We start from the raw sequence: 57312 nt of genomic DNA, 5'->3' as shown, positions 1-57312 counted from the left end.
GCCAAGCGGGCGACACCGCCTCTACGCAGCGCATTCAGGCCGTCGCAGCCAGCGATGTTCCCGCTCCGTAGGTACTCAATCACGGGACCCCGGGTTCGCGAGGATGTTTCGGCGTGCTCCGCCTCAGGAGACCAGCAACCCCTGGTGGCCGCCGCTGTCGCGGAGCACGGCCAACGCCTCGGCGACCCCCAGCGGGGGCGGCGCGGGCAGGTCGTACGGCTGGGCACGCAGAACCTCGGTGGCCCGGCGGGTGGGCACCGAGGTGACCGGGTACCCCCGGGCGGCAGTCCGGTCCAAGGCCCGCCGCCGCCGCCCGAACCCGGCCACCGCCAGCCACTGCGGCAACCCCGCCAGGGCGGGCGAGCGCACCCCGGGCGGCTCGGGCAACACGTCCACCGAGCTGAACGCCTCGCTGCCGGCCAGCCACCACTCGGCCTCGTCGACGCTGCGCCGGGTGGCGTTCTCACACCAGTACGGCACCAGCCCCGCCCGCACCACCTGCCACGGGTCGAGCAGCCGGCCGCACTCCACCACCAACCGGTTACCGGTCTTGCCTGCGCCGCGCAGCCACCGCCGGTACAGGTCGGCCACGCCCGCGCTCAGCGCCGCCGGCCGGGGCACCAGCACCCGGTGCAGCGGGTGCTCGTGCCGTGCCGACCAGTCCCGCGCGGCAAGCTCGAAGCCTGAGTCGACGCCGTGCTCGGCGTAACCCGACGGTACGGACACCTCCGGCGGCTCCCACCGGGCCGCATCGCCGCCGACGGAGCGCAGCACCTGCCGCAGCACCTGGCTGTCCGGGTGGAAGTCGACCGGGTCCAACCCACTGGCCGGGCAACCGACCTGGAAGCTGTGCCCGACACCGCGCTCCAGCACCGGCCAGGTGCGCGCGTCGCAGACCAGCAGCACCGGGGCACCCGGGAGCAGCCGGTCGGCCAGGAACTGCGCGTACGCGGCCGGCAGGGCCCTGAACGCGGCGGCCAACGACACCGTCGCCCCGCTCAACGGGCCACGGCTGGCCGGGCAGTGCACCTGGCGTAGGTGCAGGTCGGCATTGCCGGCGAGCAGCCGGGTGGCGAGTGCCGCGCCGTGCTCCAGGGCGTCCGCCGGGCGGTCCACCGCGCCGTCGGACCAGTGCACCGACATCTCGAAGCCGGCCGGCAACCAGGGCACGCCGAGAGCCACCGCAAGGTGTGCCGTCGCGCCGTGCGGAGAGCCGATCAGCACTCCGGGGTAGCGCCGGCGGGGGTACTGGTCGACGAACCAGTGGGCTACCCGGGCGGCGTCCACCTCGTCGACCTGGGCCACGGTGATCGCGACCCGACCGGCGGCGCGGGTGACCGCGGCGCGGCGTACCGGCTCCGGAGCGCCGGGGAACCGCGAGGTCGGCCCGGTGTGCCCGAGGTCGGCGCAGTCCTCCCCCCGCAGCGCCCGGGCGGTGGCGGCGACCAGCACCCGGGCGGTGCTGCCCGCAGCCACGACCCGGTCGCCGGCAAGACCGGCGCCATCGGCCGTGAGCACCTTGTGCACCTTGTGCACCGGCCCCACCTTGCCTCGTTCGCTCACCACGCGGCCCGGCTTCCCGTCCCGATGGGGTTCAAACGGAACATCACCCACCCGGCGGCACATTCCGCTGCTCATTGGGGTGCGCCGGTCATCACCGGCGTTCGGTCGCTCGGATTCCGCCCAGGCCAGGGCGGGCACTTCCGGGGCCATGCGCACCGACGACACCAGCGAGCCCGTGCCCTTTGCTCTCCTTCAACGGGACGCAACGCTGGGAGGCATAAGGCGTTGCGTGGGTTGAAGCAGAGCAAAAGAGGCCCGCAGGGGCGACCAGGCGCCCCTGCGAACCCCAGCCGCGGCGCTAAACGAGATCTTGGGCGTTCGCGGTGGCCTCCACCTGCTCCCGGACCTTCCGGGCGGGGGCACCGTCGGCGTACAGGCCCCGCAGGTCAGCGAACGCCGGCTCCGGCGGCGCCAACGACACCCCCGCGTCGACAACGGCCTCCAGTACGCAGGGACGGTCGGCGGCCAGCGCCTCGTCCCAGGCCGCGCCGACCAGCTCCGGGCGGTCCACCCGCAGACCGTGCAGCCCGAGCAGCCGGGCCCAACCGGCGTACGGCACGTCGGGGCGGCGGTGGGTCGGGTCGGACGACAGCTCCCGCCCGCCACCCATGCCGTTCTGGTCCCGGTTGTTGAGCACCAGCACCACCAGTCGAGGGTCCCGCCACTTCTGCCAGTGGTGCGACACGGTGATCAGCTCGGCGAGCCCGTTGAGCTGCATCGCCCCGTCACCGACCAACGCGATCACCGGTTGGTCCGGGGCGGCGAGCTTGGCGGCCACCGCGTACGGCAGTGCGCAGCCCATCGAGCCGAGGGTGCCGCACAGGTGCGCGTTCACCCCGGGTGGCAGGGTGAGGTGTCGGGCGTACCAGTAGAGGACCGAGCCGACGTCGACCGCGACCGCGCCGGTGCCCGGCATCCGGGTGGACAGCTCCTGGAGTACGAGCTGCGGGTTGACCGGGTCGGCGGGCGCCGTGGCCCGGTCGGCGGCGACCTCCCGCCACCGGTCCACCGAGCTCTCCACTGTGGCGCGCCACCGCTGCTCGGGCCGACCGTGCACCCGGGTCAGCAGCGCCCGCAGCGTCTCGGCGGCGTCACCGACCAGCGGCACGTCGGCCGGGTAGCGGCTGCCGATCCGGCGGCCGTCGATGTCGATCTGCACCGTGCGGGCCTGCTCAGGCATCGGGAGGTAGTCGGTCCACGGGTCGTTGGTGCCGACCATCAGCAGCGTGTCGCAGCCGCCCATCAGCTCGGCCGCGGCTGGTGTGCCGACCTCGCCGAGCACCCCGGTGTGAAACGGCAGCCGCTCGTCGAGCACCGGCTTGCCCAGCAGTGAGGTGGCCACCCCGGCGCCGAGCCGGTCGGCCATCTCGATGATCTCGGCGGCCGCGTCCCGGCCGCCCTGGCCGACCAGGATCGCGGTGCGCTGACCGCCGCTGAGCAGCTGCGCGGCGGCGTCGAGGTCCACCTCGTGGGGCAGCACCCGGGCCAGCGGCTCACCGGGGGTCGCGGAGATCACCCCGGCGGCGTACGACTGCAGGTCGGGCACCAGGGCCTCCTGCAACTGCCGGGGCAGCACGACACAGGTCGGGCTGCGGGTCGCCGCCGCCGTACGGAACGCCTGGTCCAGCAGTGCACCCACGTCCTCGGGGCTGCGGCCGTGCTCGACGAACTGGTTGCACACGTCGCCGAAGAGCCGGCTCAACCCGATCTCCTGGTGCGCGCCGCCGAGCGGCCCGGAGATGTCCTCCCCGACGATCGCCACCACCGGCTTGCTGTCCAGCTTGGCGTCGTAGAGGCCGTTGAGCAGTTGGACGGCGCTGGGCCCCTGGGTGGCGAGGCAGACCCCGATGCCGCCGGTGAACTTGGCGTGCCCGGTGGCCATGAACGAGGCGGTCTCCTCGTGCCGGGCCGGGATGAACGCCGGCTCCCCGCCGGTGCGGTCCAACGCGTCGACCAGCGGGGCGATCGCCTCGCCCGGAAACCCGAAGGCGCGGGGCACCCGCCACGCCAGGAGCCGCTCCACCACGACGTCCGCCACACGGCGCTCAGCCATTGCCGCGCCCCGGTGTGCCGAGGTCGACGTAGCGCAGCACCGCTCCGACACCGTCGGTGAGCTCGGGTGCCTCGTCCGGGCCCAGCACGGTCAGCGCCGCGTCGGTGCCGACGAGCGCCCGGATCAGCGCCGCGTCGGCGCGTACCCGCTGCGGGTCGGCCACCGACATCGCGGCCAACTGCCCGGGGTCGACGGCGATCTCGGTGGGCTCGGGGCCGATCCACAACTCACCGTTGGCCGACGGGTCATCCACAATGATCATCATGTCGACCTGGTTGCGTTGCAGGGCCGAGACGACCGCGTCGAGACCGCCGCCCACGTCCTCCTGCACGCCGAACTTGTCCAGCGCGGCGGCGATCCGCTGGTCGGCGACCTCCGCGATGGTCTGCACGGTGAGGTCGTCCAGCATCGTCAGGTCCGCGCCGCCGGCCCGGGACCCGGCGTCGGTGCGGACCACGAGGTCCTGCCACCGCTCCGGCATCTGGGCGGCGATCATCCCGGTCGCCCGGACGTCACCGGCAACGACCACCACGTCCGCGCCGACCCGGTCGGCCAGGTCCACGGTCGCCGCGGTCACGTCGCCAGCGTTCTGGTGCCACGCCTCCATGGCCGCCCGCTGATAGCGCGACTGGGACCAACCGCCCGGCTTCGCCCGCCGCAGCGGGAACTCGTCCCGGCCGGCGACGTGCGCCCGCCGGGGCACCCCGCCGGCGCTGACCGCCATCGCGTCCGCCCCGGTCCGGTCGGCCAGCACCCGCACCCAGGCCACCTGCTCACCGCGCTGGGCGAGCAGCGGCATCACGTGCGGGAGTGGCCCGTAACTGGCCAGATCGCGCAGTGGTGGCGCGGACAGATACTCGGAGAGCACCACCCGGCCGTGACTGGCGAAGACTGCCAGACCGTAGTCCCCGACCATCGGGTCGTGCCCACGGATCACCCGGTCCAACGCGGCGACGCTCGCCTCGTCCGCTCCCTGTTCGATGAGCCGACTTTGCAAGGCTCGCCAGCGCAGGTCCAGGGCGGGATGGGCGTCCTCCGTGTCCGCGGAGGCATCCAGATACACCGAGCACCACGGCCCGGGACGGTCGTAGAGCGGGCGCAGGAAGGACAGCTGCATGCTCGACCCCTTTCCAGCTCGGCCCCCCGCTTACCCGGGTCGCCCGGGATGTCACCTCGCAGCCGTGAGCCCGTGACCAGGTTTCATTCACGTCGTTCAACCGAGGACGTCGATACGATCAGTGAACACAAGCGGACTCTCGGTGGTGGGGATGGACAGCGGACTCGAAATCCGACGGATCGCGCACCCGACGGAACGAATCGTCACGGGACGGCTGATCCGCCTGCTCGACGGCTACACCCGGGAGGTGCGCATCGGTCAGCCGGTGCTGGTGGCGGTGCTCGCCGCAGCGGCGATCGCCCAGCTACCCGCTCTGCTGCTGCGCGCGCTCTTCTCCTTCGGCGGTGGCGGCACCCGCCGACGCTGGAAGCAGCTGAAGCAGGGCCCGGAATACCTGGTCACCCCGGTGCGACTGCGCAACACCGCCGGTCAGCTCTGCGAGGTGGAGCTGCACGGTCACCTGCCGCAGAGCGCCCTGCACCCGGCGGACCAGGTGCAACTCACCCTGCGCCCGCAACGCGACCCGGAGCTGCCACCCCGGATCGAGCGGATCGTCAACCTCACCACCGGGCAGCTGCTGACCCCACGTACCGCGACGCTCTGGTCGCACCTCGGGCCGCCGCTGTTGTTGCAGGCGGTGCTGGGCCTGGTGTTGCTCGCCGGCATCGCGGCCTGCTCCGCGCTGACCTGATCTGAGCGCCCGGGCTCTTCCCCGGTCGGCGCTCAGCCGACCGGGGCGGGCTCGCGGGCCGGTTGGCGGTCGACACCGAGCATCCCCCGGCGGCGGGCCCAACGCTCGTAGGCCAGGGTGGCGAACGGCGGCACCGCGCTGGCCAGGGCCACCGCCGTGGCGAGCAGGCTCCACCGGTGCAGCCGGGCCACGACCAGCACCAGCAGGACGTACGCGACGAACAGGCCGCCGTGGATCGGGCCGAAGATCTTGACGCCCAGCTCGTTGCCCGGCGGGCCGTACTTGACCAGCATGCCGACCAGCAGAGCCAGCCAGGAGCAGGCCTCGGCGATCGCCGCCGCGACGAACAGCCGGGTCACTTTCTCGCGCATCCGCACGCCACCACCTCTCAGGGCCGTAATGCTATCGGGGCGGCCTGAGTGGGCTATCAGGGCGGGCAGGTGGGTAGGAAGGGACCATCGGGTCTATCCCCGCCCACCGCGGACGTGCGAGGTTAGGGGGGACCAGCGGTGACAAGGTGGTGACCATGGGCGAGGACGTCAGCGTACGAACCTTCAGTCGAGAGGATCGCGCCCGCTATCGCGACAAGGTCCGCCGCTGCCTGGATGTCTTCGCCGAAATGCTGCGCGAGTCGCGCTTCGACGTGGACCGGCCGATGACCGGCGTGGAAATCGAGCTGAATCTGGTCGACGAGGCGTCGAATCCGGCGATGCGCAACGCCGACGTGCTGGCGGCCATCTCCGATTCGAGTTTCCAGACCGAGTTGGGCCAGTTCAACATCGAGATCAACGTGCCGCCGCGCCGGCTGACCGGCACCGGCACCGCTGACTTCGAGGAGTACGTGCGGGCCAGCCTCAACGCCGCCGAGGTGAAGGCCCGGGCGATCGGCGCGCACATGGTCATGATCGGGATTCTGCCGACGCTGCGCCCGGAGCATCTGACCGCCGAGACGCTCTCGGCCAACCCCCGCTACAAGCTGCTCAACGAGCAGATCTTCGCGGCCCGCGGTGAGGACCTGTCGATCGCCCTCAGCGGCGTGGAACGGTTGGCGGTCACCGCCGACACGATCACCCCGGAGGCGGCCTGCACCAGCACCCAGTTCCACCTGCAGGTCAGCCCGGCCCAGTTCGCCGACTACTGGAACGCCGCCCAGGCGGTCGCCGGCATCCAGGTCGCGGTCGGCGCGAACTCGCCGCTGTTCTTCGGCCGGGAACTGTGGCGCGAGACCCGCATCCCGCTGTTCCAGCAGGCCACCGACACCCGATCGGAAGAAATCAAAGCCCAGGGGGTACGCCCCAGGGTCTGGTTCGGCGAACGCTGGATCACCAATGTGTTCGACCTGTTCGAGGAGAATGTGCGCTACTTCCCGGCGCTGCTGCCGGTCTGCGATCCGGAGGACCCGATGCAGGCCCTCGCGGCCGGCGAGGTGCCCAAGCTCGCCGAGCTGCGCCTGCACAACGGCACCGTCTACCGGTGGAACCGCCCGGTGTACGACGTGTCGCGTGGCCGGCCGCACCTACGGGTGGAAAACCGGGTGCTGCCCGCCGGCCCGACCGTGCTGGACACCATCGCCAACGGCGCCTTCTATTTCGGGCTGGTCCGCGCCCTCGCCGAATCGGACCGGCCACTGTGGTCGCAGATGTCGTTCAGCGCCGCGGAGGAAAACTTCACCAGCTGCGCCCGGCACGGCATCGACGCGCAGGTCTTCTGGCCCGGCCTCGGCTACCTGCCGGTGACCGAGCTGGTGCTGCGCCGGTTGCTGCCGCTGGCGCATCACGGCCTGGACCGGTGGGGGCTCGACCCGGCCGAACGCGACCGGCTGCTCGGCATCATCGAGCAGCGCTGCCTGACCAGCCGCAACGGCGCGACCTGGCAGGTGGAGACGCTGCACCGGTTCGAGTCCGCCGACCACCTGGACCGGCCGGAGGCGCTGCGCGAGGTGGTCCGCCACTACGTGGACCTGATGCACAGCAACCGGCCGGTGCACGAGTGGCCGATCCCCTGAGCGGGCGCCACTCCCCCGGCCTGTCCCGGGTGGGCGTACCCGTCGTTGATGATGGGTGCCATGACGTCAGTGGGCGCCCAGCGGGTGCGGGATACGAACAGCGCGACGCGCAGTCCGGTGGAGCAGCGACTGATCGAGTCCGTCGCCCGTGGCGAGGTGCTCGACCTGGCCGGGGACGGGCCGGTCGACGAGGAGGCGATGCGCTCCTGGGGCGACGACCACGCGATCTCGGCCTCGGTCATCCGTGAGCTGGTGCGCGGCCTGCTGGTCAGCGAGCCCGACCCGCACGGCCTGCGGCTGCGCGGGGCTCGGATCGTCGGCCAGATCGACCTGGAGAACGTCACCAGTGACCTGGCACTGGAACTGCGCGACTGCCTGCTGCCCGACGGTGTCAACCTGCGCAACGCCCGCCTGTCGGCGGTCGCCCTGAGCGGGTGCCGCATCGAGCAGGCGCCCGGCTCAGCGGACGCGGCACTGGAGGCCACACGCTGTGCCGCCAGGGTGTTCTCGCTCGAGGGGAGCACGGTGAGCGCTGACGCCATCGCCGGCACCATTCGTCTCGCCGCCGCCCGCGTCGGCACGCTGGACTGCCGCAGCGCGCGGTGGGAGAACAGCACCGGACCAGCCCTGGACGCCGACGGCCTCACCGTCGACCAGAGCGTGTTCCTGAATGACGGCCTCACCGCCACCAGCCCCAGCGCGCGCGGCACCGTCCGGCTGCTCGGTGCCCACATCGGCGGCCAGCTCAACTGCGGTGGGGCACGGCTGGAAAACACCGTCGGCCCGGCGCTCAACGCCGACAACCTCCGAGTCGACCAGGACGTGCTGCTGTGCAACGGCTTCAGCGCCACCAGCGCCAGCGAGCAGGGCACCATCCGGCTCATCGGCGCGCACATCGGTTCGCTGAGCGCGGGCGGTGCGCGGCTCACGAACACCGCCGGACCGGTCCTCGACGCCGACGGCCTCACCGTCGACCGGGACCTGGCCCTGGATCATGGCTTCACCGCCAGCAGCGCCAGTGCGTGGGGCGGCGTCGGCCTGGCCGGCGCCCACATCGGTGGGCTCCTGGCCTGCGGTGGGGCGCAACTGGAGAACACGACCGGCCCCGCCCTCGACCTGAACGGCCTTCGGGTCGACCAGGACGTGCTCCTCAATGACGGGTTCAGTGCCACCAGCGGCGGTGACGAGGTGGTGGTGCTGGTGCTGGCCGGGGCCAGGGTCGGCGGGACTCTCCGCCTCGACACCGATCGGGTGGCCCGCACGGCACCGGGCCCGGGACCGCTCGTCGAGTTGGAAGGGCTCACCTACAGCGGGCTGCCACGGCCGGCGTCACTGCGGCGCTGGCTGACCCTGCTGGGCGAGCACACGCCCCGTTACAGCGCCCAGCCCTACCAGCATCTCGCCGCCGCCTACCGGGCCGCCGGCCATGACCGCGACGCCCGCACCATCCTCATCGCCCAACGCCGCGACCAACTCCAGCGTGCCGGGCTGAGCGCCGCCGAACGCTTTTGGGGTCGCCTCATCGGAATCACCCTCGGCTACGGCTACCAGCCCTGGCGCGCCCTGCTCCTGCTCCTCGCCACACTGGCGGTCGCCGTCGCGCTCAGCGTCGTCGGCGGCCACCACAGCGGCCTCACGCAGAAGCCGCTGACCAGCGGAGCTGCCACCGCCTGCACGACCATCGACCAGATCGGTGTCGGCCTCGACCTCGGCGCGCCACTGCTCAAGACCGGCGCCCGGGACCGCTGCCAACCGACCGACACCGCTGCCGGTCAGACCCTCACCATCGCCGGCTGGATCCTGCAACTGCTCGCCTGGAGCTTCGCCACCCTCTTCATCGCCGGCTTCACCAGCGCGGTCCGCAAGACCTGACCAAACACCGACCTGCTCCGGGCGCGTTGCGGCCGGGGGCGGTGCTCAGCCGCGCGGGGTGGGAACACCGAAGAGATCGATGATGCCGGCGGGAAGCTGAGCGAGCAGGTCGTGACGCTCGTCGTCATTGAGCGCCTCGGCGACGGTACGCAACACCGCCGAGGCGTGTTGACGCACCTGGTCCGCGTCCGCGACCTGCTCCCGGTCGCCGACGTGCTTCAGGAACTCGCCGACGTCCCACCGGCGGCCCTGTGGGTTACGGGTGACGGACGTGTCCAGCCGCTCCGGTAGCTGTGCCGCGAGGTTGTCGGCCTCCTGTCCGGCGAGCCGTTCGCCGAGCACCGACAGGACGGCCTGTACGGACCGCACGGCCTCGTTCTCCCCGAGGTCCGCGCGCCGCCGTACCGTGGTGATCATCTGCTCGTACTCCATGACCCGCTCCTTCCGTCTCCTCGACCGGCCGTCAGGCCTGCCGGCGGACGAACGGGGCGAGTTCCCCGGCTCCCTGGCCGCAAACGGGGTCACGCGTCGACCCGGACTGTGCGTCATCGGGCGGACACGGCCTCACATCTCGCCGCGAACCAGGCGGATCAGCCGGTCGAGGACGCGGCCCTCGCTTTCCCGCAGGCCGTCGTGCTCGTACTCGTTGGTGATCCAGGGGCGCAGCAGCTCCGCCGCCTCGGCCAGCGGGCGGTCCCGATGCCTCCGAATGTCGCCGCCACCGTACGCGACGCGGCGTCATCCGCCCGGTCAGACCGTGAGCAGCACCTTCGTACAGTCGTCCTGCTTCTTTTGGAAGATCTTGTAGCCCTTCGGGGCGTCACGCAGCGGCATCCGGTGGCTGACGATGAAGCTCGGGTCTATCTCGCCGCGCTGGATCCGCTCCAGCAGCGGCCGGGTGTAGCGCTGGACGTGGCACTGACCGGTCCGCATCACCAGCGACCGGTTCATGAACGCGCCCATGGGGAACTTGTCGACGAAACCGCCGTACGCGCCGATGACCGAGACCACCCCTCCGGAGCGGCAGGCGAGGATCGCCTGCCGGAGCGCGAACGGCCGTTCCGTCTCGGTGCGGGTGGCCTGCTTGGCCCGGTCGTACGCGTAGACGGCGGCATTGCCGTGGTGGCCCTCCAGGCCGACCGCGTCGATGCACGCGTCGGGCCCTCGGCCGGCGGTCAGCTCGTTGAGCGTGTTCAGCACGTCAGCCTGCTCGTAGTTGATCGTCTCGGCGCCGATGTGCTCCTCGGCCAGCCGCAGCCGGTACGCGAACCGGTCGATGACGATGACCCGCTCCGCGCCGAGCAGCCGGGCGCTGGCGGCGGCGAGCAGCCCGACCGGCCCGGCGCCCCAGACGGCGATCACCTGCCCGGGTTTGATGTCGCACATCTCGGCGCCCATGTAGCCCGTCGGGAACGCGTCGGCGAGCATGACCGCCTGGTCGTCGGGGATTTCGTCGGGCACCTTGAGCGGGCCGACGTCGGCGAACGGCACCCGAGCGTATTCGGCCTGACCGCCCGCGTAGCCGCCGAGCAGGTGGGAGTAGCCGAAGATGCCGGCCGGCGAGTGGCCCATGATCTTCTCGGCGATGCCGGCGTTGGGGTTGGAGTTCTCGCAGACCGAGTAGAGGCCGCGCTGACAGGACGAGCAGTGTCCGCAGGCGATCGGGAAGGGCACCACCACCCGGTCGCCGGGTTTGAGGTTGCGGACCTCCGGGCCAACCTCCACCACCTCGCCCAGGAACTCGTGGCCGAGGATGTCGCCCTTGCGCATGGCGGGGATGTAGCCGTGGTAGAGGTGCAGGTCGGAGCCGCAGATCGCGGTGGTGCTGATCTTCACGATCGCGTCCCGCGCATTCATGATCTTCGGGTCGGGTACGTCGATCACCTTGACGCTGTCGGTGCCCATCCAGGCGGTGGCCTTCATTTTCGGTCCCTCTCGGAGCTCGGGTGCGTCAGCGGCGGCGAGACGGCGGCAGCGGCTGGGCGGGGCGCTGCATGGCCTGTTGGCGTACGGAGATGCCGTTGGGGCTGCCCTCGGAGCGGACGACCTCGCCCGTCTCCAGCACCTGCTTGAACCGACGCAGGTCGTCGCGGACCTGCTGCTCGGGTCCCTCACCGAAGAGCTTCGCCACCATCCGGCCGAGCGCGCCGGCCGGCGGCGCGTAGCGCAACTCCACCCGAACCTCGGTGCCCCGGTCACCGGGCGCGGGCACGAACCGCACCCGCCCGGCATTGGGCACCCGGGTGCCCGGCAGCGAACGCCAGGTGATCGACCTGTTCGGCTGGTCGTCGATGATCTCGGCGTCCCACTCGACGCGGTGACCGGCCGGGCCGCGGGCGATCCAGTGCGAACGGCGGAGGTCGTCGGCGCGCACCGACTCCAGGTGCGCCATGAACCGGGGCAGGTTCTCCATGTCCCGCCAGAACCGGTACGCCTCGGCGGGTGAACGGTTCACCGTCACCGCGATCTCCATCCGGATCAACCGGGCCCGCGCGCGTCGCGCCCGCCCGATCCGTACGGCGGCGAGCACGTCGACGGCGGCGATGCCGGCGATCGCGGCGCTGGTCAGTGTCAGCCGGCGGCGCTGTTCACCACTGCGGTCCGCCAGGGCCCGGCCGAGCAGGGTCAGGTCCATGGCGTCGCCGACCACCCGGCTCCAGGCCCAGCCGGCCGGGCGACGGCCGCTGAGCAGGCCGGCGGCGCTGCCCAACTCCCGCACGCCGACGGCCGGGATCACCGCCCGCGCCGCTGCGGAGTCGTGCACCCCGATCAGTCGCGCGAGGGGCCCGGGCGCGACCAGGGCGCCGACGCCCAGGGCCAGGCTCAGCAGGCCCAGCGTGCTCGGCAGCGTCGCCGGCACCGGCCCGTCCAGCTCCGGCAGGAGCACAGTGTCGACACGGTCCATGTCCGATCCCGTCCGGTCGGCGTGACCGCCGGCGGGCCGGCGGAGCGGCGGTGCCGCCACCGTGACGTTATGCCGTACATGTGACGCCTGTGCCCGGTTCGCAGCAGAACGTCCGATGCGAGCAGCACGATCGGCGACGTGTCCTCCAAGCCCGGCGGCCTACAGCGCCCACCGGATCACGGTGATCAGGCCGACGACGGTCAGAGCAACCAGAATCAGACCGATCACCGCCGCCACCAGGCAGCCCAGATCGTCCTGCCACGAGCCGGCCTCCCCGGGCCGGGGCCCGCCCTCCGTCCAAGCGACCGGGGTGGGGCCTTCCTGCCCGGCCTGCTCGACCAACCGACCGAGCCGCGCGCCCGCCACCGGGCCGAGCCGCTCGGTCGGGTCCCCGGTCACCTTCAGACCGAGCAGGCGTTGCCAGGCCCCCGGGCAGGACCTCTCGAACGCGGTGATCTCCTCCACGCTGGCGTCCTCGCTGAGGAACCCCCACCGCCCCGCCTCGGCCACGTTGCCCACCTGCCGGTACAGCGCGGCACGCCGATCGCGCAGCTCCAGGTCGTCGGGGTACGCGGCGTTCAGGCTCGACAGCCGCTGCATCGCGGGGTGGACGTGCCCACGCCGCAGGTCGGCCTCGACCTTCGCCAGCACGTGCTCTTTCGCCATAGCGGACATTCTGAGCGGTACGCGTGCCGCGTCACCAGTCGAATACCGCTGGCCGACGGCAGGCTCTCCGCGAGCGGCAACTGGGCCCCGTGCTCGACGACATCACCGTCCCGGTGCGGTACGTGCTCGCTTCGGGGACGTCCCCCGGAAGCCGCGGTGACGAGCAGGAACGGCCGGGGTGACCGGGTCGGGGCGGTGCCGTCAGGCGCTGCGGAAGGTACGCCGGTAGGCGTCCGGAGGCACGCCGACGGTGCGGTGGAAGTGCCGGCGCAGTGTCGTGGCGGTGCCCATGCCGGCCGCCTCGGCGATGACGTCGATGCTGTCGTCGCTGTTCTCCAGCAACTCCTGGGCGCGACGGATCCGCTGCGTCGACAGCCATTGCAGCGGGGTGGTGCCGGTTGCGGACCTGAAGTGGCGGGCCAGGTGGCGTGAGCTCATGTTCGCCTGGCGGGCCAGGTCCTCCACGGTCAGCGGCTGGTCCAGCCGTTCCATCGCCCAGGGGAACAGGGTGGCGAGCCGGTGGTCGTCGCGGGCGGGCACCGGAGTGGTGACGAACTGGGCCTGACCGCCGGCCCGGTGCGGGGGCACGACCAGGCGGCGGGCGACGGCGTTGGCGACCGTTGAGCCGTGGTCGCGGCGGATCAGGTGCAGGCACAGGTCGATCGCGGCGGCTTTGCCGGCGGACGCGAGCACGGTGCCGTTGTCGACGTAGAGCACATCCGGGTCGACCCGCACCCGGGGGTAGCGGGCGGCCAGCGCCTCGGTGTGGGCCCAGTGGGTGGTGGCGCGCAGCCCGTCCAGCACCCCGGCGGCGGCCAGCACGAACGCACCGGTGCACAGCGAGACCATCCGGGCGCCCGCCTCGTGGGCCGCACGGACGGCGTCGAGCAGGTCGGAGGGTACGTCCGCGTCGATGTCCGCCACGGCGGGGATGATCACGGTGTCGGCGTGGGCGAGGCGGTCCAAGTCGTCGTCCGGCTCCATCAGGAAGCGGCCGATCCGGACCGGGCCTGGGCCGCAGACCACGACGTCGTACCACGGGTGTCCCAGACCGGACGGGTCGTGGACGAAGACCTCGCAGGCCATGGCCACCTCGAAGTGCAGCATCCCGTCGGTGGCGGCGATCGCGATGGTGCCCATGTCCGAAACTGTACGGGGTATGGCGTTCCCGACACTCGTCGAGGGCGACCGCCGCTGGGAGGCTCTCCGTAGTCGATCTTCTGAGGGGAACCTACCGATGAGTCAGAGCGTGGCGGTGTTCGGGGCGTATGGACACACCGGACGGTTCGTGGTGACAAAGCTGAGCGAACGCGGGTTCGTCCCACTCCTCCTCGGTCGTGATGAGGGCAAGCTCCGGGCGCTGGCGGAGTCGCTCGAATACCGGGTGGCGTCGGTCGACGAGCCGGCCTCACTCGACCGGGCGCTGACGGGCACGGACGCGGTCATCAACTGCGCCGGCCCGTTCGCCTCGACCGCCGCCCCGGTGATCGAGGCTGCCCTGCGGGCCAGGATCCCGTACGTGGATGTGGCGGCCGAGATCGAGGCCAACGTCGACACGTTCACGCACTTCGCCGAACGTGCCCGGACCGCGAGCGTCGCGGTGGTCCCGGCGATGGCGTTCTTCGGCGGGCTCGGCGATCTGCTGGTGACGGCGGCGATGGGCGACTGGACGTCGGCGGACGAGGCGCACATCGCGTACGGATTGAGCAGTTGGCATCCCACGGCCGGGACCCTCGCCGCCGGCACCGTCTCTCGCGAGCGGCGCGGTGGTCGCCGGGTCCGCTACACCGGTGGCCGGCTCGAGTACTACGTCGACGAGCACGACCTGCCGAGGATGGAGTGGGATTTTCCCGAGCCGCTGGGCCGCCGGAGCGTCTTCGGCGAGTTCACCATGACCGACGTCGTCACCGTCCCCAGCCACCTGGTCATCTCCGAGGTGCGCACGTACATGACCGCCGACGCCGCCACGGGCCTGGCCGCCGGGAACGCACCGGTCGCGATCGACGCGCTCGGCCGGTCCGCGCAGACGTTCACGGTCGACGTCATCGTGCGCTCCGGCGACACGCAGCGACGCGTCGTCGCCAGCGGCCAGGACATCTACGCCGTCAGCGCGCCCCTGGCGGTCGAGGCGGTCCGCCGCATTCTCACCGGCCAGACGAGGACGAGCGGCGTTGCCTCCGCCGGCGAGATCTTCGACGCGCCCGACTTCCTCCGCGCGCTGTCGCCGTCCATCTCGGTCGAACCTTAATTCGTTCCCCCGTGAATTGATGCAGGCACCCCTTCAAGAGCATGCGCATCTACTACGGCTCGCGGGTAAAAGACCCGTCGACCGTCAAGCCTTTCCCGCCGGGCCTGCTCGTGGTCGAAGGCGACGCCAGAGGGGGTCATGGCTCGTCGCTGGTGAGCAAGCTGCCGAGGTCGGGTTTCCAAGGTCTTCGGTGTGCTTGGGGGCGAAGGCCCTGCGGCGGCAGGTGCTGCCGGCCCCGGAGCAGCACGTGGAGGTTGTGGACTTTGCCTTCGCAGCCTGTGGTCATAGCCAGGGGCGTGTGGTGGGGCTCCGAATCCTCGTTGCACCAGCCCCGGTGGATCTGAAAGATACGGGCCGTGAAGATCGAGATCCGACCCATAACCCGAGCCGAGGCAGTCGACTACCTCAAGGTGTTGCCGTTCGCCAACGGACTGCCGAACTGGGAGCCGGCACCGGCAGCGTGGCACGGCGGCCCCGAGGCATGGCCTCAGCCGAACAAGCCGGCGACCGATCAGCAGCTGGAGTGCTGGGCCGACGAGGTGATGGCCGATCACTTCCATCCCCAGGCCGCTTTCGTTGACGGGAAGCTGGTGGGCGGATCGGCGATGGTCTCGCTGGCCATAACCGCCCCCGGCCTGCGTCCCGTTCCGCTCGGCGGTGTCACTGCGACGGGGGTGATCGCGACCCACCGCCGGCAGGGACTCCTCCGCGGCATCATGCAGGCGATGTTCGACGAGGCCCTCGGGCGTGGCGAGCCGCTGGCGGCCCTGAGTGCCAGCGAGGGCGGAATTTACGGACGTTTCGGGTTTTCTCCGGCGACGATGCGTGTTCGATGGGAGCTGGAACGCAGCGATGCCATGTTCATCGATCGAAAGCCGGCGTCGGGTTCTCTGGAGCTGGTGGACGCCGCGACGGCGCGGCTGGCCTGGCCGGAGATCCACGAGCAGATCCGTCATCGTCAGGTCGGTGAACTCGCCCCCCAGCCCGACCAGTGGGCGGGTCTGACGGATGACCCCGCCGGCTCTGACGGATCGATGCGGTATCTGGTGCATCGCAATCCGCAAGGCAAGCTTGACGGCGTTGCGAATTTCCGGCTGCCGTGGTCGCCGGCCCTGGAACACGCCGGAACGCTCGTCGTCGACGGCTTCCAGGCGGTGAGCTCGGACGCCTACCGCGCGATGTGGATGCTTCTGACCGACTTCGATCTCACCCGAAAGGTCGTGACACCGTCTCGGCCGATCGACGAGCCGCTTCGCTGGCTACTGCGCAATCCACGCGCGATGCGGATCACTCGGCAGTCTGACAACTTGTGGCTTCGCATCCTGGACCTACCGACCGCCTTGGCCGCGCGTGCCTACGAAAGCACCGCGGATCTGACGATCGCCATCGATGCTGACACCATGTGTCCGGGCAACACTGGCGTCTGGCACCTGGTAGTTACCCCCGAGGGCGCAACGTGTTCTCCCACTAATGCGCGGCCTGACCTCACGATGGACATCCAGGCGCTCGGTTCCTTGTATCTCGGCGGGATGTCGGCTGCTGTCCTGGCTGCGGCCGGACGCATCCGCCCCCACCGTCCCGGCGCCTTGGCCGACATCACCCGTGTCTTCCGTGTTGACCCAGAGCCGTTCAACTCCTTCGGGTTTTAACCGTCTTTGATCAGGTCAGGTGGCGAGTTCTACGAGCGGCACAACGGCTTACCCGCACTCCGTTCCCCGAAATCCGCCACTCAAGTGAAAGACGATGACCAGTGGCCACACCGAGCCCAGCTGGTGCACCGCGGGCCAGCCCCTCAGCCTCGCCAGCTCAAACGAGAAGAGACAGGGGTAAGTCGGGCGATATACCAGGTCATGACACATCAGTGGACGAGGAACACTCCCGGCAGGCGAGGGTCGATGACACGACCGTCGAAGCGCTCGGCGAGTTAAGCAAGGCGCTGGAGACGATCCACCGCGTCCGAGGTCACCTGTACTCGGCGCACCAGCTCGTCGGCGGCGCGGATCTCACCCTCGATCGGGTGGTGAGGCTGCTCCGCGGGGCCGGGCACGACGAGGTGGCCGACCGGGTCGAGCAGAAGCTGTTGGGGCGCAACGTGCTACCCGGGCTACGCCGTAGCGCTACCGGCGAAGCCGTGCGGGATCATCGAAGCCAGGGCGTTGGCTCTGGCCTCGATGATTCCCATGCGCGCCTGGTACTCGGCCGGTTCCCGGTGCGCAGCCTGGCTTGTGACCTGGCCGGGCCACTTGCGGTAGAGCAGGCCGTACTCGCGGGTGAAGTAGCCCTCGCTGACCGCGTTCGCGGCGAGCAGGAGGCCGGTGTCCTCGGAGGCCGGCAGGGCCATCCAGCCGCCCAGCGCGAAGAAAGGTCTCGCCGCAGGCACAGAGTCGCAGAATGCACCGATGCCCGGTCGACCCCTCGTCAGCTCACCGCGCTGACCAGCCCTGATGCCTTAACTGAACGGCATTGCGCCAAGAGGCAGGTGGACACCCCGAAGAACGCCGGGAGTAACCAGTTCTGGTGCGCGGCCTCTCCTCCGGCAAGCCGTCGTCCATGCATGGTGACTTCATGAACGCCTGGGAACCAGATCGCCTCGCTGGCGGCTGACCAACGCCCCTGCACGTTCATTGTCGGACGGCTCCCTCGCCTGAGAGAGGGGCCGTCCGACGATGAATAGACCACTATGGTCAGAAAATCACGCTGATCCCGGCCGCCTTGCACGCGGCGGTGATGTCCTTGCCGGCCTTCTCGAAGGCCGGGTTGTCGGCAGCGGTTGCCGGGTCCGCCGCCGCTGCGGCCTTGGACGCCTGGGCGCCGAACTCCTTCAGGGCGGCGACCAGCTTGGTGTCACCGCCGGTCGAGGCTGCCGTGGTCAACTTCTGTTCCAGCTCCGTCAGGATCTTCTTGTAATCCGCGGCCGACGGCTCACCAGCCATGGCGGCCTTCAGGACCTCCGCCTTCATCTCGTCGCTGGCCTTCTTCACCGTCTCGCAGAGCTTCTTGTCGCTCATGGCGCCCGTCGCGACCGACGAGGCCGGCGCGGCGGTCGGGGAGGCGTCCGCTGAGGTTGCGGCGGCGGCCGTGGGGGCAGGCGGCGTGGATCCGGCGGTCGTCGCCGTGTCTTGGTCACCGCAGGCGGTGAGAGCCGTCGTGGCGGCAAGGATCAGCAGCGCGGTGGCAATTCGAGAGCGGTTCACGGACGCGCACGCTAGCCGATGTGCGAGAGATGATCAATTCCTCACGGGTCTCAGCGCGGCGGGCGACGCCGGGGCCGACCCGCCAGCCGGGCCAGCAGATCCTGGTACGCCTGGGTCCGATCCGCCGGGTTCACGGACATCGCGTCGGCGGCCATCGCCGCGTACGCCTCCTGCTCGGTCGCGGCGGCCACCGCGTCGGTGGCTGCCCGGTGCGCGCGCTCCTCCGCCCGGCGCCGTTCCTGCCACGGACCGACGGCCGCGGTGGCGACGTGCAGGCCGGCCAACCCACAGCCGAGCGCGACCAGCACGAGGAAGATGAACGCCACCCCTTCCCCGAAGGAGGGCAGGGCCCCACCTATGCCGAGGGACCGCTCCAACAGCCGGTCATGGCGGGCGTCGAGGTAGTCGGCCGCGCCTGCCCCGGCCACACAGCCGAAGGTCAGCGCGGCGCCCACGCGGACCACCATGACCCGGGGTGACGCAAACCAGGCGGCGGGCGACCGCGGCGCCGGATCGTATGCGGCACCGAGCCGGAACGCGGCCGGCACAAGCCCGAGCGTGGCCCCCAGTCCGCCCACCACGATCTGGGCGCTCAGGATGCCCGCGACCCGCAGGTCATACCAGGATCCGGCCAGGCAGGCGAGGAACACGAGGGCGCCCGTCCAACCGCCGACGAACACCAGCGCCCGCCGGACGGCCGCCAACCGGGCCGCTGGAGTCGTCCGCGCCGCCTCAGCCGAGCGCCACTGGTCGGCCCGCCGCTGCGCATCCCGGAGCTCGTCCGCGGCGCGTTGCCGCTCTGCCTCCCGCCGACCACGCTCGTCGTCCCGCCCAGCCTGCTCCGCCCTGAGCCGGGCCTCTTCCGCCGGGCCCACGTATGGCGACAGGAGTCTGGGACCGCTCGACTTCTGTAACGGGTGATGCTGTGGCAGGTCGGCGGGGACCCGCCAACCGATGCCCGTGGCGAGCACGACCCGCAACCCGCCGACCGGCCGGTCCGGCAACAGCGCCGCGACGCCGGACGCGTTCCGCCGATCATCGATCCCGTCGACGACCAGCACCAGTCGTTCGCCACGCCGTGCGCACGCCTCGGCCGCTTCCGTGTAGCGGCCGAACAGGTGCGCCTCTCGCGTTGACCTGGTCAGGTGGGCCGGCATCGATCCGTCGGTCAGCTCGACGAGCTGCTCCAGCACCACGTCGACGAACGCGGCGCGGTTCTCCCGTTCGGTGCGGCCCGCGGCGACGAAGTACGACACCACCCGCACGCCCGACGGCGGGTGCAGCACGAACCAGGACATCAGCGCCGTCATGCCGGCCCCCGAAGCGGCGTCCCACCACAGGTACGCGTCCGGCCCGTCGCCCGTGCAGAAGGCCGCGAGCCGCGCCAGGTCGGCCTCCCGGCTCAGCAGCCGGGCCGGGGCGATCCGGCGGACCTCCGCCAGGTAGGCCGACCGCACCACCGGGCCGAAGTTGTTGTGCTGGACGTTGTTGTCGCCGACCTGCACGCCCCGGGCGTCGCGGGCGTCGACATCTCGCGACCGGCGATCGTCCGGCTGGCCGCTGCCCATCTGCCCGACCGCCTCAGTAGTAGTTGTTGTGTTGGGTGTTGGTGCTGCCGAGCTGGACGCCCTGCGCCCCACGCAGGTCGACATGCCCGATCTCGGTCCGTCCGCCGGCCGCCTCGGCGCGCGCCAGCAGGTCCCGCGCGATGCTGAGGATCTGCTCGTCCCGGTCGACGCCGACGCGGATCAGATCCTCGGCGAGGCGGACCTGCCAGACCCCGGACCCGTCCACCTCCAACGATTGCAACGCCTCCTGGCCACGGCCGGTCAGCCTCTGCCGCACCAGACCCCGCAGGTTGACGGCGCCATCCCGCACGAGGGCGCTGGTCGCGTCGGTAACCCCCGTCGTGGCACCTAGCGCCAAGGCAGCGAGAAGCAGTTCCACACCGTCCACGCGTTCCTCCATCAGCGAAGCGTCACCACGATGGCCTTATTGGACCATTCGCAGTGCCGCCGGGGATGCCCGCGCCGGGCGACAAAGCAAAGGCAGGAAGATCGCACTCCCTGCCACTTCTAACGTATAGCGCATTGGGGGGCTTGCGGCAAGACCCGGGTCTTGCCGCAGAATCGGCGGCCGGGCTCAGCACCGGCGAGGAAATGGGGGGCACGACGTGGGTGTGTTGTCGATGTTCGGGGGACGCGGCGACCGGTCGGCCAGTGCAATGCAACGGAGCACGGCAGCCTGGGAGGTATCGAAATGATCGAGCAGTACGTGTTGGATCTTGAAGAGGTTGACGAGACGCAGGTCGCGGTCGTCGGCGGCAAGGCCGCACACCTGGGCGGGCTGTCGCGGATCGACGGCATTCGCGTACCGGCTGGCTTTTGCGTGACGACGGCCGCCTTCCGGCGGATCATGGCGGAAGCGGCGCCGATCAACGATCGGCTCGATCAGCTGTCGCGCCTGAAGCCGGATGACCGGGACGCGATCCGCGCGCTCAGTGCGGAGATCCGCCGGACCATCGAAGGGATTGCCATCCCTGGCGATCTGGTGGCGGCAATCACCCGCGCGCTCGCCCAGTTCGGAGAACAGGCCGCCTACGCCGTGCGATCCAGCGCCACGGCGGAGGACATGCCGACGGCCTCCTTCGCGGGGCAGCAGGACACGTACCTGAATATCCTGGGGTCGGCGGCGATCCTCCAGCACGTCAGCCGGTGCTGGGCGTCGTTGTTCACCGAGCGGGCTGTGACCTACCGCCTGCGGAACGGCATCGACCACCGTACGGTCGACATGGCGTTGGTCGTGCAGCAGATGGTCTTCCCGGCTGCGGCCGGCATCCTGTTCACGGCCGACCCTGTCACGGGCAACCGGAAGCTCGCCACCGTGGACGCCAGCTTCGGTCTCGGCGAGGCCCTGGTCTCCGGCCTGGTGAACCCGGACGTCTTCACGGTCCGCGACGGCGGCATCGTCGCCAGGACGGTCGCTGCCAAACAGCGTGCCATCCACGCCCTGCCCACTGGCGGGACTCAGGAAGTGACGATCGACCCGCAGCGGCAGGAGCAGCCAGCGCTGACGGACGCGCAGGTCGTGCGGCTCGTCCAGCTCGGGCGACGGATCGAAGCGCATTTCGGCCGCCCGCAGGACATCGAATGGTGCCTGGTCGACGACGACTTCCAAATCGTCCAGAGCCGGCCGATCACCACGCTGTTCCCGATCCCCGCGACTGGCGACGGGGGGAACCACGTCTACCTCTCCGTCGGTCACCAGCAGATGATGACCGACCCCATGAAGCCACTGGGGCTCTCCATGTGGCAGCTGACGGCCATAGCGTCGACGCACGAGGCTGGCGGGAGGCTGTTCGTCGACGCCACCCGGCTGCTCGCATCGCCGACGAGCCGCGCCGGCTTCCTGGAGATGATGGGGAGGTCCGATCCGCTGATCAGGGACGCGCTGGAGATCGTCCTCGACCGCCCCGACTTCGTCCCGACGCTCCCGGACGGTGGTCCCGTCGGTCCGACGGTCGGCGGCGCACCCGCCCCGATCGAGACCGATCCGGCCATCGTCTCCGAGCTGGTCGAGCGCAGCCAGACGTCCATCGCCGCCCTGCGGCGCGACATCGCGACGTTGACCGGAGTGGCGCTGTTCGACTTCCTGCTGGAGGCATTCCAGGAGCACAAGCGGAACCTCAGTGATCCATTGAGCATGCAGGCGATCATGGCGGGGATGGGGGCCACCTGGTGGCTCAACGACCAGCTGCGGGAATGGCTGGGCGAGAAGAACGCGGCCGACACCCTCACGCTGTCGGCCCCCGGCAACGTCACGTCGGAGATGGGACTGGCGCTGCTCGACGTCGCCGACGTGATCCGCCCGCATCCGGAGGTGGTGGCGTTCCTGCGGGGCGTCGAGGACGACGACTTCCTGGACGAGTTGCCGAAGTTCGCGGGCGGGACCGAAGCGCGTGACGCCTTCGAGTCCTACCTCGACCGGTACGGCATGCGCTGCGTCGGCGAGATCGACATCACGAGGCCGCGTTGGCGCGAACGTCCCACCACGCTCGTGCCCCTGATCCTCGACAACATCAAACTCTTCGAGCCGGGCGCCGCCGCGCGGCGTTTCGAGGAGGGGCGGCAGGCGGCGCAGAAAAAGGAACAGGAGGTGCTCGAACGCCTGCGGGCACTGCCGGACGGGGAGCAGAAGGCCGACGAGACCAAGCGGATGATCGACCAGGTCCGGACCTTCATCGGCTATCGGGAGTACCCGAAGTACGGCATCGTCAGCCGCTACTTCGTCTACAAGCAGGCCTTGCTCGACGAGGCCGAGCGCCTCGTGCAGGCCAACGTGCTCCCCGAGAAGGAGGACATCTTCTACCTCACGTTCCAGGAGCTCCACGACGTCGTGCGCTCGAACCAGGTCGATGGCGAGCTCGTCCAGCAGCGCAGGGACGCGTTCCGGTCGTACCAGGCGCTCACGCCGCCCCGGGTGCTGACCTCGGATGGCGAGGTCATCACCGGGGCGTACCGACGCGACGACGTTCCGACCGGCGCCCTGGTCGGCCTACCGGTCTCTGCCGGCACCATCGAAGGGCGCGCCCGCGTCATCCTGGACATGGCCCAGGCTGATCTCGAACCGGGTGACATCCTCGTCACCACCCACACGGACCCGAGCTGGACGCCCCTCTTCGTCGCCATCACCGGCCTGGTGACGGAGGTCGGAGGATTGATGACACACGGCGCGGTGATCGCACGCGAGTACGGCCTACCCGCTGTCGTCAGCGTGGTCGATGCCACCCGGCTGATCGCCGATGGGCAGCGGATCCGCGTGCACGGCAGCGACGGGTACGTCGAGATTCTGCCCTGACCGACGTCACTTTAGCGCCCAGGCGATATCGGAAGGGTTCCCGCCCACAAACGTGTGCATGCCGATTCAGCATGGAGGCGACGGCTTCTGTCTTCGACAGCATGTCGAGTTCCTGGCAGCGTCTGAGCCAGGGCGAAGGTCCGGGCCCGGGTCTGGGATCTGCTGGCCCGCAGGCCGGATGGATTCCCCTGGCTGAGTGTGGCGGGCACGTTACTGGCCGGGTGGGTGGTCATCGACCTGGACGCGACCCTGATCACCGCCCACAGCGATAAGCAGGGCGCGGCGGCGACGTTCAAACGCGGGTTCGGGTTCCACCTCGATCATGAAGTTGTGCACCTGGGGGAACTGGCATTCGAGCAGCAGGACGATCTCCGCGCTGGCGGGCCGGACGAGCAGTGCCTGCTTGAGCGCCGCGCCCTTCCCAGCCCCATAGGTCTGGGTCGACACGCGGACGGGGTCGCCGGCCTTGCTGCGCAACTGCTCACGGATCTGGAACGCGGCCATGCCGCAGTTGGCCCACTGGCGGCTCTTGTCGCGCAGCTGGATCTGCGGGTCGTCGGTCCGCCCCGTGCTCAGCACCGCCGTGGCGAGCTTCGCCAGATCGTCGCCGCCGATGGCCTCGTCACGATGCCGTTGACTGTCGGTGGCACCCGCGATCTCGCCCTGCGCATACCTTTTCGCGGCGGTGATGGCTTCGGCCCAGGTCGCGAAATTGCTATCAAGCAGCAGGGTGCTCGCAGACCAGGTCAACAACCTACCGACCGTCTCGCCCCGGAGATCGGTGGGCAGGAGCGGCGTGATCCGCGTCAGGATCTCGTCGCAAGCCTGCTCGTCGGTCTCCAGGTTGGGCATCCGACCGTCCGGTGGGTACGTCGCCCGCTCCTCGGCGATGATCAGCATCTCGACCTCTACTGTCCCTTGTGTACGACCCGCCCCCACGGTGAGCCGGATTCACGGTTGGACCCTTCGTGGGTCAGCAGGCCCGCAACGTCGGACCTCCGTCCAGGGAACCGGCCGAACAGTGGCACTCCGCCGCCGAGGAGTCCTGGAGGCAGGAGAAGCCACCGGGCGGCTACTCGCAGAAGACACGTACCTTGCTGTCGGGCTGGTCGACCTCGATGGCCACCTCGTCGAGGTGCGCGATCAGAGCCTCGAGTTGCTCGGGTTTGAGCTGGGACAGATCGAGCGGAACGCCCGATCGAGCGAGCTCCGCGTTAGCCTGGGCCAGCGCTTGCGGGGGGATCAGCGCGGCCAGCCGTACGCCGGCTCGCAGCAGTTGCAGTGGCACCCGGACGTTCACCCGGCCCGGCTCGCCGTTGTCGGTGGTGTCCACCAGCACGCGCAGGTACTTCGCCTTGGCCTTCGGCCGGATGTCGGCACTCGCGGCCACCGGCGGCTGGTCCCGCTCCAGCGCGGCGATCAACTGCTCGGCCTCGTCTGCGGTGATCCTCCCCTCGGCCAGCATGTCGAGGATGTCCTTGCGTTGGTCGTTTCATAGCAACCTCCTGTTGTTCCTTACCGGATACTGACGAGCACACCCGTACGGCCCTCTCGGACGTCGACCCGGGTGCCCGGCATCGCGCAGAGAAGCCGCCAGCCGGTGCCGAATGCCCGCATCACCTCGATGCGGTACACCAGGCACGCGACGACCGCCCCCAGCGCGGCCAGGATCAGGAGCACCACGGGGAGCACCGGCACCCACAGCCGGACGGCACGACCCGTCGGGCGCGCGACCCGGACGGTCACCAACTGCGGCATCATGTGCCACCGTCCAACTCGGTCAGCGCCTGTTGTGCGGTGATCTCGCCGCGGCGCAGCCGATCGATGATGTCGGCCCGCGACGGCGCCGGATCGGTCTCGACGAAGTCGAGCATCTGGGTGATCCGGTTCAGTCGTGACTTGATCGTCGGGTAGCTCACCCCGAAGATCCGCTCCATCTCCTTGATGGAACCGTGGCACCGCACGAACGCCGTGACGAAGACCTGGTCCTCGACGTTGAGCTGAGCCAGTTGCGGTAGCTCGAACCCGCCCTCGATCGCGGCGCCGTTGCCGCCAGGCGCACCTCGGCTCGGGGCGCTGCGTGGTCACGGCCGATCGAGCACCGAGTAGGCCGAGACCATCCGCCCCGGGCATGATCCACTCGCCTTCACGGATACTGGGGCATCCGGGATGCCCTGACACCCCGACATCACGGAAACCGAGTCGATCATGATCAGGCCGACCACGCCACCGCGCATAAACCGGACAAAGGCCGCGCTGTCCGCGTAGTGGTTGCGGAACCGCCAGGTCCCGGGTCGCCAGGTGCGGCGGTGATGCGCCGCGAAGGCCCGACTTGACGCTCGCTCTACCCGCCGCGGGCGACGCCGCGTCGGCGGCACCGCAACCGCCGCTCGCGTCAAGCACGCCAGCACCGGCGCAGTCGGACTGGCCGGGCCAAAACGAACTGATGGACGCCGCCGTGAAAGTGGAGAACACCGCCGTCCGCAACTGGTTTCATGTGTACGCCGCGATAAGCCTCGACATGCCCGGACAGGCGCTGCTGGTTCACCGCTTATCCCCACGCCCGCGTGGGCGTCAAGTCGAACGGCTGCCTGTTCGGCTCCATGATGGCAGGCTGGGATCCCAGAACGGGCCTGGCCACCACAGCTTCGTGCGGCTCAACGGCGACATCGCCACGAGCCCACCCGCCGGGCCGAGGTTCCCGCTGATGTTCCACGCCGCACCCGAGGGCACCCCGTACTCCTGGGCGAACCGGTACTGGCACACCGGCACTTTCTGCTGGTGGGGCAACACCACCTACCACCGCGCCAACGTGCCCGGCCCGACGGCCGACACCGGGTTCAGCATCAAGTTCCTCGAATGATCCGGACGCCTTAACGACCGGCGCCGACCAGTGTGGCGAGACGCTGTCCACGTCCACCAGGGCGCGCGCGACGCCGCGCAGGTCCACTTCCCGCTGAGCTAGCCGGGTTTCGTCGGGGGCCGGGCCGCCAGCCCGGCCCCCGACGCGTTCACCACGAAGGACCATGAACCGATGACATCTGAACTACCCGCGTACGCGGTGCCGGGCATCGAGTCCGAGGATCCCACCGGCGACCCGGGCTACTTCTTCTACCGCGTCGACCGACTCGCCGGCTTCCCCCCGGTCGCCGCGGCCATCGGCCGCACCCCGAGCGTCCTGCCGGCGATCTGCTCGGACGACAGCTCGATGCGGGAGGCTTTCGCCCAGAGCAGCGCCGCGCTCTGCCGACAACTCTGGATCGGTACTGCCGACGGGCTGCACTGGGAGTTGAGCTTCGGCGACGGCGTGAAGTTCATCGTCGACGCTGGGGACGAGCCCGTGGATTTCCTCCGGGACGCTCTCGTGGCGCAGCCCCGCGTCAGCTCCGCCGAACACTATTGCGACGAGAACTTCAAGGTCGAAACGACCCAGGTGCTGCGGGCCGACGAGATGGCCGCCTACTTCATCGACACGGTCGTCACCGCCCACCGCGAGTTCGCCCGCCGCCAGGGCATCGACCTGCCGTACTGAGGCCCCCCGCACCCCACAGGCTCGTCGGACGTTGGCGGTGTGCTGCGCGTCAGCACTACCAACCGGCCGACGAGACGGTCCCGCTGGCCACCGCGAAGCTCACCAGAATCGCGCCGGCCAGCGGCACGGCCACCGCGACGGCAAGCGCCCGCCGACGAGGCGACCCACCGGTCAGCACCACGATCAGCAGGCCCAGCGCAAGGTCGATGGCCACGTTCCACCACGCGCTGGCCCCGTAGTCGGGGTCGGTCGCCTTACCGGCGAACCGGGCCGCCTCCTCGAAGAACACGGCGGCCGGCATCGCGATCCCGACGACCTGCCGCCACCCCGCGCCGCGCGCCCAGGTCCCACCGGTGCCGAAGACCACTCCGGCGAGCACGCCGAAGAACATCCAGACCAGCGACGACGGTGCCCAGAGCACCGCGAGGTCATCGCCCTGCAGGAGCGCCGCCGCGAGGTAGTAGCTGGGCACCGCGACGACGAGCAGGACGGCGGCACCGAGTGCCGAACGCAGCCGCCCGGACCGCACCCAGTACCCGAAGAAGAAGGCAGCGACCGCCCAGGTCGCGGTGGAGTTGCCGAGTTCGGCGAAGGGGAACGGCAGCCACTTGATCCAGCAGAAGTCGAGAAGGCCGAGCAGGAGTCCGCCCACCACGGAGACGAGCGCCACCGTGCGGTCACCAGGTCGCATGGCCGCAGAGCATACCGAGTATGCCCCGACTGACCTGGTCGGCCCCTCCCCCATCGAGCCAGCAGCCGGTCAACGGGTGAGGCCGACCAGCGTCGCCAGTCGCGCCACGCCGGCCGGGGCCGGGTGGCCCCGGGCGACTTCGGCGATCACCGTACGCGCCAAGGCCGGCACCAACGTGCCCGGTCCGACGACCGACACCGGATTCAGCATCAAGTTCTTCGAAGGATCCCGCCGACCGACATAATCGGGTCGCTCACCGGAACCTTCCTCCCTCCCCGTTGGTGGGATTGGTGGGAAGAGAGGGGTGACGGTGTCCGACGGTGATCTGATCTCCCGGCTCTACGCCGGCTGTTTCCGACGCCTGGTGGTCCAGCTGTACGCGGTGACCGGCGATCTGAACGAGGCGCAGGAGGCGGTCCAGGAGGCATTCACCAAGGCGCTGGTCGCACCGAGGCGCTTGGCCGAGCTGGAGAACCCGGAGGCGTGGCTGCGCCGCGTCGCGGTGAACGAGGCCCGCAGCCGCTACCGGCGCCGACGCGTACTCGATCGGCTGCTGCGTCGAATCGGCCCGCCGCCGGCCGTCGCCGACCGCTCGCCGGAGCACCTCGCCCTGCTCGCCGCGCTGCGCGGGCTGCCCGAGGGGCAGCGACAAGCCCTTGCCCTGCATTACCTCGTCGACCTGCCGGTGGACGAGGTCGCCGCCACGCTGGGCGTCTCGGCCGGGACCGTGAAGTCCCGGCTCTCCCGGGGCCGGCAGGCCTTGGCCGTGCTGCTCTCCGACTCCGACCCCACCGATGTCACGGATAGCGGGAGGACCAATGTCCGGTCGTGAGTTCTTTGGATTCGACGTTGACAGGATCAGCGAGGCCGTCCGGCAGCCGCCCCTCGACGAGCTGCGGTCCACGGCCCGGTCCCGCCGGCATCGGTCGGTCGCCGCGGTGGCGACCGCCCTGGTCGCACTGGCCGGCGTGGCGGCCGTACCGCTCGTGGCCGGATCGGACCGGACCAACCCGGTGTTGCCGGTCGGACCGGCACCCCGGCCCGACCACTCCGGCGACTTCACGCTGACCGGCCCGGACTCCGGCGTCGACGTGCGAAGGGACGGCTGTGTCCTGCGGTTCGCCTTAACCGACGACGGTGGCCGGAGCTGGTCGGACTGGGACGCGGCCCAGTTCCGGGGCACCAGATGCGAGGCCAGCCCTCCCTCGACGTTCGGGAATCTCGAGTTTTCCATCCTCAGTGACCGGTCCTACCTGGTCAGCGACGCTGGGCTGCGCCGCCTCTCCACCGACTACGGCCGTACCTGGCGGGACGGGGACCAGGCGATCGTGGCGGTTCCCTCGTTCCCGGCGACGGCCCGGGCGGTCTTCTGCGGGTTTTTCTGCGGGGCGGTGCAGGAGCCACTGGCGGTTGATCCGTCGACCGGCACCGTGTACCGGCTCGCCGGCAAAGCACCTTCGGGGCATCCACTCTTCAGCCTCTACCCGAGCCCGGACGGCACTGTCTGGGCGACGTACCGATTGAATTCGAGCTCCTCGGGAGCGACCGTCGCCCGCAGCGGCGACCGAGGCGCGACCTGGACCACCTGGGAGGTGGGGGCCGACGAGTCTGTGGTGGCGTTCGTCGGGCTCGACGACCGGGAGGGGTACCTGCTGACCGAGCCGTTGACCGCGGGCGGCTCTATGCGGCTGCTGAGAACCACGGACGGTGCGAAGACCTGGACGAACACCGGCGCCGACCTGCCGGTGCGGGCGCACTGGGACCTCACGGCCGGCTCCGACGGATCCCTGCTGGCGATCACAGCGGGAGGAGGCACGGAGTCCAGGCCTCTCGCGCGACTCCTGGTCAGCCGGGACGACGGGCGGACCTTCACGCTAGCCCGGGAGTACGGGCCGCTCGTCGGCTCGATCAGCGTCGCGCCCGGGTACGCCTGGCTCTTCGGCCGGGACGACGGCACCACCGGCGAGCCGGATCACCTTCTGCTCACCACGGACGCGACCACCTGGACGCGCTTGATGCTCTCGCCCTGAGGGCAGCGACTGGGTAGCGTTCCACAATGGAACCGCGTCGCCGCACCGGCCATCCGGCAGGGCGGGGGGGCGACGCTGTGAGCGGTTGACCTAGTCGTCCTCCATGACGGGCTCGGCCCAAGCTGGGCCGGACTCGATGCGCTCCATCCCCTCCACGGTGACACAAAAGCCCGGCGGCACCCGGACATCGCGTTGCATCAACCTGGCGAGAGCCATGGCCTTTCCGCCCACCGCCTGCGCGCCAGCCGTCGTCGCGGCATCCAATGGAACGATCTCCATCCCAGCCCTTTTCGAGTTCATCTCACCCTCATACCCAGCCGGCACCCCAAGAGAGGACGCGGATGTCCCGGCAATCGAGCGGCCCGCAGGTGCTCACTGGAATCACCGACCACAGTGTAAGGACGTTCCCCGCCGATCAGCGGGTGAGGCCGACCAGCGTCGCCAGTCGCGCCACGCCGGCCGGTGCCGGGTGGCCCCGGGCGACGTCGGCGATCACGGTACGCACCAGAGGCCGGCACCGGACCTCGGCAGGCGCGACACTGTCCGCGTCAACCAGCGCACGTGCAGCGCCGCGCAGGTCACCAACCTGGAGGTAAGCCCGCGCGGCATCCACCAGGTACGCGCCCCGATACTCGGCCGGCAGCCGCCGCCACGCCTCCCGCCGGATCACCGCCGCGTGCCGCTGCACCGCCTCGGCGGCATCACCCCGCTGCGCCGCCAGCACCACCCGCGCCAGGTCGACAACGATCGGTCCGAAGCTGGTCCGGTGCGGGTCGTCGTACCCCCTGAGCTGGGTGGCGATCCCCGCGGCCCGGTCGGTCAGCTCGTCGGCGCGGCAGGTGTCGCCGCAGCCAGCGGCGGCCAGTGCGGCCTGGAGCAGCAACGTCCCACCCACAGCCCACTCCCCCGCCGACCGCCGCGCCTCGGGCGCGCCCCCACCTCGACGATCATGAGGTTGACGGGCGGTTTGATCTCTACACAGCCCGTCAACCTCATGATCACCGAGGCGGGATGGGGTCGGGTGGGTGAGGGGCGGGAGGACGCGGGTCGCGGAGGTGAGCGTCGCGGCCAGGGCCAGGCGGTCTCGGCCTGAGGCGCGTAGCGCCTGGCTGACCGAGATGGCCGCTGTTGCCGCCAGGATCGGGTCGTCGCCGGCGGCGGCCATCGCCCGGTCGGCGGCCAGCCACCCAAGGTCGGCCTCGCCGAGCTTCACCAGCACCGACGAGGTGATCCGGTACGCCTGCACCAGCAGCTCCGCCGTCTGCGCGCCCTGGACGGCGTCGAGCAGACCCGGCAGCACCCGCACCAACTGCCCGTAGTGCGCGTGCTGGTAGGTCAACCAGGCGTACCCGACCTGCCGCCGCAGCTCTTCCGGCGTCTGGGCTGGGGCCTGCGGAGTGTCGTAGCGGGCGAGCGCGGCCCGGATGTCGTCCACCCCGTCCGGCGTGCCGGCAGGGGTGCTCCGCTGCTGGCCGAGCAGCACCTCCGGGTCGACCCGCAGCACGTGGGCAAGCTCCTGAATCACCGAGTACCGGTCCAGGGTGCGCACGCCCCGCTCGACCTTGTCCACCCAGCTCTTCGACCTGCGCAGCCGGTCGGCCAGCATCTGCTGCGTCATCGACCGCCGCACCCGCCAGCGCGCCACCCGCCGGCCGATCGGCAGGTCATCGCTGGTCACGCCGCCACCGCCGGTCCGGGACCGCACGGGTCGTGTCCTCCACCGGTACGCGCTCCGCCTCGGCCTGCGCCAGGAGGCGCTGTTTGGCAGCCTCCCGCTCGGCCGCCTCACCCTTACTCTCCGGACCGCCATCGTCCTGACCACTCATGCCCGCCTCCGCCGGTAGATGCCCAGCGGCGATGCACCCTCCACCAGCCGCGTCAGGCCTGTCAGGACGCGGTCACGTCCCAAACCGGACAGTAGGGCAGATTCGTGATGGCGTAATTACTGCTAGTTATGCCGCCAGGTTGATGCCGATGCGGCCGGCGAGCAGGCGCAGCTCGTCGGGGATGGCACGACGCTGGGCGCGCTGCGCCAGGGTCACCACGGCATCGCGGGCGAGCGGGTTGATGGCGAACGGCACCGGCGCGGCCCGCTCAGCCTGCACGAATGCTGCGAGGGCTTCTACGTCCCGACGACCGCCGTCTGCGAGAGCGCGTCCGAGATCGAGCCAGTAGGACTGCTGCCGGATGGATGCCGCGAGCACCTGCGGTCGGACCGTCCGGGACAGTTCGATCACTCGGCCCGACTCGCCCTGCTCTGCCGCAATGGACATCTCCCAGAGTCCCACATTGGTCGGCCCGAACCCACAGCCGTTGAAGCCGGCCCCGTCGACCGGATCCCCGAGCGTCGCCGCTTCGCGGACCGCCTCGGTGAGGTGGTCGCGAGCCACGTCCAGGCGACCACTGACCGTCGAGGTCAGCGCTGCCGAAAGGTGGAGCTGTCCGAGCATCTGTCGTACCCGCTCGTCGGTAGCGTCGGCTTGCAACTCGACTAGCGACCGGTCGGCGGCACGGGCAGCGAGTGGTGCGGCTTCAATCGGCAGGCTTTGTGCGTAGGCGAAGCGGGACGCCGCGATCCACGCAGGGTCTTCGGCGTCTTCGGCGACCATCCCGGCGAGCCGGGCGGCGTTGAGGGCTAGGTGCCGGTATCCGAGGTTCCGCAGACAGGTAGAGGCTTGGTAGGCGACTTGGACGAGCACGGTGCCGCCCACAGCGGCGGCTTCGAGCAGGAGGTTTGGGAGCATACGAGCCATCGCCGGGTAGTTGCACGAGGTGCGGAGCTGCTCGGTGCGGGCGATCTCGGCCGCCAGGCGTTCCGTTGTGTAGGTCGACGGGCGGCGCTCGCCGTCCTCGATCTCGATCAGGGCCGACCAGATCGCCGGCACGCACTCGGCGGCGCTCTCGCGGGCTGGATCGCCTGACTCCGTGCCCTGGCCAAGCAGGTCGGCCACCGTGACCTGGAGTGCGGCAGCGAGAGAGACCAGAGTGGACCGGCGATCGATAGTCTTCCGTCCCGACTCGACCTGCGACACGTACGACTGGGTGACGCCAGCGAGCCCAGCGAGGACGGCCTGAGTCATGCCGCCCCGACGCATCCGCCAGTACCGGATCCTGGCACCGATGCTGTCCGGCTTCTTCACTCCACCTTCGCCCGCTCCCTTGTAGGACTGGGATAGCGGCTACGGTTCTCTATCCCTGCGCGGTTAGACGGTACACCCGTAGAGCGTCGCAATGGTGACCCTGAGTTCATGCCAAGCCCTCATGAACAAAATCCGGCGTACAGGTCGACTCGTCCGTCGCCCACCAGCTCAGAGACCTGATCGAGGCTCTGAGCTGGTTTTATGTCCGGGTGTCGATGGTCGTTCTTGGTCAACATTGGGCGGCGTTTGACGCCCTGACGACGCCCTGACGCCCTGGAGACGCCCTGAGCGCTGGGTCAGTTGACCTGGTGGAGCAGCTGCCGCGGCCCGGTGATCCGGTGGCAAGCCAGTCCTGGGGTTGGACTGGCGCGGCAGCCGGAAGCCCCGATGCACGACCAGGCCGACCCGCTGGCTTCCGTAGCGGCCTCCGTGGTCCCATCCGTGGATGGGATGGGACGAGCGCGTGCCGGAGTTGCTGGCGCATTTGGGTGAGATGGGTCTGATCGGGCTCGTCAAGGTTGACGGCGAGCGGGAGCACAAGCCCGAGACAGTGGTGATCTCAGGCCAGCGGCTCGAAGGTGCGTCGATCAGGCTCGACGGCAACAGCCTTGATTACTGCCTGCGCCATGCGGTCGCCGCGCTTCGTGAGCGCTTCCCGGGCGAAGTCGCTCTGGACTGAGCTCCGACCGTGGGGCGGTGTCCCGGCGGCTTTCGGTGGCTCACCGCCCCGGCGCCGTAGGCGGCCGGGGCGGCTTGCCGCCGGCCGGGCTTGCCGCCCCGCACCGCGCGGAGCGCGGTGCGTTGATCCTAAAAAGAGCAATTCGGCAGGACAGCAGTCTCGCTCAGCTTTCTCTTGCCTCGGTCAGGGGTCACGGCCCCGGCGTTGTTCCGTTGCGTCCGGTTTGATCATGGTTCGTTGGATGCCGTAGACGGCGAAGGTGTCGCTGCGGTCGTGCAGGTCGCGGCGGGCATGGGCGATGTTGGCGCGTCCGGCGAGGCGGAGCCAGGATCAGAATCACCAGCAGCGGGTGCCGACGACCCCGCAACCGGTGCGGGTCCGGCACCTCCCGCAGCCGGTCGAGCAGCGATCACGCCATGGACAACGGGTCAACCCCACCAGGGTCCACCGCGAGTTTTCCTCCCACAGGCCCAGATCGGCGAGGTGGTCAACAACAGGGCTGATCGGGGAAGATGACGACACGAGCGCGACTCCTGGGACGATCTTCTGGCCTAGACACCCGAAAGATCATCAGAAGTCGCGCTCGTCCCACAACTCCAACCTCGTCCGGCCCCCAACATGGACAGAACATCTCAAGCCGGAACAACGCCGGGGCCCTGCACCGCCTACGGCATCTAACAAACCATGATCAAAGTAGACACAAAGGAACAACGCTGGGGCCGTGCGAGTGGGTGGGCCTCCTCAGGAACCGCAGAAGTTGCCGACGTCTACCGGGATGGTGAAAGTCCCCGCCTTGCCTCCGCCGGAGGCGATCAGACCACCCGGTCCGGCGATTTCCGCACCGGATCCTTCCAACTGGATCTCCAGCCAAACCGTCTGACCGGCGTCGTGCACCCGCGCTTTTCCGCTGAACGGTGCGGAGCTCTTCAGCCTGCCGAAGCCCAGGATGCTGCTCGATGTTCCGTCGAGCACTCCGAGGACCGCGCCGGTCCCATCCGGTTTGATGGCGGCTGTCATGTCGCCGGTGTAGGTCCAGCCGCCACCCTCGCCTTGAATCTTGCCACCCATTTTGATCTTCCAGTCACCGGCCGGGCCGCCGCAGACCTGCCCGGCGAAAGTGATCCCACCGAGCGTGGTGTTGATCCGATAATCGCCGCCATAGTCGATGACCGGGAAGGTCTCGCCGAAGTTGTACCAGCCGCCCCGCTCCAAGGCGCTCAGGGCCAGCTTGAGGGCACCTGCTGCCCAGCCGGCCGGGCCACCGATCGCCGCGCCGACGATGATGCCCATCCCTTCCATGAGGTCTTCCCAGTAGTCATCCGGCTTGCTGTTGTAGGTGCCCTCCAGCCGGAAAGTCTTCTCCACCTTTTTGGCGGTATCCCCCACCTGCCGGGGCTGCCGGTGACCGATCACGGTCGCCGCAGCCTGGCCCTTATCGTTCGTCTTGACAAAGGACACTCCGACCGGTGTCGCCTGGTCAATCTTGACCAACGGTAGACCGTTGGAGGCGGCGTTGAAACCGTTCCCGGGCTGCCACTCGACCTCCGCGTTCTTCACCGGTCCGCTGTCATTGAAGGAGAAGTCCAGACCAATCCCGGCGAGGATGGCGCGGTAGCAGTTGGCGACCTCCCAGCCCTCGGTGTCGAACTTGAGCGTCACCGTCACCACGGACTTCGCGCCGTCCTGGCTCGCGCTCCGGGTGCGTTCCAGCTTTTTCGGCGACATTTCCATGGTCGGCTTGAAGAAGGCCCCGGAGACGATGAGTTTCATAAAACCCAGTAACGTTGAAACGACCACGCCCAGAATGTCCCCGCCGAGCTTGCTCAGACCGGCCTTGGCCGCAGCTTTTGCCGCGGCGTTGAAGCCCGCCGCCTGTCCGAGATCCCCAAGCCGGTCGTAGAGGAAGTCATCAGCGGCCACCACCGGGGTCATATTGCATTCGGAGGCGCGGGCCATGGCCACCGGCTGCACCCCTCCTCCCCCACCGCCACCGGCCGTGGCGCTCGCTTCTTCCCGGGAGGCCGCCCGCACCCCGGCGGTAAACCGCAGCAACAGCAGGGTCGCGCTCACCGGACCGAGCCTGACCTCCGCCGGGTCGGCCACCCCCTTGCCGAGGTCCAGCGGGGTGGTGCTGCGCTTCTCCAACTCGATGACGAACGAGGCGATGAACTTGTCCGTGGCGTTCTTACCGGCAGCGGCCTTGTCAAGATCGACGAGCAGGCCCTTCATGATCGCCTTCTCGTCGAGCTTCGCCTTCGGGTCGAGCGCACCGATCGCAAAAGCCAGCATCGGTCCCATCCTCAGTTGACTGTCCCCCCGGGTCTGCAACGAGGCGAGCAGACCGATCTCACCGGCCTGCACAACCTGCCCGATGCTGGGATTCGTCGGCTGCCGGAAAATCTTGCCGTCGGCTCCGGTGATGGTGATACCGGCCAGGTTGACCGCGGTGGCCAACGCGGCGATCCCCTCCGGCCCACCCTTCATCACCGCCTCGGCGAGAGTAGCGGCGGCCTTGCTCTCCCCGGCCTTGACCAAGACCGGTTCACCGATCCGCTCGGTGTCGATCCCCGCCGTCGGGAACACCTGTTCGCCGGTGCTCTGCGGCTTCGGGTCACCGGCCTTGCTGGTGCAACCGGCCAGGACGACAGCGGTGGCGGTCAGCAGCGCCACCCCGCGTACGAAATGCCGTCGAGACTTCACCGGTCGGCTGCCACTTGGCCGACCGCGACGGACAGTTCCTTGCCGAACGCCGTCGGATTCGACAGGTCGGGCATGGCCAACACCTGCAGAAAGTACGGCTTCCCGGCCGGCTGGACAAGCAACCCGACATTGTCGGCCCAGAACGCCTTCTCACCGACGCCACTCACCGACACGTCGCCGTGTGCCTTCACCGAGTCGTCCCACTCCCTGCCGGGCCGCGCGGTCACATAGACGGACACCGTGACGTCCTTGCTGAGGTACGTGCAGCCACCCAGCAGCGAGCCCTGGGGCTCCTGCTTCTCCGGCTGTCCGGCCGGCTTGCCCACCACCGACGCGAAGTCGTCGGCGGTGAACAGTGCACAGGTGTCGACCGGTTCGGCGGTAACGGCGATCGAGTCGCCACCCCCCGACGCCGTACCCGGCCCAGTGCCTGCATCATCCCCGCCACCGCACCCCGCCAGGGCGAACGTGAGCACACCCGCCAGCCCAGCGGCGCGCACGGATGCTCCGACCCATTTCTCCACTGAAATTTCCCCCCTTGAACCGAATCTCCAACAGCCAACCGCACCACGGCCGTTACCGAACAGCGGGAAAACCCTTGATCGGGTTGGCATCCGATGATCATGGCCACTAGGGTCTGGCCGATGGTCCGGGGTCGCGAGCGCGAGTCGGCCCAGCTCCACGAGGTGGTTGCGGCCGCCCGTACGGGCCGGGTCGAAGTACTCGTGCTCGCGGGCGAGGCCGGCATCGGGAAGACCACCCTGCTCGATACGGCAGCCCACGCCACCGAGGGGATGCAGGTCCTGCGTACCACCGGCATGCCGACCGAGACGCAGATCGGCTTCGTCGGCCTGGTCGACCTGCTGACACCGGTGCTCGAACACCGTACGCGGCTGCCGGCGTCGCAGCGGCGCGCGATCGAGCGTGCCCTCGCCCTGGGCCGGAGCTCATCCTGGCCCGCCGGGGACGGTCGGCTCACCCTGCGGGTCGCCACGCTCGCACTACTCGCTGCGGCAGCCGACGAGGCGGCCACCCTCGTGGTCGTCGACGATGCCCAATGGGTGGATCAGGAATCCCTCGACACGCTGGCATTCGCCGCCCGGCGGCTGGCCGTCGACCGGATTGGCTTCCTGTTCGCCGTACGGATGCCCGCGGGTGCTCCGCCGGAAGCCGGCCCACCGGTGCCCGGTCTGGCCGGCTTTCCTGTCCTACGGCTCGCCGGGCTGGACTATGAGACCAGCGACGCGCTGCTCACCGCCGCGGCGCCGCAACTGACCGAACGAGTCGTCCGCGACGCTGTCCTCGCCACCGCCGCCGGCAATCCGCTGGCGCTTCAGGAGATCCCCCGGCTACTCGGCCCCGACGCACTGGCCAGCGCGGTACTCGCCCGTCCGCTCCCAGTCGGGAACACGATCCGGCAGACCGTCGGCAAGACACTCGCCGAACTGGGGGACCGTACACGGGCGGCGTTGGTCGTCGCGGCGGCCTCCCAGGAACCGCGCTGGACGGACGTCAGCGCCGCACTGGAAGAGCTCGGACTGTCTCTTCACGACCTCGAACCGGCCGACGAAGCCGGCCTGATCCACCTCGGCGGCGAACCAGGGTTCCGCCACCCGCTGGTGCAGGCGGCGATCTACCACGAGGCCCCGGCCGCGAGCCGCCGGAAGTCGCACCGGGCACTCGCGGCGGCTGCGGCCGGTCACCAGGCCGCCGAGATGCGCGCCGGGCATCTCGCCGCGGCTGCCACCGGCCCCGACCCGGCGGTCGCGGTGGCCCTGGCCGAGGCCGGCCGCGTTGCCCGCGACCGGGGGGCGTGGCAGACCGCCATGATCGTCTTCCGGCGGGCGGCACAGTTCACCACTGACCCGGAGCTGCGTACCGCCCACCTGCTGGCCGCGGCGCAGGCCGCGCTGCTGGCCGCGTCGCCAGCGGCCCTCGACCTTGCCACAGCGGCGGCGGCGACGCGGGATCCCCTGGCTCGGGCCCACGCGCATCGAATCCTCGGCACGCTCTGGAACGCCGGCGGCGACGCCCGCCGGGCAGCCCAACTGTTCATGGCCGACGCCGCTCGGATCGACAGGCTCGACGGTGAGTTCGGGGTGCGGCTGCGCCTCGACGCGACCGCGTCCGCATTGCACTGCGGCGACTACGAGCTGGCCGACTCCGCAGCGCGCGACGCCGTCGAGCGAGCCGAGGCCATCGGCGGTGAGCTGCTGCTGGCCGCGCGGATCTCCGTCGGGTGGGTGCGGTTCTGCCGGGCCGAGGCCGACCCGGAGGAGCCGTTCGGGGTGCCGCTGGCGGAGGTAACGGCCCGAATTCCGGACGGTCCCGGAGTGCTGCCATTCGCCGCGCTCGCGCTGCCCTGGCTGGAGTACTACGACCAGGCGCGGGAGGTACTCGACCGGATCCAATACGACTACGACGGGAACATTTCGCCCGACCAGTTGTCGTTCAGTCACACCGTGCACGCCGATCTCGCGTTCCGTACCGGCCGGTGGGCCGCCGGGATCGCCACCGCGACCGAGTCCGCCCGGCTGGCCGGGGACCTGGGACACCACAACATCCAGGCGCGGGCGCTGACGCTCCTGGCTCAGTTCGAGGCGGCCATGGGACGGTCCGCCGACTGCGAACGGCACGTGGCGGAAGCGACCGAAATCGCCCAGTCGGCCGGGCTGCTGTCCGTCGAGATCTTCGGTGCGGCGGCCCTCGGCCTGCTGGCGGTGGGCGCCCGGGACCACGAGACGGCAGTGGCGCAGTTCGACTTCGTTCGCGCCAGCCTTGAGTCGTCCGGCGTACGGCATCCCGGCATCATCTGCTGGGCCGCTGACCTGATCGAGGCGCTGCACCGTACCGGCGCCGCCGACGCGGCTGAGCAACTGCTGGCCGAGTACGAGCGGCGGGTCGCGCGGACGCGATACCGGACCGGGGAGATCGGCGTCGCGCGCTGCCGGATCATCCTCGGCCACGCCGACGAACGCCTCGAACCGACCATCGAGAAGCTGGGGTACGGCAGTCCCGTACCGGCTCCCTTCGAGCAGGCCCGGCTGCTGCTCGCGTACGGGGAGCACCTGCGGCTGAGTGGACGGCGGGCCGAGGCACGGCGGCCGCTGCGTGATGCGGGGATGGTGTTCGCCCGGCTGGGCGCCACACCGTGGGCGGACCGGGCCACCGCCGAACTGCGGGCTGCTGGGGGCCGGGGCGTACCGTCGGTCGGCTCGCCGGTCGATCAGTTGAGCCCGCAGGAGCTGCAGGTCGCGCGGCATGTAGCGCGTGGCGCGCGCAACCGGGAGGTCGCTACGGCGCTGTTTCTGAGCCCGAAAACCGTCGAGGGCCATCTGAGTAACATCTACCGCAAGCTCGGCATCCGGTCCCGGGCCGAACTCGTCGCCCGGATGGCCGGCATCGACAACGGCCAGACTATGCGATAAGACCGCATCGATCTAGGACAAATTTCAGCTAATTGATCTTCGTTCACGAGAATTTGCCCTAGATCGACGGCGGGTTAGCGGGTGGCGGTGCGAAGCGGGCGACGTAGCGCTTCTGCCATGGCGTTTCGACGGCGTGCGAGTCGTCATCCTCCCCGGTCAGCCCTGTTGTTGACCACCTCGCCGATCTGGGCCTGTGGGAGGCCGAACTCGCGGTGGACCCTGGTGGGGTTGACCCGTTGTCCATGGCGTGATCGCTGCTCGACCGGCTGCGGGAGGTGCCGGACCCGCACCGGTTGCGGGGTCGTCGGCACCCGCTGCTGGTGATTCTGATCCTGGCTCCGCCTCGCCGGACGCGCCAACATCGCCCATGCCGCCGCGACCTGCATGACCGCAGCGACACCTTCGCCGTCTCCGCGACTTGCCCGAAACTCGGAGGTGAGGGCGCTTTCCGTCGGTAGAAGCGCTCCAGGCGGGATGCTGCCGCTCTCGATGCGTTCCCTGAGTTGATCGCCGAGCAGCACGACTGGCCGCCCTAACGCGACCAAAACTCACAAGGCCACGACGGCCGCAGTCTCGGCCGGCAGCTGGATCCGGTCCCGCATGACCGTGACCCCCTCCCCCGTCGCCAGCAGCACCCGCCGCGCCACCCCCGGCAACGACACCCCCTGCCCCCGCCCAGCCAGGTTCGCCACCACCAGCGTGTCCCCCCGCCGCATCAGCAAAAACTGGTCCCCATGCTGCACGGAAACGGCGTGCAACCGAGGATCAGACAGATCCGGAGAAGACCGACGCAAGGCAATCAACCGCTGGTAGAACGCCAACATCTCCCGATGCTCAGGCTTGTCCAGCTCCGCCCAGTCCAACCGCGACCGCACGAACGTCTCCGGATCCTGCGGATCGGGCACGTCCCCCTCAGCCCATCCGTGCGAGGCAAACTCCCGCCGCCGCCCCAGCGCCACCGCAGTAGCCAACTCAGGCTCCGGGTGCGAGGTGAAGAACTGCCACGGCGTAGAAGCCGCCCACTCCTCCCCCATGAACAACATGGGAGTGAACGGCGCGGTCAACAGCAGCACCGCCCCCACCCGCAGCATTGAAGGCGACAGCGAAGCCGAGATCCGATCCCCGGTAGCCCGGTTGCCGATCTGATCATGGTTCTGCAAGTAGGCCACCAACCGATGCCCAGGCACCCGCGAGTCCAGAGGCCGCCCATGGTGTCGGTTGCGGAAGCTGGACCAGGTCCCCGCGTGGAAGAACCCGCCGGTCAGCACGTCCGACAGCGTCTCCAAAGTGCCAAAGTCCCCGTAGTAGCCCTGCCGCTCCCCCGTCAGCAACGTGTGCAACGCGTGGTGCGCGTCGTCGTTCCACTGCGCGTGCAGCCCGAACCCACCAGCCTCCCGAGGCGTGATCAGCCGCGGATCGTTGAGGTCAGACTCGGCGATCAGCGACAACGGCCGCCCCAGGTGCGTCGACAAAGACTCCACCTCGATCGCCAACTCTTCGAGCAGCGACACCGCGCGGGTGTCGGGCAGGGCGTGCACGGCGTCCAGGCGCAGGCCGTCGACGTGGTAGTCGCGCAGCCACATGAGCACGCTGTCGATGATGTAGCGGCGTACCTCGTCGGAGTGCGGGCCGTCGAGGTTGACCGAGCGGCCCCAACTGTTGCTCTGCTCGGCGAGGTAGGGGCCGAACCGCGGCGCGTAGGCCCCGGAGGGCCCGAAATGGTTGTAGACGACGTCGAGGATCACCCCCAGCCCGTGGGCGTGGGCGGCGTCGACGAACCGTTTCAGGCCGTCGGGGCCGCCGTAGGGCTGGTGCGGGGCATACCAGCAGACGCCGTCGTACCCCCAGTTGTGTTCGCCGTTGAAGGCGTTGACCGGGAGCAGCTCGATCAGGTCGACGCCCAGGGAGACGAGGTGGTCGAGGCGGTCGATGGCCGCGTCGAAGGTGCCCTCCGGGGTGAAGGTGCCGATGTGCAGCTCGTAGAGGATGCTGCCGGGCAGTTGCCGGCCGGTCCACGAGCTGTCGGACCACGCGTAGGCGGCGTGGTCGTAGCGTCGGCTCGGCCCGTGCACACCAGCAGGTTGCCACGGCGACCGGGGGTCGGGCAGTGGGGTTTCGTCGTCGTTCAGCAGAAAGGAGTAGTCGAGGCCGGCATCGGGCACCTCGACCCGCCACCAGCCGTCGGTGGCGGCGCGCATCTCGTGGTCGGCGTCGCCCGCCAGGCGCAGCCGGACCCGGGTGGCGTCGGGCGCCCACACGGTGAATTCGGTCATCACGCAGCCTCCACGGAAGCGGTGGGAGGAGCCAGCAGTGCGACGGGATAGTCGGCGAGCAGATCGGCCAAAAGGGTCTCCCCGCCACTGTAGACCCGGCCAGTGAACAGGTCCTTCACCTCGTTAATGGGAAGCGACAGGACTGTGTCGCACCACCCGCCGATGCGGGCCAGGCCCAGCGGCAGGCGGGTCGCCACGGCGATCGCGCCACCCCGGTCGAACGCCACCACGTGCCGGCCGCCCGGTCCGTGCCCCGGCACCGACCGGTAGCCGGTGAACAGCTCCGGGTGCGCCCGCCGCAACCGCAGGGTCCGCGACACCACCAGCAGCTTCGCCGCGCCATCGGTGTCGATCGGGGGCCGCCAGCCGTCGTCCAGACGCGCCAGCATCTCCCGGCGTACGTCGAAGTCGACCGGGCGGCGGTTGTCGGGGTCGACGAGCGAGTTGTCCCACAGCTCGGTGCCCTGGTAGGTGTCCGGCACCCCGGGCATCGTGAGCTGCACCAGCTTCTGCCCGAGCGAGTTGCACCAGCCGGCCGGGGTGATCGCCGCCGCGAGTTCGGTCAGCTCGTCGTGCAGGCTCGGGTCGTCGTACATCAGGTCGACCACGGCGTGCAGCGCCTGCTCGAAGGCCAGGTCCGGGTCCGCCCAACTGGTCGAGGCCGCCGCTTCCCGGGCGGCCTTCTCGACGTACGCGTGCAGCCGCTCCCGTTCGATCGGCCACGCGCCGACGGCGGTCTGCCACAGCAGGTGGGCGAAGGCCGGGTCGGGCAGCGGAGCGTACTCCATCCAGGCCGTGACCTGCTCGCCCCAGCGTTGCGGCAGCTCGCTGAGCACGGCGAGGCGGGCCCGCACGTCCTCGCCGCGTTTGGTGTCGTGGGTGGAGAGGGTGGTCATGCTCACCGGCCAGCGGACCTGCCGGGCGGAGGCGAAGCGGTGGAACTCCGCCGGCGGCACCCCGAAGTGGGCGGGGCTGTCGCCGACCTCGTTCAGCGCGACGAACCGACTCCACCGGTAGAACGCGGTGTCCTCGACGCCCTTGGCCATCACAGCGCCGGTGAACTGCGGGAAGCGGCGAGCCAGCTCGTCGTCGGGGTCGCGCAGCCGGCGGGTGACCGCGTCCAGGGCGATGGCCAGGTCGGGTCGGCGACGCCCGGCCTCCGAGCGGGCGGCGGCGAGGTGCTGGTCGGCGTGCGGCGGGTAGCCCCGGTAGACGGCGAACGCGGCGGCCAGCTCGGCGAGCGCGGCTCGGGCCTGCTCGGGCGGCACCTCGGGGGCGAGCACGGCCAGCCGGGTCAGCTCGGCGGCGAGCAGTCGGGTGGCGGCGGCCAGCTTGGTCTCGTGGGTCAGGTCCTCCCAGGAGGTGTGGTGCCCGACGAGGCGGGTGTCCAGCACCGTGAAGTCGCCCTCCGCGTCGGGGTCGACGAAGAGCCCGCCGACTGCGGCGAGAGCGTCGTAGCCGGTCGTGCCGTCCACCGGCCAGTCCGGCAGCTCCTCCCCGTACTCCAGGATCTTCTCCACCACGAGCCAGGCCTGCGGCGCGGCAGCCCGCAACCGGGCCAGGTAGCCGGCGGGGTCGCGCAGGCCGTCCGGGTGGTCGACGCGGATGCCGTCGACCTCCCCGTCGGCGGTCCAGCGCAGGATCAGCTCGTGGGTGGCGGCGAACACCGCCGGGTCCTCCACGCGCAGCCCGGCCAGGCCGGAAACGGCAAAGAACCGGCGGTACGTCAGCTCGGCGTCACCCCGACGCCAGGAGACCAGCTCGTAGTGCTGCCGGTCGTGCACCTCCCCCGCGCTGCCGTCGCCGGTGCCGTCGGCGACCGGGAAGCGGTGCTCGTGGTAGCGCAGCTCCCCGTCGACCAGCTTGAGGTCGTCCAGGGCCGCCGGGTCGTCGGCCAGCACCGGCAGCAGCAGCCGGCCCCGGTCCCAGTCGATGTCAAACCAGTCGGCGTACGCCGAGTCGCGCCCCCGGCGCAGCACGTCCCACCAGGCCGGGTTGGCCGGCGGCACCGCGACACCGGCGTGGTTGGGCACGATGTCGACGATCAGCCCGAGCTTCTTGTCGCGCAGCGCGCGCAGCAGCCGCTGCCGAGCGGCCTCACCGCCCAGCTCGGGGTTGACCGTCCGGTGGTCGACCACGTCGTAGCCGTGCGCGGAGCCGGGGGTGGCGGCCAGCAGCGGGGCGCTGTAGAGGTGGCTGACGCCGAGGTCGGCGAGGTAGTCGAGGATCCCGGCGGCGGCGTCCAGGTCGAAGCCGGGGCGGACCTGCACGCGGTACGTGGTCCGGATGGGGTTGGTCTCGTCGGTCGTCGGCTTGTCGGTGTGAGGGGGCACCGCCATGTCAGATCGTCCTCTCCAACACCACGAGGGAACGGTCCGGCACCCGGATGGTGCCGCCCGCGCTGATCACCGAGGCGTCGTCCGGCTCGGGTTCGGCGGTGCTGATCACCCGTTCCCACTTCTGGCCATAATCGCTGCCCGGCATGGTGAACTCCAGCGGCGCGTCGTGGGCGTTGAAGCAGAGCAGAAACGACGTGTCGCGATGCTTCTGGCCGTACTGGCCGCGCTCGCGAATGCCCTCACCGTTGACGAACAACGCCACCGAGCGGCCGAAGTCGTTGCCCCAGTCGTCGCCGGTCATCTCCCGCCCGTCGGGGGTGTGCCAGGCCAGGTCGGGCAGCGGGGCGTCCACATTTCGCCCACCGACCGGCAGGCCGGTGAAAAACCGGCGGCGCCGGAACACCTGATGCCGCTTCCGGAACGCGGTCAGCGTCTGGACGAACTCCAGCAGCTGCTCGTCGACGTTGTCCCAGTCGACCCAGGCCAGCTCGCTGTCCTGGCAGTAGACGTTGTTGTTGCCGCGCTGGGTGCGGCCCAGCTCGTCGCCGTGCCCGATCATCGGCACGCCCTGGGAGAGGATCAGGGTGGCCAGGAAGTTACGCCGCTGCTTGGCCCGCAGGGCGAGCACCGCCTCGTCGTCGGTGTCACCCTCGACCCCACAGTTCCAGGAGCGGTTGTGGCTCTCGCCGTCCCGGTTGTCCTCGCCGTTGGCCTCGTTGTGCTTGTCGTTGTACGACACCAGGTCGTTGAGCGTGAACCCGTCGTGGACGGTGACGAAGTTGATGCTGTGGAACGGTCGACGGCCGTCGTCCTGGTAGAGGTCGGCGGAGCCGGAGATCCGGGACGCGAACTCGGCGAGGGTGGCCGGCTCACCACGCCAGAAGTCCCGCACGGTGTCGCGGTACTTGCCGTTCCACTCGGTCCACAGCGGCGGGAAGTTGCCCACCTGGTAGCCGCCGGGGCCGACATCCCACGGTTCGGCGATCAGCTTGACCTGACTGACCACCGGGTCCTGCTGCACCACCTCGAAGAAGGTGGACAGCCGGTCGACCTCGTAGAACTCGCGGGCCAGGGTGGCGGCCAGGTCGAAGCGGAAACCGTCGACGTGCATCTCGGTCACCCAGTACCGCAGCGAATCCATGATCAGTTGCAGGGAGTGCGGGCTGCGCACGTTGAGGCTGTTGCCGGTGCCCGTGTAGTCGACGAAGTAGCGGGGGTCCTCTTCACTGAGCCGGTAGTAGCTGGGGGCGTCCACGCCCTTGAAGCTCAGCGTCGGCCCGAGGTGGTTGCCCTCGGCGGTGTGGTTGTAGACCACGTCGAGGATCACCTCGATGCCGGCCGCGTGCAACGCCTTCACCATGCCCCGGAACTCCTGCACCTGCTGCCCGAGGTGGCCCAACGCCGAGTAGCCGTGGTGCGGGGCGAAGAAGCCGATGGTGTTGTAACCCCAGTAGTTGCGCAGCCCCAGATCGACGAGGCGGTTGTCGTGAATGAACTGGTGCACCGGCATCAGCTCGATCGCGGTCACCCCGAGCCGGGTCAGATAGTCGATCATCGGCGGGGAGGCGATGGCCGCGTACGTGCCGCGCAGTTCCTCCGGGATGTCCGGGTGGCGCATGGTCAGCCCGCGTACGTGCGCCTCGTAGATCACGGAGTGGTGATAAGGGATGCGCGGCGGCTTGTCGTTGCCCCAGTCGAAGTACGGGTTGACCACCACCGACTTCGGCATGAACGGCGCCGAGTCGGTCTCCGACATCCGCTCCGGCTCCGCCAGGTCATAGTCGTAGACCGCCGGGTCCCACGTCACATCACCGTCGATGGCCTTGGCGTACGGGTCGATCAGCAGCTTGTGCGGGTTGCAGCGCAGCCCGTTTGCCGGGTCGTACGGGCCGTGCACCCGGTAGCCGTAACGCTGGCCCGGCTCGATGCCCGGCAGGTAGGCGTGCCACACGTAGGCGTCCACCTCGCGCAGCTCGACGCGGCGCTCCGCGCCGGTGTCCCCCTCGCCAAAGAGGCAGAGCTCGATCCGTTCGGCCACCTCGGAGAAGATGGCGAAGTTGGTGCCCATCCCGTCGTGGGTGGCGCCCAGGGGGTACCGCTCGCCCGGCCAGACCTGCATGTCGCTCCTTCAGACCATGGTCATGTGCGCACTGCACCACGAGCACACCGGCGGAGGCCGCCCGCGCGCAGGCGGTAATTGCCCCCGGCCCTGGCGCGCCAATCCATCCTTCCAGGAGGTGACCGGAATCGACCTGTCTGATCCGCGCTACACCCTCAGGTGTCCTCCGTCACCTTGCCCCGTTTCGTGGTGCGTTCTTGGGCTCGATGCCTTTTCCTTGACGGGGGGACAAGTTGTCCGCGCGTGCCCCGCCAGGCCCTCGGCCACCCCTTACACCCTCTCGCTCCGCCGCCATCGACGCCGGCGCGCACCACCACGCATGGACGGAGATTGATGTGACGACCCTGCGGGTCGACGAGCAGCTCGCTGCCACCAAGGACCGGACCCACCGGCCCACCCTGACCTCCCGGCCTCAGCTCCCGACCCAGCCCGGCCTTCCCGCGCAGTCCGGTCTTGCCGCGCAGCCCGGCGCGGTCGTGCCGACGCAGTCCGGCCCCGGGGTTTCCCCGCAGACCCGCCGCATCCTCATGTTGTCCTGGGAGTACCCGCCGGTGCTCGTCGGCGGCCTCGGCCGACACGTCCACGCCCTCTCCGTCGCCCTCGCCGCCGCCGGCCACGAGATCACCGTCGTCACCCGCCACAGCGACGGCGCACCCCTCGAGGAATACGCCGACGGCGTCCGCATCCTGCGCGCCCCCGAAGACCCCGTCACCTTCCCCCTCGCCACCGACTCCCTACTGGCCTGGACCATGGCCTTCAACCACACCCTCACCCGCACCGCACTACGCGCCACCCAGGCCAGCTCATACGACGTCATCCACGCCCACGACTGGCTCGTCGCCCACACCGCGATGACGTTGCGCGACCACCTGGACATCCCGCTGGTCAGCACGATCCACGCCACCGAGGCGGGGCGGCACCAGGGCTGGCTGCCCGAGGAGATGAACCGCACCATCCACGGCGTCGAGCAGTGGCTCAGCAGCGAGTCCGGCCGGGTGATCGTCTGCTCCGGTTACATGCGCGACGAGGTGAGCGCACTGTTCGGCGTGCCGGGCGGGCGGGTCGACGTGGTCGCCAACGGTGTGGAGCCGCACCGCTGGCGGGTGCCCGCCCAGGCGGTGGCCGCCGCCCGCGCCCGGTTCGCCGGGGACGGCCCGCTGGTCACCTTCGCCGGGCGACTGGTATACGAAAAGGGCGTGCAGCACCTGCTCGCCGCGCTGCCTCGGCTGCGCGAGCGGCACCCTGGCCTGCGCGCCGTGATCGCCGGCGACGGCCCGTACCGCGCCGAGTTGGAGGCCGAGGTGCACCGCCGTGGCCTGGGCGGCATGGTCGCCATGCCGGGCTTCCTGGGCGGCACCGACCTGCCGGCGTTGATGGCCGCGTCCGACTGCTTCGCGGTGCCGAGCATCTACGAGCCGTTCGGCATGGTGGCCCTGGAGGGCGCCGCGGCCGGCGCACCCCTCGCCGTCGCCGCCACCGGCGGCCTCGCGGAGATCGTCGAGCCGGGCGTGACCGGGATGACCTTCCGCCCGCACGACCCCGACGGGCTGACCGACGCCGTGGACGCGCTGCTGTCCGATCCCAACCACGCCCGCGTCATGGCCCGCCATGCCCGCCGAATGGTCCACGACCAGTACGGCTGGTCGGCGATCGCCCAGCGCACCGCTGCCAGCTACGCCGCCGCCATCGCCACCGACGCCGCGTTCACCGCCCAGCGCGCCGAGCAGCGCATGTCCCAGGGCCGCGCCCTCCCGGCGCTCACCGAGGGCAACCTGCTCGCCGCCGCCGGCCTGCGCTGATCGACTCTCACCTCGCCGACGTCGGGGTGTCCCTGCGATGGGACATCCCGACGGCTTTTGCAAATGGTCTTTTGCGCAAGCGAGTATTTGCCTTAGGGTGGGGTCGCTCACTCGCGACATCCAGCCCCGATCTCGACTCGGCCTTTGCCGCTCTCGGCGACCCCGTCCGTCGCGCCCTGGTGACGCGTCTCGCGCAGAGTGACGCGACGGTGGGAGAGCTCGCCGAACCGTTCGACCTGACCCCACAGGCGATCTCCCACCACGTCGGGGTCCTGCGGCGCTGCGGCCTGGTCGAGCAGCGACGCGAAGGCACCAGACGCCCCTGCCGGCTTCGAGCCGATCAGCTGTCGTTGCTCAGCAGCTGGATCGACGACCAGCGTCGCGCCTGGGACGACCGGCTCGACGCCCTTGAACAACATCTCAGCGGCGGCGCTGAATCGACCGCCCGCGCGGAGCTCGATGGCGGCGGAGCGGTCCGATGACCGGCGCCCGCGCGAAACTCCGTGGCGGAGCGGTCCGATGAATGCCCGCGCGGAGCTCCGTGGCGACGAACTGATCGGTCTACACCGCGATCTGTGGGAGCACCTGCCCCAGAACTCGGGTTCGTCACCCAACTCATGCCCTGGTCAAGATCCCACCGAATGCTCTTGATTCAGGTCAGGCCACGCGACCATTTCTGGACGCTACCCGCCACGCGTCGTTCATCATCCTGAGCAACAACAGGAGAGACTCCACCGGCCCTAGCTTTGCTCGAATGTCGCGCCACACAACGGGGCACGCCGCGATTGTCATGCCGGCTTTTTTGGCGAGGTAGATCAATTCAGCGTCGAAGCTGTAGCCGTCAGTTGATACATTTCTGACGATTGACCTCAGTGAGGTCCCAAGGGCCATCTTCATGCAACACTGGGTGTCGCGTACTTCAGGCAGCAGAACCACGCGGGTGAACATATTGAATATTCGGCTGGTGACGCGTCTGCTGCGCGTCGCATTTCCAATAACTATAGATCCAGGATGCCGCCGGTCACCGATGGCGAGCGTGGCGTTGTTCTCAGTGACGATCTGGAATGCCAGCCCAATCGACGACGGCTCCACTGGTAGATCCGCATCGGTATAGGCGACGTAAATGCCCGCGGACTCGGTAATGCCCGTTCGCAGCGCGGCGCCTTTTCCTAACCTGAGGGGATGTCGGATAAGGGTGACCCTGTTGTCTTCAACAAGAGTGAGGTGTGTGCCGTCAGTACTGCCGTCGTCCACGACCAGGATCTCGTACTGCTCTACGAGGCCCTCCAGATACCGGCTCAATATTGTGATGGTGGAAGGGAGGTGCCTAGCCTCGTTATGAGCTGGAAGGACGATGGAGATCGTCGGCGACCCATGGTAAAGATTCATCCGGGCTCCCTCCTCAAGTCGACGGAGCTTGATCGAGCCACGTCCTCAATTCCAGAGCGTATGGAGACTTCTTGCCCTTGAGGGCCAAACCGATCGCTTCGTCTATAGATGGCCACAGTCTATCTCTGTGGTCAAGTCTGGTGATATTCGACCAAACAACCTCACCTACATCCAACCCCAGAGTCTCGATACAAACGGTATGAGTGATATCACTCCAGTCGCTGCCACTCGATTGGATCGCCCGCATCGCTGAGATGATCGGTATTTCCGATAGTCGAAGCTGCCTCATGGGGTTGAAGGCGACCATATCGAAGCCGCCGAGAGTTTGCTGCACGTCCTCTATTTGCGGGATCAACCGCAAGCGGCTTTCGTAACCGCGGCCGTCGTTGACAGGAAAGTTGTACCAGAGGGCCGGCTTGCGCTGATATTGCTCTGTTACCCTTTCCACGGCCCCACGACTAATGCGATCACTCATGATCGTAGGACCACTCCAAAATATCGAAACGCTGGCGCCAATCTGCGACAAGGCCTGTCGATAGCGGTCTCTTTCGAAGTCGGAGATGCCGATTTCGCTCACATCGTCCGCATAGAGCGTTGGGCATACCACAATTTGCATCGTCGAGCCGAAGGATGACGAGATCGCATGAACGATCTCTACCTGGATATCGGCTAACAAGTGACGGCCTAGTAGTGGTGCGCCGTCGAACCGCAGGAGCAGTGTCTTGATATCACCAATAAAGTCCGCGTTCTTTAGGCTTTCCACAATGACCGAGATGTCACGTGACGAGCGGACGAGCGCTTCCTCGAAAAAGGCAGAAATGCCTAGTGCCAGTCCAGTGGACCTTGAAATCGGGGCCAACCGAGAGATTTCCTTGTCGCTGTTCCGAGAAAACGCGACAAGAGCGGACTTGTGCTCTAGGTGAGGTCTGGACCCCAGCAGGTAGAACGCTAGCCCTTCCCGTGCGAGGTGTTCTACGAATAGCACTCGCTCGTCACTGGACCAACTCGCACCCTTTGTTGCCTCGACGATGCCAAGAGGGGCGCCTCGGTGTTCAGTGGTCATTATTCCAAATTCCTTGTTAGTGAATGTACTATCCTGGACGTGGCGATATCGCGTTCGGCAACGTCGGCGCGAATAAGCGTGCAGTGATGAGCTGAGCGGCCAACCTTACGGATTGACCGCTTGAACTCTCGCGATGAGAGCGTCCTCGCTGCGGCTAGAGTTCCCACACGTAGAGAACCGCAGATGATGGTCACACGCTTCTTCGAGTCGGCTGGGTTCGGAAAGGTGTATATAACGCCGAAATCGGTGACTATCTGCGTTCCGTCCAGAACTGGCGTCGAAGGCTCGTAGCCTGCGACCACAACGGTATAGGCATCAAATTTCACCAATTCCTTTCCTTGTGCCTCAAGTGCGCGCAAGGCAGCCTTGCTGAAAGAGTTTACATAAGGCCCTCCAACGAAGATGCAATCCCTCTTGCTGGTCGCGGAAGAGTCAACCTCCTCGACTGTTGCGACCGTGACACGGCTGGAGGAATTGTAATTCAAAGCCTCTAAGGAAACCTCCAGCATGGCTGCGACGTCACCCGCACGAATGATTCGGTTGACGTCCCCGATTGCCGCTTGACTTCCACAAACAACCAGTGTCTCACCGCGCGGGGAGAAGATAATAAATTCGCCGAGCCCTCGGAGTCTTCTTACCATCCATTCGCGTTGGCGATAAAGGTAACCGAGCGCGAATGCAATTGGCGCCGCGAGGACGTTGGCCAGTAGACCAAGGATCCAATTCCCCATCGTTGTCCCTCTCGGGAGCGCTCTTCTCCGGCTATCGGACGTGGCCATTCTAGTCGAATGCCGCAAATGATTGGTCAGACACTAGGGCGGGTTGCCGAGTGAACAACCTTCGATTCGTATAGCTTTGCGAAGTCCCAGAGCTAATGTAGCGTTTCGTAACGTGGTTAGGCGAGATCGCCGCGCCCTAATACTGCAACGGCAGTGGCAGGTTTCGGGCTGCTGTTGACGTCGTCGGTGCCGATGAGGACCAGTTGGTCGTCGCGGGTGGCGCCCATGCTGGTGGTGATCATGTCGTCGTTGCGGCTCGCGCGACCATAGCCCACATCCCCGGTGGTCCAACCACACCCGCTGGAATTTGGGGCAAGCCAGGCTTACAGGGTCGGCCTCTGAGTCCGGGCTCTTGAAGCCGGCGCCTGAGTTCGGGCTTGCGAGTTCGGCGCTGACCGGCCGAGCCTGTCAGGATGTGCGGATGCCTCGTCCTGTCGATGCCCTGGATGCCGCCTTCCCGATCGCCGCCTCGATCGCGCTGGACCTGATCCGGCGCCCCGAGGTCTCCGAGCAGTGGTCGAGCCCGAGCGCGCTGCCGCACCTGTCCGTGGGAGCCCTGGCGTGCCACCTGGGGCGTCAGGCGGTACGGGCGGCGGAGCTACTACCGACGCCGACCGACCTGCCGCTCCTGGAGTCCGCCGACGGCCACTACGAGCGGGCCGCGTGGGTCACCGAGGGATCTCCCGACGAGGCCTCGGTCGCCTCAGGTCCAGACGAAGCCGAAGCCGTACGAGGGCCGGCAGACCTGCACGCCCGCTCCGCCCTCGCGCTGCAGGAGGTCGGCGACCTGCTCTCGCGAGGGGCCGCCCGTGACGTCGTTCCGATCCCGTGGCAGGGCTGGTCCCTGCGGCGCAGCGAGTTCCTGCTGACCCGCCAGTTGGAGATCGTGGTCCACTCCGACGACCTCGCCGTGAGCGTCGGCGTGCCCACGCCAACGTTCCCGGCGGAAGTCTTCGACCCCGTACGCGACCTGCTGGTACGGCTGGCCGCGCACCGCCACGGCCAGTCCGCGCTGATCAGCGCACTGAGCCGCAGCGAGCGAGCACAGGACATTTCCGCCTTCTGACCCCTCGCGCGGGCCCTCGGCTTGATCGACTCCGTTTCCTTGAAGTCGCGGCATCCCAGCCACCGGATAGCCCGGCTTCAAGGAATCCGAGTCGATCGAGGCCGGGCGCCGGGAAAGGCATCAGGCCGCCGACCCGGGTGGGGTCGACGGCCTGACGGTGGTGCGAAAAGCGGAGGTCAGCGCTCGGCGAAGGGGATGTAGTCCCGCTCGGCGGAGCCGACGTAGACCTGCCGCGGCCGGCCGATCTTGGTCTCCGGGTCGTTGATCATCTCGCGCCACTGGGCGATCCAGCCGGGGAGCCGGCCTAGCGCGAAGAGCACCGTGAACATTTTCGTCGGGAAGCCCATGGCCTTGTAGATCAGGCCGGTGTAGAAGTCCACGTTCGGGTAGAGCCGACGGGAGACGAAGAAGTCGTCGGCGAGCGCGATCTCCTCCAGCTGCATGGCGATGTCCAGCAGCGGGTCCGGCTTGGCCATCCGGCCCAGCACGTCCTGCGCGGCCTTCTGGACGATCGCCGCCCGCGGGTCGTAGTTCTTGTAGACCCGGTGGCCGAAGCCCATCAGCTTGACGCCGTCTTCCTTGTCCTTGACCTTGCGGACGAAGGACCGGACGTCGCCACCCTCAGTGTTGATCTTCTGGAGCATCTCCAGCACCGCCTGGTTGGCGCCGCCGTGCAGCGGGCCGAACAGCGCGTTCACGCCGGCGGAGACCGAGGCGAACAGGTTGGCGTTGCTGGAGCCGACCAGCCGCACGGTCGATGTGGAGCAGTTCTGCTCGTGGTCGGCGTGCAGGACGAAGAGCATGTCCAGCACCTTCGAAATCACCGGGTCGACCTCGTACGGCTCCGCCGGCACGCCGAACGTCATCCGCAGCAGGTTGTCCACGTACCCGAGCGAGTTGTCCGGGTAGAGCAGCGGCTGCCCGATGGACTTCTTGTACGCGTACGAGGCGATGGTGGGCACCTTCGCCATCAGCCGGACCGTGGAGATCTCCACGTGCTCGGAGTCGAACGGGTCCAGGCTGTCCTGGTAGAAGGTGGACAGGGCGCTCACCGCGGACGAGAGCACCGCCATCGGGTGGGCGTCACGGGGGAAGCCGTCGAAGAAGCGGCGCATCTCCTCGTGCAGCAGCGAGTGCCGCCGAATCCACTCGGTGAACTCGGTCAGCTGCTGCTCGGTCGGCAACTCACCGTAGATGAGCAGGTACGAGACCTCCAGGAAGGAGGACTTCTCGGCCAGCTGCTCGATCGGGTATCCCCGGTAACGGAGGATCCCCGCGTCGCCGTCGATGTAGGTGATCGCGGATGAGGCAGCCGCGGTGTTGACGAAACCGGGGTCGTACGTGGTCATCCCGGCTTCTTTCAGCAGCTTGCTCACCCCGATACCGGCGGGGCCCTCGACCGCAGGATGTACCGGCATCGACAGCTGCCCACCGGGGTGATCGAGCTTGACTTCCGTCATGTGGTTCCTCGCTTCGCCGGCAGATCTACGTTGAATTGCCTTCGCTTCTACCGTAATTGCGGCTCGGGGGACAACGCCCGCCGTGGTTCGCCGGTGAGGCATGCGTCACCCGATTCCCGACCAGGCCGACGGCAAACCCGGCATTCCGGCACCCGGGACGGATCTGAGACCAGGTCAGGACAGCGCGAGGCGTCGCAGCGTACCGTCCGTCGCGACCTGGAAAACGTCGAGCTGGTTGGTGCCGGCGTGGAACAGCTTGTCGTCGGTGAGCAGTGCGGCGAACCGGCGTCCGCCGGGGTCGGCCGGCACCACCGGGACAACGGCCCCGATCCGGCCGTTGACGGCCACCGCCAGCAGCGTGCCGTCCGGGATCCGGTCCGGAACGTCCCCCCAGACGAGCGCCGGGAGGGTGCCGGTGTCCGGATCCATGGCCGCGAAGGCGTCCAGGTCGGCGACCCGGGCACTGCCCCCGGCCGGGCCGGCGCGCACGTCGGTGCCGACCAGAGGGTGCGGCGTCGGCAGCGGCGGCGGGGCGGGCACCCCGCCCGGGAAGGTGACCGGTTCGCCGGGGCGGTCGTAGAAGTGCTTCGTGCCGTCGGTGCGCGGGGCCTGCCGGGCGGAGCGGCCGTCGACCCGCCAGGGCAACCGGATGTTGGCCTCGTCGGCCACGGTCGGCAGCAGGTCGACGTGCTCCCAGTTGCGGTCGTCCACCCGGCCGGTCTGCTGCTGGGGCTCCTTGACGAACATCGGTACCCAGGCGACCTCGCCGGCGGCGGCCTTGAGGGCGTCCATGCCCCGGCCCTGGGCCCCGGGGCGGAAGCTGACCCCGTGGTCGGCGGTCACCACGACGAGAGCCTGGTCGTAGAGGCCGCTCGCGCGCAGGGTCCGCAGTGTCTCGCCGATCAGCCGGTCGGTGTAGCCGAGCTGGGCGAGGTGCCGCTGCCGGGCCAGCTCGACCCAGCCGGTGCCGTCGTTGGGCAGGTCGTCGGGGGCGTCGTAGCGCGCCCCGGACGGCAGGTACGCCCACGGCGAGTGCGGCATCAGCAGGTGCAGGAAGTGCAGCGTGGGCCGGGTTGTCGGCTTCAGCCCGGCCAGGAAGCTGGTGAAGCGGGCCGGCTGGTTGTCGTCCAGGCTGTCCCAGCGGAACTTCGGGTCGGCCGGCACCGGCTCGGCGGCGTCCAGGCCGGCCTCGGCCCGGGTCTGCTCCCGGTAGGAGTCCTCCGGGTCGACCCGGGTGGGCGTCGGCCCGGCGACCTGGCCGAGCAGCTTGCCGGTTTCCCGGACCAGCACGCCGAGCCCCTGCTGCGGGGTGACCGGCTGCTCACAGCGGCTGGGCGGGCACAGCCGGGTGATGCTCTCCTCGGCGCGGATGTCGTACAGGCCGCCGAAGGCGGTGAAGATGTTGTCCGGGTACTGCGAGTAGTGCGGGGCGACCGACCGCGCCGGGTAGCGGCCGGTGAGCATCGCGGGCAGCGCGTTCGGGGTCCACCCGCTGACCCCGGTGGCGTTGCGGTACCAGGTCGAGCCGTCGGCCAACTCGGCGAAATGGGGGTACCGGGTCGCGTCGATCCGCCCGTCGGCGCCGAGCAGGCTGACCAGCGGCAGCTCGTCGAGGATCAGCATGACGACCGGCGGGTGCAGGCCCGCGCCCTGCGCGGTGCCGGCCGCGCCGCCGTCGCCGCGCGGCAGCACCACCACCGAGGTGGGCGAGGCGAGCAGGAACAGCGTCACGAAGGCCACCGGCCCGGCGGCGGCCAGTCGCAGCACCCGGCCCGGCGCCCGCCACCGCCGGTGTGCGGCCGCGCCGGCGGCTCCGGCCAGCAGGGCCACCAGCAGCAGCGGTACGCCCCGAAGCGGTGTCACGTGTCGGCCCACCTGCACGGCCAGGGCGGCGAGCAGCAGCCCGACCAGCCCGGTGTGGGTGAGGGCGCGGGCGGTTCGGCCGGCCAGTCGGCTGAGCGCGCCGAGCAGTGCCACTCCGACCGTGGGCACCACTGCCACGAGGGCGACCAGCAGCAGGATCTGGGTCGGGTCGGCGCGGTGGAACAGGAAGAAGTCGGGGCTGCGGCCGAGCACGTCCAGCAGTGGCTGGGTGACCACCAGCCCGACCAGCGCGACCACCTCCAGCAGCCGGCTCAACTCGACCCGCCAGCCCCGGTCCCACCGCGCGAGGGCCGGGCGCGTCCGGTCGTCCGGCGCTGGCAGGCCGGCGGCGGCCGGTTCAGCCACCTGTCACCGTCCGATAGAGCGTGCGGGTGCCCGAGGGCAGTTCCAGCCGGTCGGTGATCCGACCCCGGGCGGCGAGCAGCGTCTCGAAGGCGTCGCGCCGGTAGTCCGGGAAGAGGCCGGCGGGCTTGTTGGCGAGCAGCCGAGTTGCCATCGGATCTTCCGGGTGGACGAACTCCACCACCAGCGCGCCGCCCGGCACGGTGAGCCCGGCCAGCCAGTCGATGACCTCCGGCAGCGGCACGTTGCGTCCGATCGCCAGGTGGTGCACCACAGCCAGGGCGAGCACCACGTCGGCGGACGCCCGCTCGGCGAAGCCGGCCCGCTCGACGCCCCGCCAGCCGCCACCCGGTGACGGGTCGGCCAGGTCCAGCACCAGCGGCAGGATTCGCCGCTGCCCCTCGGACCGCAGCTGTCGGTACAGCTCGTCGACCACGGCCGGGTCCTGCTCGACGGCGACCACGTAGTCGGCGTGCCCAGCCGCCAACCGGGAGTACCGGCCGTCGTTGGCACCGAGGTCGAGCACCAGGCGGGGGCGAGCGCCAGCGGCTACGGCGGCAGCCACGAACTGCTCCTTCGCCACCCGATCCCGTGCGGAGTATCCGCAGGTGCGCTGGTAGTCCGACCAGTGGCTCTCTGCCGGACGACGGTCCAGCCGGCGGACCAGCTTTTCGATGCCGCGTACGGTCGCCAGCAGCAGTTCCCGGGAGAAGCCGGCGGCCCGCAGTTGGTCGCGGACGTCGCTGGTGCTGGTGGCGGCGTTGCGTTGCTGCATGGCGCCGTGCAGGTGCAGGTGGGTCAGCACGCCGGGGCGCAGCCGGCGGGCCCCGGCGAAGAGCGGCCGCAGTTCGTCGGCCTCGATGCCGTCAACGCGGGCGCGTAGCCAGGGCTGGAAGTCGACGCCCAGGTGGGCGGTGAGCATCAGCGGGTAGAGCACGGTCTGGCAGAACTGTCGGTAGCCGGCCCACGGTTCGCCGTCGCGTACCGGCTCGAAGGAGCCGATGTCGATGAAGACCGGCTCGGCGCCACGCCACTGCAGGTTGTACGCCGAGCCGTCCTTGGTGGTGAAGCCGTCGGTGAGCGCGGCGCGCAGGATCTCCAGGTGCAGCAGCGCGGCGTCGCGCAGCATGCTGAACGACCACTCGTACGGGTGGGAGACGAACGGGATGCGCTCGTGGCGCAGCACGGCGGCCCACGGGGCCCCGGCCGCGACGGGCACCAGTGCCGGTGGGGCGTCCTCGGTGGCGCAGACCTTGCGTGCGGTGACGAGCGCCGGGAAGAACGTGCTGCCGGTGAGCGCCCGCCAGTGCTCGGCGGCCTGCCTGTCCAGCCCGCGCAGCACCTCGTCGCCGACGTGGAAGACCCGGTTGGCCGGGTCGCGGAAGGAGGCCGGCTCGGGCCGTACCTCCGTGGGTGAGATCGCCATCG

General features: G+C 69.5%; 51 protein-coding genes and 1 pseudogene. 16 read left to right on the top strand and 36 right to left on the bottom strand.

What is annotated here, in order from left to right:
• Positions 1 to 123 precede the first annotated feature (123 nt).
• The 3 genes from OG811_RS25920 to OG811_RS25910 all read right to left on the bottom strand — a co-directional run bounded on the left by OG811_RS25920 (position 124) and on the right by OG811_RS25910 (position 4733).
• Positions 124 to 1566 (bottom strand): hypothetical protein, encoded by a 1443-nt coding sequence (locus tag OG811_RS25920; protein ID WP_406069432.1) that lies wholly within the window; start codon positions 1564 to 1566, stop codon positions 124 to 126.
• A 295-nt stretch (positions 1567 to 1861) separates the two neighbouring features.
• The gene (locus OG811_RS25915; RefSeq protein ID WP_406069431.1) at positions 1862 to 3616 is read right to left on the bottom strand and encodes a thiamine pyrophosphate-binding protein; all 1755 of its coding nucleotides are present in this window, start codon (positions 3614 to 3616) and stop codon (positions 1862 to 1864) included.
• Complete coding sequence (locus tag OG811_RS25910; RefSeq protein ID WP_406069430.1) at positions 3609 to 4733, bottom strand: Vms1/Ankzf1 family peptidyl-tRNA hydrolase; 1125 nt, start codon at positions 4731 to 4733, stop codon at positions 3609 to 3611. The genes OG811_RS25915 and OG811_RS25910 overlap by 8 nt, the downstream gene beginning before the upstream one ends.
• A 142-nt stretch (positions 4734 to 4875) precedes the next feature.
• Here OG811_RS25910 and OG811_RS25905 point away from each other — a divergent pair, with 142 nt between their 5' ends.
• Positions 4876 to 5424, top strand: coding sequence for a hypothetical protein (locus OG811_RS25905; protein WP_406075913.1), 549 nt, complete (start codon positions 4876 to 4878; stop codon positions 5422 to 5424).
• A 32-nt stretch (positions 5425 to 5456) separates the two neighbouring features.
• On the opposite strand, the gene OG811_RS25900 is transcribed toward OG811_RS25905, so the two are convergent.
• Positions 5457 to 5795 (bottom strand): DUF3817 domain-containing protein, encoded by a 339-nt coding sequence (locus OG811_RS25900; RefSeq protein WP_406069429.1) that lies wholly within the window; start codon positions 5793 to 5795, stop codon positions 5457 to 5459.
• 155 nt (positions 5796 to 5950) lie between these two features.
• Here OG811_RS25900 and OG811_RS25895 point away from each other — a divergent pair, with 155 nt between their 5' ends.
• Together OG811_RS25895 and OG811_RS25890 are read left to right on the top strand one after the other, a co-directional pair.
• The gene (locus tag OG811_RS25895; RefSeq protein WP_406069427.1) at positions 5951 to 7429 is read left to right on the top strand and encodes a glutamate--cysteine ligase; all 1479 of its coding nucleotides are present in this window, start codon (positions 5951 to 5953) and stop codon (positions 7427 to 7429) included.
• A gap of 60 nt (positions 7430 to 7489) precedes the next feature.
• Positions 7490 to 9301 carry a hypothetical protein gene (locus tag OG811_RS25890; RefSeq protein WP_406069426.1) on the top strand — a complete coding sequence of 604 codons (1812 nt, stop codon included), beginning with the start codon at positions 7490 to 7492 and terminating at the stop codon, positions 9299 to 9301.
• Positions 9302 to 9346: 45 nt separating this feature from the next.
• Here OG811_RS25890 and OG811_RS25885 read toward each other — a convergent pair whose 3' ends face one another.
• The 5 genes from OG811_RS25885 to OG811_RS25865 form a co-directional block, all read right to left on the bottom strand.
• Positions 9347 to 9733, bottom strand: a complete 387-nt coding sequence (locus OG811_RS25885) for a DUF2267 domain-containing protein (protein WP_406069424.1) — start codon at positions 9731 to 9733, stop codon at positions 9347 to 9349.
• Between the two features lie 318 nt (positions 9734 to 10051).
• Positions 10052 to 11224, bottom strand: coding sequence for a zinc-dependent alcohol dehydrogenase (locus OG811_RS25880; RefSeq protein ID WP_406069422.1), 1173 nt, complete (start codon positions 11222 to 11224; stop codon positions 10052 to 10054).
• 28 nt (positions 11225 to 11252) lie between these two features.
• Positions 11253 to 12206 carry an SRPBCC family protein gene (locus OG811_RS25875; RefSeq protein WP_406069420.1) on the bottom strand — a complete coding sequence of 318 codons (954 nt, stop codon included), beginning with the start codon at positions 12204 to 12206 and terminating at the stop codon, positions 11253 to 11255.
• 159 nt (positions 12207 to 12365) lie between these two features.
• Positions 12366 to 12872: a DUF6584 family protein gene (locus OG811_RS25870; RefSeq protein WP_406069419.1), complete on the bottom strand. Its 507-nt coding sequence runs from the start codon at positions 12870 to 12872 to the stop codon at positions 12366 to 12368.
• A 201-nt stretch (positions 12873 to 13073) separates the two neighbouring features.
• Positions 13074 to 14012 (bottom strand): helix-turn-helix domain-containing protein, encoded by a 939-nt coding sequence (locus OG811_RS25865; protein ID WP_406069418.1) that lies wholly within the window; start codon positions 14010 to 14012, stop codon positions 13074 to 13076.
• 97 nt (positions 14013 to 14109) lie between these two features.
• Here OG811_RS25865 and OG811_RS25860 point away from each other — a divergent pair, with 97 nt between their 5' ends.
• From OG811_RS25860 to OG811_RS25850, 3 genes and pseudogenes are all read left to right on the top strand, one after another.
• The gene (locus OG811_RS25860) at positions 14110 to 15120 is read left to right on the top strand and encodes a saccharopine dehydrogenase family protein (RefSeq protein ID WP_406069416.1); all 1011 of its coding nucleotides are present in this window, start codon (positions 14110 to 14112) and stop codon (positions 15118 to 15120) included.
• 356 nt (positions 15121 to 15476) lie between these two features.
• A complete protein-coding gene (locus OG811_RS25855) occupies positions 15477 to 16769 on the top strand; it encodes a GNAT family N-acetyltransferase (RefSeq protein ID WP_406069414.1) in 1293 nt (430 codons plus the stop codon).
• 191 nt (positions 16770 to 16960) lie between these two features.
• Positions 16961 to 17224, top strand: a pseudogene (locus tag OG811_RS25850) (hypothetical protein); the annotation flags it as partial.
• Here OG811_RS25850 and OG811_RS25845 read toward each other — a convergent pair.
• The 4 genes from OG811_RS25845 to OG811_RS25830 form a co-directional block, all read right to left on the bottom strand.
• On the bottom strand, positions 17225 to 17500 hold the full coding sequence (locus tag OG811_RS25845; RefSeq protein WP_406076022.1) for a hypothetical protein: 276 nt from the start codon (positions 17498 to 17500) through the stop codon (positions 17225 to 17227). It abuts the pseudogene before it with no gap.
• Between the two features lie 304 nt (positions 17501 to 17804).
• Positions 17805 to 18314, bottom strand: coding sequence for a hypothetical protein (locus tag OG811_RS25840; RefSeq protein WP_406069412.1), 510 nt, complete (start codon positions 18312 to 18314; stop codon positions 17805 to 17807).
• 50 nt (positions 18315 to 18364) lie between these two features.
• The gene (locus OG811_RS25835) at positions 18365 to 19882 is read right to left on the bottom strand and encodes a hypothetical protein (RefSeq protein WP_406069410.1); all 1518 of its coding nucleotides are present in this window, start codon (positions 19880 to 19882) and stop codon (positions 18365 to 18367) included.
• 13 nt (positions 19883 to 19895) lie between these two features.
• Positions 19896 to 20282: a hypothetical protein gene (locus tag OG811_RS25830; RefSeq protein ID WP_406069409.1), complete on the bottom strand. Its 387-nt coding sequence runs from the start codon at positions 20280 to 20282 to the stop codon at positions 19896 to 19898.
• A gap of 291 nt (positions 20283 to 20573) precedes the next feature.
• On the opposite strand from OG811_RS25830, the gene rph reads away from it, so the two are divergent.
• The gene (gene rph / locus OG811_RS25825) at positions 20574 to 23171 is read left to right on the top strand and encodes a rifamycin-inactivating phosphotransferase (RefSeq protein WP_406069408.1); all 2598 of its coding nucleotides are present in this window, start codon (positions 20574 to 20576) and stop codon (positions 23169 to 23171) included.
• A gap of 210 nt (positions 23172 to 23381) precedes the next feature.
• On the opposite strand, the gene OG811_RS25820 is transcribed toward rph, so the two are convergent.
• The 4 genes from OG811_RS25820 to OG811_RS25805 all read right to left on the bottom strand — a co-directional run bounded on the left by OG811_RS25820 (position 23382) and on the right by OG811_RS25805 (position 25135).
• Positions 23382 to 24071 carry a hypothetical protein gene (locus OG811_RS25820; RefSeq protein ID WP_406076020.1) on the bottom strand — a complete coding sequence of 230 codons (690 nt, stop codon included), beginning with the start codon at positions 24069 to 24071 and terminating at the stop codon, positions 23382 to 23384.
• A 172-nt stretch (positions 24072 to 24243) separates the two neighbouring features.
• Entirely contained in the window at positions 24244 to 24645 is a 402-nt protein-coding gene (locus tag OG811_RS25815) for an SHOCT-like domain-containing protein (protein ID WP_406075911.1), read from the bottom strand.
• A 41-nt stretch (positions 24646 to 24686) separates the two neighbouring features.
• On the bottom strand, positions 24687 to 24929 hold the full coding sequence (locus OG811_RS25810; RefSeq protein WP_406069406.1) for a hypothetical protein: 243 nt from the start codon (positions 24927 to 24929) through the stop codon (positions 24687 to 24689).
• Complete coding sequence (locus OG811_RS25805) at positions 24929 to 25135, bottom strand: DUF2089 family protein (RefSeq protein ID WP_406069404.1); 207 nt, start codon at positions 25133 to 25135, stop codon at positions 24929 to 24931. Before OG811_RS25805 ends, OG811_RS25810 begins: the two co-directional genes overlap by 1 nt.
• A gap of 368 nt (positions 25136 to 25503) precedes the next feature.
• Here OG811_RS25805 and OG811_RS25800 point away from each other — a divergent pair, with 368 nt between their 5' ends.
• Both OG811_RS25800 and OG811_RS25795 read left to right on the top strand, forming a co-directional pair.
• Complete coding sequence (locus OG811_RS25800) at positions 25504 to 26034, top strand: hypothetical protein (protein WP_406069403.1); 531 nt, start codon at positions 25504 to 25506, stop codon at positions 26032 to 26034.
• A gap of 171 nt (positions 26035 to 26205) precedes the next feature.
• Complete coding sequence (locus OG811_RS25795; RefSeq protein ID WP_406069402.1) at positions 26206 to 26703, top strand: hypothetical protein; 498 nt, start codon at positions 26206 to 26208, stop codon at positions 26701 to 26703.
• A 55-nt stretch (positions 26704 to 26758) separates the two neighbouring features.
• Here the strand turns inward: OG811_RS25795 and OG811_RS25790 are convergent, their stop codons facing one another.
• Positions 26759 to 27394, bottom strand: coding sequence for a DUF6518 family protein (locus tag OG811_RS25790; RefSeq protein ID WP_406069400.1), 636 nt, complete (start codon positions 27392 to 27394; stop codon positions 26759 to 26761).
• A gap of 69 nt (positions 27395 to 27463) precedes the next feature.
• On the bottom strand, positions 27464 to 27592 hold the full coding sequence (locus tag OG811_RS25785) for a hypothetical protein (RefSeq protein ID WP_406069398.1): 129 nt from the start codon (positions 27590 to 27592) through the stop codon (positions 27464 to 27466).
• 112 nt (positions 27593 to 27704) lie between these two features.
• On the opposite strand from OG811_RS25785, the gene OG811_RS25780 reads away from it, so the two are divergent.
• Positions 27705 to 28226: an RNA polymerase sigma factor gene (locus OG811_RS25780; protein ID WP_406069396.1), complete on the top strand. Its 522-nt coding sequence runs from the start codon at positions 27705 to 27707 to the stop codon at positions 28224 to 28226.
• A complete protein-coding gene (locus tag OG811_RS25775) occupies positions 28213 to 29424 on the top strand; it encodes a WD40/YVTN/BNR-like repeat-containing protein (protein WP_406069394.1) in 1212 nt (403 codons plus the stop codon). The genes OG811_RS25780 and OG811_RS25775 overlap by 14 nt, the downstream gene beginning before the upstream one ends.
• Before the next feature lie 90 nt (positions 29425 to 29514).
• Here the strand turns inward: OG811_RS25775 and OG811_RS25770 are convergent, their stop codons facing one another.
• The 4 genes from OG811_RS25770 to OG811_RS25755 all read right to left on the bottom strand — a co-directional run bounded on the left by OG811_RS25770 (position 29515) and on the right by OG811_RS25755 (position 32564).
• Positions 29515 to 29703, bottom strand: a complete 189-nt coding sequence (locus tag OG811_RS25770; protein WP_406069392.1) for a hypothetical protein — start codon at positions 29701 to 29703, stop codon at positions 29515 to 29517.
• Between the two features lie 136 nt (positions 29704 to 29839).
• A complete protein-coding gene (locus OG811_RS25765; protein WP_406069390.1) occupies positions 29840 to 31102 on the bottom strand; it encodes a helix-turn-helix domain-containing protein in 1263 nt (420 codons plus the stop codon).
• Positions 31089 to 31250: a hypothetical protein gene (locus tag OG811_RS25760; RefSeq protein WP_406069388.1), complete on the bottom strand. Its 162-nt coding sequence runs from the start codon at positions 31248 to 31250 to the stop codon at positions 31089 to 31091. The genes OG811_RS25765 and OG811_RS25760 overlap by 14 nt, the downstream gene beginning before the upstream one ends.
• 126 nt (positions 31251 to 31376) lie before the next feature.
• Complete coding sequence (locus tag OG811_RS25755; protein ID WP_406069387.1) at positions 31377 to 32564, bottom strand: helix-turn-helix domain-containing protein; 1188 nt, start codon at positions 32562 to 32564, stop codon at positions 31377 to 31379.
• Positions 32565 to 33009: 445 nt separating this feature from the next.
• Between OG811_RS25755 and OG811_RS25750 the strand changes: the two genes are divergently transcribed.
• Positions 33010 to 33243 (top strand): hypothetical protein, encoded by a 234-nt coding sequence (locus OG811_RS25750; protein ID WP_406069385.1) that lies wholly within the window; start codon positions 33010 to 33012, stop codon positions 33241 to 33243.
• A gap of 741 nt (positions 33244 to 33984) precedes the next feature.
• On the opposite strand, the gene OG811_RS25745 is transcribed toward OG811_RS25750, so the two are convergent.
• Positions 33985 to 35913 carry a hypothetical protein gene (locus OG811_RS25745; protein WP_406069383.1) on the bottom strand — a complete coding sequence of 643 codons (1929 nt, stop codon included), beginning with the start codon at positions 35911 to 35913 and terminating at the stop codon, positions 33985 to 33987.
• A gap of 26 nt (positions 35914 to 35939) precedes the next feature.
• Positions 35940 to 36443, bottom strand: a complete 504-nt coding sequence (locus tag OG811_RS25740) for a hypothetical protein (protein ID WP_406069382.1) — start codon at positions 36441 to 36443, stop codon at positions 35940 to 35942.
• A 144-nt stretch (positions 36444 to 36587) separates the two neighbouring features.
• On the opposite strand from OG811_RS25740, the gene OG811_RS25735 reads away from it, so the two are divergent.
• Entirely contained in the window at positions 36588 to 39371 is a 2784-nt protein-coding gene (locus OG811_RS25735; protein WP_406069380.1) for an AAA family ATPase, read from the top strand.
• Positions 39372 to 39514: 143 nt separating this feature from the next.
• Here the strand turns inward: OG811_RS25735 and OG811_RS25730 are convergent, their stop codons facing one another.
• From OG811_RS25730 to glgX, 4 genes are read right to left on the bottom strand one after another with little or no spacing between them, the layout of a single operon-like run.
• Complete coding sequence (locus OG811_RS25730) at positions 39515 to 39892, bottom strand: GntR family transcriptional regulator (RefSeq protein WP_406069378.1); 378 nt, start codon at positions 39890 to 39892, stop codon at positions 39515 to 39517.
• Between the two features lie 27 nt (positions 39893 to 39919).
• Positions 39920 to 41644 (bottom strand): malto-oligosyltrehalose trehalohydrolase, encoded by a 1725-nt coding sequence (gene treZ, locus OG811_RS25725; protein ID WP_406069376.1) that lies wholly within the window; start codon positions 41642 to 41644, stop codon positions 39920 to 39922.
• On the bottom strand, positions 41644 to 43983 hold the full coding sequence (gene treY, locus OG811_RS25720) for a malto-oligosyltrehalose synthase (RefSeq protein ID WP_406069374.1): 2340 nt from the start codon (positions 43981 to 43983) through the stop codon (positions 41644 to 41646). Before treY ends, treZ begins: the two co-directional genes overlap by 1 nt.
• Before the next feature lies 1 nt (position 43984).
• Positions 43985 to 46102, bottom strand: coding sequence for a glycogen debranching protein GlgX (glgX, locus tag OG811_RS25715; protein ID WP_406069372.1), 2118 nt, complete (start codon positions 46100 to 46102; stop codon positions 43985 to 43987).
• Between the two features lie 335 nt (positions 46103 to 46437).
• Between glgX and OG811_RS25710 the strand changes: the two genes are divergently transcribed.
• A complete protein-coding gene (locus OG811_RS25710) occupies positions 46438 to 47901 on the top strand; it encodes a glycosyltransferase family 4 protein (RefSeq protein WP_406069370.1) in 1464 nt (487 codons plus the stop codon).
• A 26-nt stretch (positions 47902 to 47927) separates the two neighbouring features.
• Positions 47928 to 48383 carry an ArsR/SmtB family transcription factor gene (locus OG811_RS25705; RefSeq protein ID WP_406069369.1) on the top strand — a complete coding sequence of 152 codons (456 nt, stop codon included), beginning with the start codon at positions 47928 to 47930 and terminating at the stop codon, positions 48381 to 48383.
• A 175-nt stretch (positions 48384 to 48558) separates the two neighbouring features.
• On the opposite strand, the gene OG811_RS25700 is transcribed toward OG811_RS25705, so the two are convergent.
• The 4 genes from OG811_RS25700 to OG811_RS25685 form a co-directional block, all read right to left on the bottom strand.
• Complete coding sequence (locus OG811_RS25700; protein WP_406069367.1) at positions 48559 to 49290, bottom strand: glycosyltransferase; 732 nt, start codon at positions 49288 to 49290, stop codon at positions 48559 to 48561.
• 13 nt (positions 49291 to 49303) lie between these two features.
• On the bottom strand, positions 49304 to 50353 hold the full coding sequence (locus OG811_RS25695; protein WP_406069366.1) for a beta-N-acetylglucosaminidase domain-containing protein: 1050 nt from the start codon (positions 50351 to 50353) through the stop codon (positions 49304 to 49306).
• Positions 50353 to 51084, bottom strand: coding sequence for a hypothetical protein (locus OG811_RS25690; RefSeq protein WP_406069365.1), 732 nt, complete (start codon positions 51082 to 51084; stop codon positions 50353 to 50355). The genes OG811_RS25695 and OG811_RS25690 overlap by 1 nt, the downstream gene beginning before the upstream one ends.
• 164 nt (positions 51085 to 51248) lie before the next feature.
• Positions 51249 to 51374: a hypothetical protein gene (locus OG811_RS25685; RefSeq protein WP_406069363.1), complete on the bottom strand. Its 126-nt coding sequence runs from the start codon at positions 51372 to 51374 to the stop codon at positions 51249 to 51251.
• Positions 51375 to 51553: 179 nt separating this feature from the next.
• Between OG811_RS25685 and OG811_RS25680 the strand changes: the two genes are divergently transcribed.
• Positions 51554 to 52198: a maleylpyruvate isomerase N-terminal domain-containing protein gene (locus tag OG811_RS25680; RefSeq protein WP_406069362.1), complete on the top strand. Its 645-nt coding sequence runs from the start codon at positions 51554 to 51556 to the stop codon at positions 52196 to 52198.
• A gap of 176 nt (positions 52199 to 52374) precedes the next feature.
• Here OG811_RS25680 and OG811_RS25675 read toward each other — a convergent pair whose 3' ends face one another.
• From OG811_RS25675 to OG811_RS25665, 3 genes are all read right to left on the bottom strand, one after another.
• The gene (locus OG811_RS25675; RefSeq protein WP_406069360.1) at positions 52375 to 53658 is read right to left on the bottom strand and encodes a citrate synthase; all 1284 of its coding nucleotides are present in this window, start codon (positions 53656 to 53658) and stop codon (positions 52375 to 52377) included.
• Between the two features lie 174 nt (positions 53659 to 53832).
• Positions 53833 to 55863: a sulfatase-like hydrolase/transferase gene (locus tag OG811_RS25670; RefSeq protein ID WP_406075909.1), complete on the bottom strand. Its 2031-nt coding sequence runs from the start codon at positions 55861 to 55863 to the stop codon at positions 53833 to 53835.
• A 16-nt stretch (positions 55864 to 55879) separates the two neighbouring features.
• Positions 55880 to 57310, bottom strand: a complete 1431-nt coding sequence (locus tag OG811_RS25665) for a class I SAM-dependent methyltransferase (RefSeq protein ID WP_406075908.1) — start codon at positions 57308 to 57310, stop codon at positions 55880 to 55882.
• Positions 57311 to 57312: the final 2 nt, after the last annotated feature.

It is taken from the genome of Micromonospora sp. NBC_01638 (genome assembly GCF_045209745.1).
In the GTDB taxonomy this organism is placed as follows: Bacteria; Actinomycetota; Actinomycetes; order Mycobacteriales; family Micromonosporaceae; genus Micromonospora.
This window is presented reverse-complemented; position numbering and strand designations above follow the sequence as displayed.

Excerpts from the sequence above, each read along its gene's own strand:
- OG811_RS25700 (WP_406069367.1), bottom strand. The coding sequence starts at position 49,290 with ATGAATCTTTACCATGGGTCGCCGACGATCTCCATCGTCCTTCCAGCT.
- OG811_RS25690 (WP_406069365.1), bottom strand. The coding sequence starts at position 51,084 with ATGGGGAATTGGATCCTTGGTCTACTGGCCAACGTCCTCGCGGCGCCA.
- OG811_RS25875 (WP_406069420.1), bottom strand. The coding sequence starts at position 12,206 with ATGGACCGTGTCGACACTGTGCTCCTGCCGGAGCTGGACGGGCCGGTG.
- OG811_RS25910 (WP_406069430.1), bottom strand. The coding sequence starts at position 4,733 with ATGCAGCTGTCCTTCCTGCGCCCGCTCTACGACCGTCCCGGGCCGTGG.
- OG811_RS25685 (WP_406069363.1), bottom strand. The coding sequence starts at position 51,374 with ATGATCACCACCAGCATGGGCGCCACCCGCGACGACCAACTGGTCCTC.
- OG811_RS25900 (WP_406069429.1), bottom strand. The coding sequence starts at position 5,795 with ATGCGCGAGAAAGTGACCCGGCTGTTCGTCGCGGCGGCGATCGCCGAG.
- treZ (WP_406069376.1), bottom strand. The coding sequence starts at position 41,644 with ATGACCGAATTCACCGTGTGGGCGCCCGACGCCACCCGGGTCCGGCTG.
- OG811_RS25735 (WP_406069380.1), top strand. The coding sequence starts at position 36,588 with ATGGTCCGGGGTCGCGAGCGCGAGTCGGCCCAGCTCCACGAGGTGGTT.
- OG811_RS25870 (WP_406069419.1), bottom strand. The coding sequence starts at position 12,872 with ATGGCGAAAGAGCACGTGCTGGCGAAGGTCGAGGCCGACCTGCGGCGT.
- OG811_RS25770 (WP_406069392.1), bottom strand. The coding sequence starts at position 29,703 with ATGGAGATCGTTCCATTGGATGCCGCGACGACGGCTGGCGCGCAGGCG.
- OG811_RS25860 (WP_406069416.1), top strand. The coding sequence starts at position 14,110 with ATGAGTCAGAGCGTGGCGGTGTTCGGGGCGTATGGACACACCGGACGG.
- glgX (WP_406069372.1), bottom strand. The coding sequence starts at position 46,102 with ATGCAGGTCTGGCCGGGCGAGCGGTACCCCCTGGGCGCCACCCACGAC.
- OG811_RS25820 (WP_406076020.1), bottom strand. The coding sequence starts at position 24,071 with ATGCTGATCATCGCCGAGGAGCGGGCGACGTACCCACCGGACGGTCGG.
- OG811_RS25890 (WP_406069426.1), top strand. The coding sequence starts at position 7,490 with ATGACGTCAGTGGGCGCCCAGCGGGTGCGGGATACGAACAGCGCGACG.
- OG811_RS25885 (WP_406069424.1), bottom strand. The coding sequence starts at position 9,733 with ATGGAGTACGAGCAGATGATCACCACGGTACGGCGGCGCGCGGACCTC.
- OG811_RS25915 (WP_406069431.1), bottom strand. The coding sequence starts at position 3,616 with ATGGCTGAGCGCCGTGTGGCGGACGTCGTGGTGGAGCGGCTCCTGGCG.
- OG811_RS25760 (WP_406069388.1), bottom strand. The coding sequence starts at position 31,250 with ATGAGTGGTCAGGACGATGGCGGTCCGGAGAGTAAGGGTGAGGCGGCC.
- OG811_RS25680 (WP_406069362.1), top strand. The coding sequence starts at position 51,554 with ATGCCTCGTCCTGTCGATGCCCTGGATGCCGCCTTCCCGATCGCCGCC.
- treY (WP_406069374.1), bottom strand. The coding sequence starts at position 43,983 with ATGGCGGTGCCCCCTCACACCGACAAGCCGACGACCGACGAGACCAAC.
- OG811_RS25695 (WP_406069366.1), bottom strand. The coding sequence starts at position 50,353 with ATGACCACTGAACACCGAGGCGCCCCTCTTGGCATCGTCGAGGCAACA.
- OG811_RS25865 (WP_406069418.1), bottom strand. The coding sequence starts at position 14,012 with ATGGGCACCATCGCGATCGCCGCCACCGACGGGATGCTGCACTTCGAG.
- OG811_RS25810 (WP_406069406.1), bottom strand. The coding sequence starts at position 24,929 with ATGCCGCAGTTGGTGACCGTCCGGGTCGCGCGCCCGACGGGTCGTGCC.
- OG811_RS25895 (WP_406069427.1), top strand. The coding sequence starts at position 5,951 with ATGGGCGAGGACGTCAGCGTACGAACCTTCAGTCGAGAGGATCGCGCC.
- OG811_RS25880 (WP_406069422.1), bottom strand. The coding sequence starts at position 11,224 with ATGAAGGCCACCGCCTGGATGGGCACCGACAGCGTCAAGGTGATCGAC.
- OG811_RS25775 (WP_406069394.1), top strand. The coding sequence starts at position 28,213 with ATGTCCGGTCGTGAGTTCTTTGGATTCGACGTTGACAGGATCAGCGAG.
- OG811_RS25795 (WP_406069402.1), top strand. The coding sequence starts at position 26,206 with ATGACATCTGAACTACCCGCGTACGCGGTGCCGGGCATCGAGTCCGAG.
- OG811_RS25750 (WP_406069385.1), top strand. The coding sequence starts at position 33,010 with ATGGGATGGGACGAGCGCGTGCCGGAGTTGCTGGCGCATTTGGGTGAG.
- OG811_RS25835 (WP_406069410.1), bottom strand. The coding sequence starts at position 19,882 with ATGGGCAGCGGCCAGCCGGACGATCGCCGGTCGCGAGATGTCGACGCC.
- rph (WP_406069408.1), top strand. The coding sequence starts at position 20,574 with ATGATCGAGCAGTACGTGTTGGATCTTGAAGAGGTTGACGAGACGCAG.
- OG811_RS25665 (WP_406075908.1), bottom strand. The coding sequence starts at position 57,310 with ATGGCGATCTCACCCACGGAGGTACGGCCCGAGCCGGCCTCCTTCCGC.
- OG811_RS25790 (WP_406069400.1), bottom strand. The coding sequence starts at position 27,394 with ATGCGACCTGGTGACCGCACGGTGGCGCTCGTCTCCGTGGTGGGCGGA.
- OG811_RS25675 (WP_406069360.1), bottom strand. The coding sequence starts at position 53,658 with ATGACGGAAGTCAAGCTCGATCACCCCGGTGGGCAGCTGTCGATGCCG.
- OG811_RS25830 (WP_406069409.1), bottom strand. The coding sequence starts at position 20,282 with ATGGAGGAACGCGTGGACGGTGTGGAACTGCTTCTCGCTGCCTTGGCG.